Here is a 54,951-nt window from a genome sequence, read left to right as displayed (position 1 = left end):
TCGCTTCACCCGCCCAGCAGGGCACAACCCAGGCCGGAAACGAACTCAAAACTGGATAGAAACTGGGGGCAACGTCAATTGCGGTAGGATACACGTCGTTTGTCGACTGGGAGAGGTTTACGTCGTCGTTGGGGTGCAGCCTTGCGTAATCGCCAATTTTGGCGCCGAGTTTGATCAGGGCCAGGTTGGTCACAACCTCGTTGAGGTTCATGTTTGTCGACGTACCGGCCCCTCCCTGCATCATGTCAACCGGGAAGTTTTCTTCGATCCCCTTCAGTTCGATGATATCGTCGCACGCATCTGAAATAGCCTGGGCCTTTTCGGGCGAGAGCAGTCCGAGTTCCATGTTTGCAAGACAAGCAGCCTTTTTCACCATCGCCATCGACTGGATGAACTCGGGAAAATCCTTCAGCCGCAGCCCGGACACATCGAAGTTCTGTTCTGCTCGACGGGTGTGCACGCCATAGAGCACGTGGCCCGGTACAGCGAGCGGTCCGATCAGATCCGTTTCGATACGGTCGGCAATCATGGTTGCTAACTCCGCTCAGCCAAGACCTCGGGCGTCACCCACGCAGGTGCAAGATTCACAAGTCTGGATACTAAGATGAGGTCCTCACGACCGGCTGATGACGGCGCCAGCCTTGATGGCGAGCGCCGCGATAGTCAGTGCCGGGTTGACGGCCGCGGATGTCGGAAGCACAGAAGCGTCGGTTACATAGAGGTTTGCAATTTCGTGGGAACGGCAATCAGGCGACACAACCGACGTCTCCGGATCGCTTCCAAGCCTGGCAGTGCCACACTGGTGCGAAGTCGTCTTTCTGCCGAAGGTTCGAGTAAGAACGATGGGGAAGCCCGCCCTTCGCATCACACCTCGCGTCCTGCGGATCAGCAGCTCGTGCGCTCGCATGTTACTGCGAACCCAATGCATGACGATGCGGCCATTCTGAACCGTGACCCGGCTCTCTGGATTGGGCAGGTCCTCGCTGGTCAAGAACCAGCCATAGCAATTGCGGGCTATCAGCCCCGCCAGCCACCGTGGCAGCAAGGGCGCGTTCGCCTTGAGGATGTTACCCGTGATATGTCCAAGCAATTGCACGTTGCCAAGCGGGAAACCTGTTTCCGGATCGGCGTTATAGAAGTCGTTGAATGCCAGGGTCTTCTGGTAGACCGACGTATTGGCCGACCGCGGATCGATCGCCAGCATGGCGGTGGTGTTGTGGTTCATGAAGTTGCGGCCGAGTTGGTCGGAGCCGTTGGCCAGCCCGCGCGGATGCGCGGCATTCGCCGACCGCAGCAAGAGTGCCGCGCTTTGGACCGCACCAGCCGCAACGGCGAAGACGCCAGCGCTGATCCGCCGCTCAACTCCATCCTTGAAAAACACCGCGGCAGTCACCTTGCGACCCGTCGGATCGGTTTCCAGCCGTACGACACTGGCCCCGGTCACGAGACTGACGTTGCTGCTGTTCAACGCGGCAGTCAGCGGTCCAACTTCGGCGTCGATCTTGCCGGAACCCGTGTTGGGAAACGCATCCCACCCGGTCTTTGCGCGGCGAAGCCACTCATTGATGTCGATAGCCAGGGGAAGGCTGGCTGGATGGATCCCCGCCTCTTTCAAGCGAGCGCGCACGGCCGCTATGGCCGGCTCGTCGGGTACCGGCGGAAAACGGTAAGGACCGGTGCGCGGCGGCTCGGTGGGATCCTGCGTGGGGTCACCCCGCACCTTGAAAATCGCCTCGGCTCGCTCGTACCAGGGCTCGAGCTCCTCGTAGGTGATCGGCCATCCAGGCGAGGCGCCGTCCATGTGCGGGCGGGGGGAGAAATCCTCAAGCCTGTAGCGGTACATCACCGCGCCGAAGAATTTGGAATTGCCTCCAACATAGTAATAGTTGCCGGGCAGGAAAGCCTGCCCATCGTCGCCGAGCCACTCTTCGGTCGAACGGTAGAAGCCCTTGAGAAATATCGCCCGGTCGTCGCGCGCCTGGGGCGCGTCGCGCAGGTGCTCGCCACGTTCCAGAATCACGATGCGCCTGCCGGTGCCGGCCAGGCTATGGGCCAGGGAAGCGCCTCCTATGCCTGACCCGATAATGACGATATCAGCTGTTTGATCCACTTCGATGCCTCAGTCTATGCGTTGCTCATTGTCGGCATCGAACAGCACGATCTTGCCAGTATCGACCGCGAGGGTCGCCGAAGTGCGGGCTGCCACGGCCCTTGGCGGCACACGAGCTGTGACTTCGACCCCGCCTGCCTGGAAAAGAGCAAGCGTATCGGGGCCCGTAGGCTCGACAACGTCGATGTTTACCGTCACCGCTTGCGCGGCTTGCTCGCCGGCGACGCTGAACAACTCCGGACGAACGCCCAGCAGAATACTGCGCCCAGCGTATTTGGCTGCCGCTTGTGAAGACAAAGGGATGCCTGAGAGGCGGGCAGCCGCCCCACCTGGGACGTCGATCACCGCGACTGGCCGACCGTCTTCCACGTCAAGTCTCGCCGGAACGATGTTCATGGAGGGCGAGCCCACGAACTTGGCCACGTATACGTTCGCCGGCCGGTCGTAGACCGACTGCGGATCGTCAAGGTGCTGGACCACGCCGTCCTTCATCACGGCAACGCGCGTGGCGAGCGTCATCGCTTCGATCTGGTCATGCGTGACGTATACGATTGTGGTTCCCAATCGTGCATGAAGACGCTTGATCTCGGTTCGCATGTCGACGCGCAACTTGGCGTCCAGGTTGGATAAAGGTTCGTCGAACAGGAACAGCTTGGGTTGGCGCACGATCGCGCGCCCCATTGCCACGCGCTGGCGCTGGCCTCCCGAGAGTTGCGAGGGCTTCCTGTCCAGAAGATGCGTCATCTGGAGCAGGTCGGCCGCCGTCTTGACCGCCTTGTCCCGCTCGGCTTGCGGCACGCCGCGGATCTTCATGCCGAACTCGATGTTCTGGCGCACGGTCATCGTGGGATAGAGGGCGTAGGACTGGAACACCATGGCGATGTCCCTGTCTTTCGGCGACAGGTCGTTGACAACCCTGCCGGCGATGCGGATTTCGCCACCTGAGATGTTCTCGAGGCCGGCGATCATGTTGAGCAGTGTGGACTTGCCACAACCCGAAGGGCCGAGCAGCACCAGGAAGTCGCCGGTGCCGATGGAGATACTGACCTCCTTCAGGACTTCGAGGTCACCGTAGAGCTTGCGGGCCCGATCGATTTCAAGCGTTGACATAGCACTAGCCTTTCACGGCGCCGGCGGTTAGACCGCGCACGAAGTAGCGTCCAGCGACGACGTAAACGAGAAGCGTGGGGATGGCGGCAATCATGGCGGCCGCCATGTCGACATTGTATTGCTTGCGCCCCATTGTCACGTTGACGATGTTGTTCAGCGCCACGGTGATCGGCGATGATTGCCCTGCGGTGAACGACACGCCGAAAAGAAAGTCGTTCCAGATCTGCGTGAATTGCCAGATGCAAGAGACCACAATGATGGGGAGCGCGGTCGGCAACATCACTGAAAAGAAGATCCGGAAGAACCCAGCTCCATCGATCTGCGCCGCGCGGGTCAGTTCGTCCGGGATGGTGATGAAATAGTTCCGGAAGAACAGAGTCGTGAAGCTGATGCCGTATACCGTGTGAACCAGCACGAGACCGGGAATGGTACCCGAAAGGTGCAAGCGACCCAGCAGTTGCGCCATGGGCAGGATAACGGCCTGGAACGGCAGGAAGCAGCCGAACAGCAACAATCCGAATATCGCGTTCGCGCCGGCGAAACGCCACTTCGTGAGAATATAGCCGTTTATCGCGCCTATCCCCGTGGACAGGATGACGGCGGGCACAACCATCAGGATGGAATTGATGAAGTATGGCCGCAGTCCCGTGCAGGCCGTGCCAATGCAGGCCTCCTGCCATGCCTTGTTCCAGGCTTCGAAGGTGATCGCCTGGGGCACCCCGATGAAGGAGCCGCCATAGATTTCATCCAGCGACTTGAGCGAGGTGACGATCATCACCCAAAGCGGCATCAGGTAGAAGGCGGCGAGCGCGATCAGCGAGCCATAGATGAACAGGCGGCCGATCTGGTGTGAACGACGCGCCGAGCGTGCTTCAGTGCGCATTGCGGTCCTCCCTCAATTCCGAATAGAGGTAGGGAACGATGATGGCTGCGACCGTCATCAGCATCATAATGGCGCTGGCGGCACCTACGCCCATCTGGTTGCGCCTGAAGGTTGCGGCGAACATGAAGGTGGAGGGCATTTCGGTGGCGCTGCCGGGCCCGGCATTTGTGAGGGCGAGCACCAGGTCGAAGCTCTTGATCGAGATATAGCTCAGGAGGACGATGACGCTCAGGAATGCTGGGCGCAGCATCGGCACGATGACGCTGAGGTAGATTCGCGGCAGGCTGGCTCCCTCGATCTGCGCGGCCTTGATGATCGAAGTATCGATCGCTCGCAGCCCGGCCAGGAAAATGGCCATCGCGAACCCCGTCGATTGCCAGACCGCTGCGATCACCACGCAGTAGATTGCAAAGCTTGGTTGTGTGATCCAGTCGAAGACAAAACCGGTCCAGCCGAGCTCGTTGACGACCTTCTGCAGGCCGAGGTCCGGGTTCAGGATCCATTTCCAGGCTGTGCCCGTGACAATGAATGACAAGGCCATGGGATAGAGGTAGACGGCTCGCAGGAAGCCCTCCGCCCTCACCTTCTGGTCGAGCAGAATCGCGAGGAACAAGCCCAGCGCGATGGTGATCGCCAGGAATAACGCCGTAAAGATGAAGAGATTGGCGACTGCAGTGTGCCAGCGCGGGGTCGACCACAAACGGACATATTGCTCGAGCCCGACGAAGTCGAACTTCGGGACCATCTGGGACGAAGATAGCGAGATCCAGGCCGTCCAGACTATGAAGAGATAGACGGCAATCAGAACGGCCAGCAGGCTGGGCGACAGGACGAGCCGCGGCAGCCATAGGTCCAATTTGTTTTTGAGCGACATGGGACTGACCAACCTCGCTATTGCCGAGCATTGTTGCGGACGGTGTCCCCGCCGGCACGATTGCCGGCAGGGCTTTGATGGCTTGGACTAGCGGGCGTTGTTGATCCCGTCGACCAGGGCCTGAACAGCATCCTTGGACGACATGTCGGTGACGAAGAATTTGCCGACGACGTCGGTGAAGACGCCGGCGAATTGAGGCTGGGCAGCAAAGCCTTCCGTGAGGCCGCCGAGCATCGCGCCGTTCTTCACCGCCGCCTCACGGTCAGCATAGCTACGCTTCGCGCAGTCATCGAAACTGTCGACCGGAACGTCGGAGCGAGCCGGGATCGAACCCTTGATCAGGTTGAACTGCTTCTGCACCTCGGGATCCATGATCGATTCTGCCCAGGCGTCCTGGCCTGCTGTGGTCACGGCATCATCGACCTTGAACATGCCAAATGCGTCGATCACGAACTTGAAGTTGGGCTTGTCGGTCGGCGTTGGGAAGCAGAGGAAATCGACGCCGGGCTTGAGGCCCTTGGCAAGGAACTCGCCTTTGGCCCAGTCGCCCATGACCTGCATGGCGGCCTTGCCATCCGCGACCATGCCCGTTGCGACGGCCCAATCACGCCCGGTGAAGCCGTCATCGACAAGTCCGCGGACCTTCCTAAGCTTGTCGAACGTCGCGATCATTTCGGGGCTCGAAAGAGCGCCCTCGTCGAGGTCGATGACTGCCTTCTTGTAGAATTCGGGCCCGTTCACGTCGACAAGGATTGCCTCGAAGACCTCGAGGATCTGCCAGCTCTCGTCACCCATGGCGAGCGGGACCACACCGGCGGCCCGGAGCTTGTCTCCGTCGGCGATCAGCTCATCCCAAGACTTCGGTTCCTTGATGCCGGCCTTGTCGAAAACGGCCTTGTTCGCCCAAAGCCAGTTCTGCCTGTGCATGTTGATCGGCACGGAAATGAAGTCGTCTCCGTTTTTGACGAATGCAAGCAGCTGCGGGGCGAGCGCCTTGTCCCAACCGTTCTTGGTGTAGAGATCGTTGAGAGAGCGCAGGACGCCCTGCTTGCCCCAGTCGAGCCCTTCATAGCCAAGGAACTGCATCGTTGCCGGGGGGTTCCCGGCGGCAAGACGCGTGCGCAATGCCTGCAGCGCGTTGGCGCCGCTGAGACCGCCGACCGCGCTATCTTCCCAGGTGTAACCCTTGGAGGCCAGCTTATCGGTGATGACCTTGAGCGCTTTGACCTCGCTTTCGGACACCCAGTGATGAATGCCTTCGACCTTGCCCTTGCTTTCTGCCATTGCCGCAACCGGCATGAAGGCGATCGAGGCGGCTAGGATGGTGGTGAGCTTCATTGTAGTTCCCCTTGTTGCTTGCGTTGGTGGCTCGATGATCCGGCTCGATCCTGTGGGGCGCGTGCCGGGCGTGTTGCGCATCAGAGCGGTTCGGCTGCCGATGCGTATGGAACGTTGCGCCGGCCATAGCGGCGGACGCGGATGTTGGACTGCTCGGCGTGGCCGGCGAAACCTTCCATGATGCAGAGGCGCGAGCTGTACTGGCCGACCAAGGCGGACGCCTCATCGGTCTCGATCCGCTGGTAGGTGCAGGTTTTAAGGAACTTGCCGACCCACAGACCGCCTGTGTATCGGGCTGCCTTGTTCGTAGGCAGCGTGTGGTTGGTTCCGATCACCTTGTCGCCGAAAGAGACGTTGGTGCGAGCGCCCAGAAACAGAGCGCCATAGTTCTTCATCCTCTCAAGGAAATAGTCCGGATCACGTGTCATGACCTGCACGTGCTCGGAGGCAATGCGATCCGCTTCCGCCACCATCTCATCCAGCGTGTCGCACAGGATGATCTCCCCGTAGTCTTCCCAGGCTTTGCCGGCGACAGCCGCAGTCGGCAGGATTTTGAGCAAACGCTCGATCTCATCGAGGGTATCGCGGGCAAGTTTCTCAGAATTGGTGATCAGAACGGCGGGAGAGTTGACGCCGTGCTCCGCCTGGCCAAGCAGGTCGGTCGCCACGATCTCACCGTCGACACTGTCGTCAGCAATCACCAAGGTCTCGGTCGGACCGGCGAACAGATCGATGCCAACTTCGCCGAACAGCAGCCGTTTCGCTTCGGCGACGTAGGCATTGCCGGGGCCGGCCAGGATATCCACGGGAGCGATCGTCTCAGTGCCATAGGCCATGGCCGCGATCGCCTGGACACCGCCAAGGCAATAGATTTCGTCCGCGCCCGCAAGGGCCTGGGCGGCGACGATCTTGTCGGCGATCTTGCCTCGAAACGGCGGAGCGCAAGTGATGACGCGTTCGCAGCCTGCCACGCGAGCGGTCAAGACCGTCATGTGAGCAGAGGCAAGCAGCGGATATTTGCCGCCCGGTACATAACATCCGACATTCTGGATCGGTATGTTCTTATGCCCCAAAATTACGCCTGGTAGCGTCTCGATCTCCAGATCGCGAAGTGTGGCCCGCTGGGCTTCGGCGAATTTGCGTATCTGGTCCTGGGCGAAATCGAGATCCTCGCGCTCGCGTTTGCTCAACGCGTTGATGCATCCGTCAATCTCAGCCTTGGTCAGGCGATAGCTGTCGCGGTCGAACTTGTCGAAGCGGATGGACAATTCGCGCACTGCCGCGTCGCCCCCTTTCTCGACTTGCGCCAGCAATGCCTGGACTGTCGCGGTGACTGCGGGCTGGCCATCGTCTGCGACACTGCCTTTGGCGGGCTTGACCGTGCGTATCATGGCAATAACTCTTGGTTTGCGGGCGCTTGCGCGCCGCATCATCAATGTGGTGGATGGCGACATGCGAGGGCGGCGCATGACCAACCCTCGCGTCAATTTTGCTAGAGGTGCTGTTCGCGTGCACGCATCTGGGCGTAAGCAGCCTGCTCTTTTTCGTAGTAGGCTGGCGAGGGGAAATCCCACCAGCCGGTGGCGAACGGCCCCGCAGCGTCACGCGACACGATGACTTCGACGAGAGCGGGCCCGCCGCATTCCAAGGCTGCCTTCAGGCTGCTTTCGAGATCTTCATCCTTCTCGACTTTCCAGGCCTCGAGCCCGAACGCGCGCGCTGAAGCCGTGATATCGGCCGAATAAGGCTGACCATTGCCCGAGTGATGGTTGAATTCGGAAGCAATGTGACGGCCCATGAACTTGCGCTGACCGCCTCGGATCGACATATATCCCGAATTGTTCAGCACGAGGAAGACCACATTGATGCCGTTCATCGCGGCAGTACCCATTTCGGGCAGCGACATCATGAAGTCACCGTCGCCAACGATCGCCACGACTTGGCGGTCCGGGCATGCGAGCTTTGCCCCCAACGCCGCCGGCACCGCCCAGCCCATTGGCGAATAGGAGCCCGAGGTCAGGTGGGTGCGAGGCTCGTAGACAGGGAAGCTTTGCTTCACCGAGCCCTGGGTATTGCCCGAACCGACAACCACAATACCGTTGCGATCGAGTACCTTGCGCAAAGCGACCAGCGGGCGCTGGGAGGTGAAAGGCGTTTCGCGGCTGTTTTCGCGCGGCGACACCTGAGCGATCCAGTCCGCCTTGGCCTTCTGAACGTCGGCCAGGAACTGCTCGCGTTTGCCCAGAGCCTTCTTAGCATCGCCCTCCGAGATGAGGGCCAGGATCGCCTCCAAGGCCACCTTTGCGTCTGATACGATCCCCACCTCGGTCGGATAGGTCTTGCCGATCTCGCGCGGGTCGAGGTCAATATGGATCAGCTTACCTGGAGGGATCGAGAACGAGACGCCCTTGGCGAAGGAAGATGCCGACCAGTCGGTGAAGCGGCAGCCGACCGAAACGACCACATCTGCGGAAGCAGTGATCTTGTTGCCGCAGGTCGTGCCGGTCTGGCCGACTGCTCCAATGAAGAGCTCGTGATCTTCCGAGATGGCGCCCTTGCCGTTCCAGGTGATCGAAACGGCGGCGCCGACGCGCTCGGCCAGACGCGTCAGTTCGCTCGACGCGTTGGCCGTGATCGCACCGCCACCGGCGACGATGACCGGGCGTTCGGCACTCAACAGGACCTTGACCGCGGCCTCGATCGCGCTCGGATCGGGATAGGCCACGCCAATGGGAAGGCGCTTTTCCAGCGGATGAATGGTGACATCGGCCGCTTCGACCTGAACGTCCATCGGCACCTCGACATGCACGGGACCCGGGCGGCCGGTGAGCATGGCGTTGAAGGCGCGATGCATAATGCTCGGCAGGACCTGCACGGACTGGGCTTGCCATGCCCGTTTTGTCACCTGCTCGGTGATGCGCGGGAAAGCATTGTCCTGTTGGCGCTCGATCTCCTGCATGGTGCCATGGCCGTGCATGTAGGTCTGTGGCGAGCCGGAGACGTAGAACAGCGAGGTGGAATCGCAATAGGCTGTGGCGAGGCCAATAATTGTGTTGGTCGCACCTGGCCCGACCGATGTCGAACATGCCATTGGCCGGCCGCTTGCACGGAAATAACCGTCCGCCATGTGAACGGCGCTTTGTTCGTGCATGACCTGGATGAAGGGCAATTGCGAGCCTTCCTCCAGGAAGGCATCGAACAGAGACCAGATGCCATGGCCGGGAACACCAGCCACGTATTCGACGCCATATTCCTTGAGCGCTTTCGCGACGATCTGCCCGCCGGTCAGTTTCATTGTTCGACCCTCTTGTCTTTGTTGGCGAGGCGATTGTGGATATGCTCCTCGTCCATGCGCCTAGTAAGCAGTCATCTGGGGCTGCGCGACAAGTTCGCAGGGTAGCTTTAATAGACGCGATGTGACGCGCTGAGAAAGAAGCATTGCGACATATGGGATCGGTCAGTTCCCGTGGGCTGCGAACTCAGCCGCATAGCGGGCTCGTTTTTAATCGGAAGCCATTTTGCCCCCTTAGCAGCGAATTTGGCGCAATGTGACGCGACCGGAACCTTAGGTCGCGCACGAATTCGGGCTGCCGCGCAGTTCCCCCTCGGCATGCGATATGTCTTGATTGCGCGGGTAATCGGCTCGCGATGGTGAAAGCCATGAGCAACCAGAGTGGTTATCGGGGCCTGGCGCCGCAGAGCCAGCGAGGCTCTATGCCACCGTCATGATCCGGCAGGGACCTGGCATTGGACATAATCCGGTAGTCAATCGACGGGCACAGCAATGACGACGAAGCGCAACCAGCTAATTCTGCATGCTCTCGTGGCGCGACACGGCACGCTGGCCCTAGATGTGGATATTGCGCGCGAGCTCGGCTTCGACGGACTGGAAGCCTCTGGGACCAAGATCCGCGCTTTTCTGGATGCCGGGTTCACTTTCCAGGAGCTGCGCCGCTTGATCGATGACATGTTCATTCCAGGCATCGGATTTCTTCTCGATGTGGAGCGCCACGGCAATGCCCGCAAAGCATTGCTGAAGGACGCGGAAGAGTTGATAGAACTCGCCGTCTCGGTTGGAGCGAAGGGCATTCAGGTCATCACCGGTCCAATCAGTCTCGCGGCTCTCGATCCCGAGGCCAGCAAGAGGCACCCGGATCTTTACCGAGGCGTCGTCGGGCTGCCGATCGAGGAGCAGATCGACATCACGGCGTCCGGGCTGGCAGCCGTCGCCGACCTCGCTGCTCAACGCAACCTGGTCATCTACCATGAGGCGCTGTCCTGGACCCCACTCAATACGATTGACAGGCAGCTTCTGACCATAAGGAAAGCGGCACGCGACAACATACGCGTCGTCGTCGATTTCTGGCACTGTTACACGTCCGGCGACGGCCCGGAACGCATTTCGCAATTGGACAAAGACCTCATCTACGGAGTTCACATTTGTGACTCTCTTGCGTTCAGCGGTGGCATCCCTAACGAGCCTGTTCTTCGCGACGTCGAAACCGGCAAGGGCGTATTGAACCTGAGAGAGTGGGTGGCTGCAGTGAAATCCACCGGCTACGACAGCTGGTGGAGTTGCGAGTTGTTCTGCAAAAAGCAGCACCAGATGGACAGCTACGATGTGGCGCGCGAGTTGAAAATCCTGATGCAGGATCTTGTCGGCTCCTAGTCTTGAGCGATCCGTCATCCGGCAACATCGGACCGACGGCTTGCGAAAGATTTTGTCGCAGTCCTCAGGCTATTCGGTGGATAACTGTGCCTTGGCGTCGAAACGGTTCGAGGGTCTCGGCATCAAGCTGGCGCCCAGCGAGCATATGGTCGATCGCGTCAGGTCCCGAAACCTGAAAGGGGGCGGTTTTCGCGATGCTCTCGGCCGTAGCGACAACTACTCTCGCGGCGCTTCGGCGGCACATAACGCGCTTGATTTCGGCGTCGGGAAGGTCGAAGGCGGTCAATCCGACGGAAGCATGGACCGCGCAATCGGCGACAAAGAACATGTCGGCGTTGAACTGCTCCAATTGCGAAAGGGCGGTAGTTCCAACAGAGCATCCCTTGTCCTGGTCGTACAAGCCGCCCAAAAGAACGACGCTCGCTTGACGATGCCCTTCCAGCGCAGTCGCGACAAGTAGGGAATTCGTCACAATCGTTAAAGACATGTCGCGGGGTAAGGCGCCGGCGAAGGCAAAACTGAGGGCTCCATGGTGCATCATGATCGTTGCGCCGGATTGTACGAGTTTCGCTCCGGCAGCAGCCAGCGGTGCGAGATCCATGGTCGAGGACCTCGACCGCTCGGGCCCGGTCTTGGCCTCCGATGCCCTTGCCAGCGCTCCGCCATAGACCCTGCGGCAAAGTCCGGCTCTGGCAAGATCGCGTAGATCGCGGCGCACAGTGTCTTCAGAGACACGAAATTCAAGAGCCAGCGCGTTGGCCAGGACCTTGCCATGCTCCGACAGTCTGTCGCGAATGATCGCTTGGCGTTCTTCAGCAAGCATTTCCAAACATCCTTAGGACCCGGGCAACTTTCAATTCGGTTCCAGCCCAGCGGATATAAATCCCAAGCGCCTCATGCCGCAATGTCGTCGTGAACAGACATCACGCTTGGCCTACGACAGGGGCGCGCGCTGCGGGCGACGACGCCAGTCGATCCTGCCGGCGAGCTTTGGAATGCACTTCAGGATCGGTAGAACCGGCTCGCGACCAATCCGCAGCTCATCATGCCTGACGCCCCCGCTGCATGCGGAGATGCTGCGCTTTTGGCGTGGCGCCGGCGCGTCTTGTGGAGCGACTATGATGTCGGTGCGGCTATCGCGATAGAGCGCTCGGCTCTCATTCCGATCGAACGGCATCAACGGTCGCATCACTGTGCGTCACTGATTGGAGCCGTGCGAAATTGTCGCTCGATTGAGCGAGTGGGAGGATGCCTTCAATCGTGACGCGGGCGCTGCCGGATTGAGCGACGCGCGACGCCTGTCTTTCCAGACCCGATGAGAGCCGGGCCAAATGCGCAAGAGTACCCCATGAATCTCCTGACAGATGACATCCCCCGCAAACGTCGCCTTCGCGCGGGTATGGTTGGAGGAGGACGAGGTTCCTTTTTTGCAAGCCGGCATCGAACTGCCATGCGGCTAACCAATCGTTTCGAACTGGTGGCAGGCGCGTTCTCGTCTGACCGTCACTCCTGCATTGAAGCCGGCAAGGCCCTAGGAGTGGCTTGGGACCGCACCTACTTCAGCTTCAGTGACATGGCAGCGGCGGAAGCGGCGCGCGATGATGCCATTGAAGTCGCGATTATCGTTACGCCCAACCATCTCCATTTCGAGCCGTGCAAATTGTTTCTCCAAGCGGGGATTCCCGTCATCTGCGAAAAGCCACTGGTCCACTCCTCAGAAGAGGCGCGCGAGCTCCAGCGGATCGCTGCCGCAAACGAGACGTTCTTCGCCGTAACATACACCTATACAGGCTATCCAATGGTCCGAGACGCCCGCGCTCGCATCCGCGCGGGCGAAATCGGCCAGGTACGCTTCATGCATGTAGAGTACCTGCTGGAATGGTTGGTCAACGATCCCTCGAAGTTGGGCAAGGGCGGGGTATGGCGCGGCGACCCGGCAAAAGCGGGACCGACGGGCGCGCTGGGGGATATCGGAACCCACGCCTTCAACATCCTCGAATTTGTTTCCGGACTCCGGTGCACCGCACTCAACGCCAATTTGATGCGAACCGTTGACTCCTTCGGGCTAGACGACACTGACGTGATCCAGTTGGAATTCGAGGGCGGCGCCAACGGCCTCTTGTGGTCCTCTCTTGCCGCTCCGGGCCACCGCAACGGCCTGCGTTTCAAGATCGTCGGCTCGAAGGCCACCCTCGAGTGGCGTCAGGAGGCACCGGAGACACTCACGGCGTCCCGCCTCGGCGAAGGCGACCTTACCTATCGTCGCGGCCACGGCGACATGTCCTCGGATGCGCAACTTGCGACCAGTCTGCCGGCGGGCTCTCCTGAAGGTTACCTCGAGGCACTCGCCGTTCTATACAGCGATTATGCGACTGCGCTTGAAGCCGGCCGAAACTGGCGAGGTGCGCTCCCGGTGCCAATCGCAGACGTTTACGAAGGGCTGCGGGGCGTTATGCTTTCCGAGATCAGCGTCAGTTCTTCAGCTTCCAAATCGTGGATTGCCTTCCCCGGCTCCGAGCGGACGAGCCAATGATCTTCTAAATCCTTGCCAAGGTGACACATGTCAAAGCCACCGGACTCATCATTCTTGCACCGTCTCGCTGATTTGGCGGATGCCGAGACGCTGCCCCGCTATATGGTCGAGCTTGCCGTCGATACCAAGCCGAAGCCCGGATATAGATTCGATCCGGTGACCGAGGCGGATCGAGAAGCAGAAATCGCGTTACGTGCAGCTATAATGGCGGAGTTTCCCGAACACGCGGTACTTGGCGAGGAATTCGGCGAGACGGGCAGCGGTAGCGACTGGCGTTGGGTGCTTGATCCCGTGGACGGAACTCGACCTTTTATCTGCGGCATTCCCGTCTGGGGAACGCTCATCGGTCTGACGGTTCGCGGGCGCGCCGAGATGGGGATGCTCAGCCAGCCCTATATCGGCGAACGGTTCTGGGCGGACGCGACAGGCTCATGGCGCCGGCGCGCCGGTGAGCCCCAGCCACTCAGGACGCGTGGCATCGACACCCTCTCCGACGCCATTCTCCACACCAACTCCCCCGAACATTTTCACGGCGATCTCAAAGCTGGCTTCGAGCGGCTGAACAGCGCGGTCAAGATGACCCGGTACGGTGGGGAATGTTATGCCTTCGCCATGCTAGCGGCGGGCCGGATCGATCTGGCGGTTGAACCTTCCCTGCAGCCCTACGACATCGTCGCGCTGATCCCGATCATTGAGAAGGCAGGTGGTGTGATCACTCGTCTCGACGGCGGCCGAGCTGAGGAAGGAGGCCCCGTCCTTGCCGCCGCGACGCCGTCGCTGCATCGGTTGGCACTGAATGAACTCGTCCTGAACACCTAAACTGCAAGACATTCAAGCGATTGAACGGGTAGCGTGAAAGTCGGGTTCGTCAAAGCCGAATATAGGGCCGACGAGTAATGCTCTTAGTCGGTTCGCATTTCACATCTGGATCATGTCCGAACCGTCGCCCAGATATTGCAGCACTTCCCTCGGGATGCCTGGGTCGCTCCTGTCAATCACGGTAAGTTCCTTGAGGTGACTGCGTTGGAGCAGGCCCGGCCCCTTGTAGTGCAAGGCGACCTTCGTCGAATAGGGCTGTCGGAAGGCATTGGCGGCAATGCCACTGGCGATGCCGAACATGAAACGCTTCGCATTTCGCTTGACCTGGGCATAGACACCGAAGGTGAGCTCATTGCTCTGGATGCCTTCGAAATCGGCCGTAAACAGCCGGTCCGCAACTGGGAAGCTGAACCCGTAGTACTTGAAGACGTATTCCGTTCTTCCCGGCCGGTCGAAGCTCGGGAACCGCTCGATATAGTAATGCTGGAGAAAATTATTATTTCGATAGAGGCAGAATGCCGATTTTAGAATGAAACCTTTATAGATCGATGAAAACTGATATCGGTCATAGACACCCAGGATCTCCGAATCCTGCACACTACCGTCGAAGACAATATTCGAGAGGAAGTTGACAAACTCCGGCAGATGGCGCGCAGTTGACATCGCATGAAAAAAGTTGCCGTCAATCAGCGTCCTGAACTCCTCGGGGTCGGAGAAGAGGATCGGAACGCTCAATCCGAAGAAGTTAGCGATCGTACGCAGGTTGGCGCTGGACGGCACATGGGCGCCAGAAAGATATTTGTTAAATTGTTGCCGATTGACGTTTAATTTGCGACAAACAGCGGCGACAGACCCGTGGCGATCGCACAAGGTCCTCAAATTTGCCGCGAGCGCGGCGGTATCCCCCGCGATGTGGTTCACCTCGATCGCCTCCCCTATGACGCGAACAGACGCTATCTGTACGTCAGTTTAATGCAGACTTCAACGAGATGCGAAGTTGGCTGCCAGAGGCGAATGCGCCCATACTTGAGGCCAGATCAGGAGCGCCCGGCATGGCAATTCACGGCAAGACTGGGTGGTCAGTTATGGGGACCGGCACCATTGCCACGGAGCAGATGGTCGCGGGCATCAGAGCGCAGGGGCATACTCCGTTGTGGGTGGTCAGCCGCCGAAAGATGGATGCAGCTCATTTCGCTCAGGATCTCGACATTCCGCAATGGACGACCAACCTGTCGGATGCCCTCGGCGATCCTAGGGTCGAGTTCACCTATGTCAGTGCACGTCTGAGGCGGCGGGCCCATTACATCACCGCCGCGGCCAAAGCTCGCAAGAACGTCCTTTGTGACGGACCGATCTCCGAAAACAGCAAAGTGGCCGCTGAGCTTGTGCGTCTGTGCGACAGCGCCGGGATTGTGCTTGCGGTACATCAACCATTCCGTGCGTCGGCCATCCACCAGACGATGCGCAGACTGATCCTGGATGGTGACATCGGGAAGGTGCAATCGATCCTTCTTACCCGCGAAGGACCGTACAAGCCCGCAGCCAAGCGCAGAAAGGACGATCTCGACAACGAGGGCGACATCTATCTCGACATGTCCGTCGACGACATCGACCTTGCCAGGTTCCTGACGGGTGGAGAACCGCGCGAAGTCTCGGCCATTTGCACTGTTGCCGATGGCAGACCCAACCAGATTTCCTATTCCTTCCAACTCGACGATGGCAGTCTGTTTCATGCATTCGAAAGTTTTGCGATCGCCGACCTGGAAAGCACGGTTGTGGTGGCTGGAGATCGCGGCACGCTGATCGCCCACGGTACGCTGAATGGCAAGGCTTCGGGTACGCTCATGCGTCGGCACGCAGCCAAGAACGAGCTCGTGCCGGTTCGCGACGGGGACTCGCATGTTGCTGCAGTCGAGGACTTTGTCAGCGCCGGGGAGCGCAGGCTGACCTGGCTGGCACGGGGGTCAGATAATGTCGCCGCCCTGCGCGCCGCGGAGGCTTTGGCTAAGGCCGCCTCGAAGCGCCGCACCGCCACAGTTCAAGGAGGGCAGCCAACGAGGGGCCTTCAATCTGCACAGGATGCTGCGGGCCAGTGACCCGCACCAGAAAGCGAGGAGCAAGAGCGGCCTAGACGTGCCTGGTGTCACGGGATGGCTTTCCCGAATACCCCATTGCACGGGAGATCTGCCCTGCGATCTCTGCAATTCGCCCTCCAGTCGAGGGGACATCCTCGTCGGTAACACGCGCGATTGGCCCACTGATGCTGATGGCGCCGAGCGGGCGTCCCGATTGATCGAAAACAGGCGCGCCGATGCAGCGACCTCCTATGGCGGACTCCTCGTTGTCGATCGCATAGCCCCGCTCCCGGATAAGTGGGAATTCGGCACGCAATTGGTCCACGGTGGTGAGGGTGTTATGCGTGTAGCGGGGCAGCCCCGGCTGCTTCAGCAGCACGTCCACTTCATGCGGATCAAGCCAGGCGAGAATGGACTTTCCGAGAGAAGTGGCGTGCCATGGATTGACTACGCCCACGGACGCTCCCTGACGCAACGTCTGCATGGCCTCGATACAGTCCACGACAATGACCTCGTGACGCAGCCAAAGGGCGAAGCTGACCGTCTCGTTGAACTGTTCATGCAAGGTTTCCAGATAGGGATGGGCTACCGTTCGAACATCTCTGCGATGCAGTGATTTCTGCCCAAGAATATAAAGCCCAATGCCCAGCACATAGCGATTTCCATTCACCTTTTCGATCAGCCCATGCCCGACGAGACTGGCCACATAACGTGACGTGGTTGGCTGTCCCAGCCCGACCTCGCGCGCGATCATCGACAGCGACATGGGCTGATCAGAGCGCTCAAGAACGCGCAAGACTGCAACCGCCCGATCGACAGCGTCGAAGCGGGCACTTTTTTCCTCGTCGGTGAACAGGTCGTTTGGCAAGATCGTTCCAGCGAATCCCGTAGCAATCGCCCCTTGGTGCTCCAAGTCGAGCCGGTCGTCAATTAAGTCGCGGCGCGGCGTCCAACAACATTCTTGTGTAAGAGTGCTTTGGCGAACGCAGGACGTCATTCGTTCGTCCCGCCTCAACGATGCTCCCATCCTTCATGATTATGATGGATTGTGCAATTTCGGAGACCAGCGGCAAGTTGTGGGTTATGAAAAGCATCGCAAGGCCGTCCTTCTTCAGATCGAGCAGAAGCTCGACCACGGCCGCCTGCACAGACACGTCGAGAGCCGAAGTGATTTCGTCGCACACCAGAAGCTTAGGTTTGACCGCGAGCGCGCGGGCCACGGCCACGCGTTGACGCTCACCTCCCGATAGATCGCCCGGGTAAAGATTGACAACCCGTTGCGGTAATCGAACCCGGTCAAGAAGCGACCGCACTTCGGCACCGACCCTTGCTTTGTCAGCCAGCCCCGTCAGGCGAACGGCGCGGGCGATGCTTTGCGCGATCGATTCCTTTGGGTTGAGCGAGCGGTCAGGATTTTGGAAGACGATCTGCATGGCGCTCAAATCTGCCTTGGAGCGACTTGAGACGGCGAACGGCATCAAATGCCCCTCGAACAACAAGCCGCCCGAAGCGTTGCTGTGCAAACCGGTCACGCATCGGCCCGTAGTGGTTTTGCCGCTGCCGCTGCCGCCGACAAGGCCGACGCACTCGCCTTTGCCGACCGAGAATGAAACGCCGTGCACGACCTCGACGTGGCCATGAGCCGCGCGCAGGTTCTTCACCTCGAGGACGCTCTGGATTTTGGCACCGTCGGCCTCGGACGCCCCCGCAGGACCATCGGTTACCAGTCGTGGAATAGCGTCGAGCAGCATGCGCGTATAGTCGTCGCTCGGTGCTGCGAAGACCTGCCTGCGGCTCCCCTGCTCGACGATCCTTCCAGAAAGCATGACGGCCACCCTGTCGGCCACGACGTTCACGACCGCAAGGTCATGGGTGACGTAGACCACGCTGGCGCTGCTGGACTTGACCAGCCTCGCTATCAACTCAAGGATCGTTTGCTGGGTGGATACGTCCAGGCCCGTGGTGGGCTCATCCATCACGATGACCTGCGGAGCCGTGACGAAGGCCATGGCAATTGCGATGCGTTGCAGTTGACCGCCGCTGAGCTCGAAGGGATAGCGTCTCAAAAACTTTTCATCGTCTGGGAGATCGACGCTCCGCAACGCGTCACGCATCAGTTGCTTCATGCCGGTGCCCGAATGGCCGTGCGCCGCAAGAAGCTCGGCCATTTGCTTGCCGACTGACATGCGGGGGCTGAAGCTCGTGGTCGGATTCTGTGGAACCAGCGATACTTTGCCGCCCTGGAAGGCACGTTTCCTCCGGCCCGAGAGTGAGAGGATGTCGGTGCCGCCAATCAAAATGTTGCCGGAGGAAATGCGCATTCCCGGCCGCGCAAAGCCTAGCAAACTCAAGGCGACTGACGTCTTTCCAGATCCCGATTCACCGATGATGGCCAGGACTTCACCCCGCTTCACATGAAGGGAGACGTCGCTGACGATTTCGCGGCCGTTGAGGTCATGCATGAAAAGCGATTGCACAACGAGCGGGATTGCTTCGGTCATTTCAAATCTCTTTCGACCGACCGACCGAGCGCGCAAAGCTGTCGGCAAGTACGTTGACGGCAACGGAGAAGGCAGCAATTGCCAGAGCTGGCGCGATTGCGATCCATGGCGAGATCGTGATGCCAATCCGGTTTTCGCTGATTATCAGACCCCAGTCGGCCGCCGGCGGTGGCAGGCCCAGGCCCAGGTAGCTTAGCGAAGCGTAGAGGATGATCGACCCGCAAAGTCGGACCCCGAAGTCGGCCAGGACCGGTGTCAGCACGTTGGGCAGGATGTCAAGGAAGCAGATTGCGGCCCAGCTTTCCCCGCGCGCGAAGGCAGCTTCGACGTACTCGTTCTTTGATATGTCCATCGTGATCAGTCGCACGATACGGAAGATGCGGGGTGAATGCAGGATCACAATCCCTATGATGACTGTGGGCAGGCTTGGCCCGGTCGAGGCGAGAAGGACGAGAAGAAAGATGGCCGGCGGGAGCGCGTAGATCACGTCGGAAATGGCAATCAGAAAAATATCCAGCGGGCCTCGCCGCAGGCCCGAGTAGATGCCAAGCGGCACCGCGACTACATAGGCCGCCACGGTCGCGCAAAGCGCGACGACGAGCACAGTCCTCCCGCCATAGAGAAAGCGACTGAAAGTGTCGCGCCCCAGGAAGTCGGTTCCGAGCCAATGCGCGTGGGTTATGGGCGCGAAGGGAGCCCCGACGATTTCATCGAAGGCGTACGGACTGAACAATGGTCCGAACGAGGCGAGGGCAACGATGATGATGACCAGGACCAGAGCGATGCGAGCTGCTGGGCTCGCCAGGGTCAGGCGCAGGACGGAGCGGCGCATACGGTCAATCTCTCCGGCTAGGTCGTGCCGCGCGCCACGCGCAGCCTTGGATTAAGAAGAAGGATCAGCGCTTCGGACACCAGGTTGATAAGCACATAGGTCGCCGTGATGATCAGCGTGATGGCCAGCACTGTCGGCATGTCTCGGTTGATAACCGCTTCCGAGAGCGCGCTGCCGATGCCCGGCAGTTGAAAGACGGACTCGGTGACCACCACTCCGCCGGCCAACCAGGCCGCATTCAACGCGATCGTCTGGATGCTGGGTGTGATGGTGTTGGGGAGAACATGACGTAATAGCACCCGCGCGGGGCTTATGCCCCTCAGCCGTACCATATAGATGTATTCGGCGTTCAACACTTCGAGTGCCACCGCCCGCACCATGCGTACGACCTGGGCCAGCGTTGTGCCGAGCAGGGTCAGGACCGGCAAAATGAAAAGGGTCGATTGAGATGAAAGCGGAAGGCTGTCGTTGATCAGCGAAACCGGCGGCAACCAACGAAGATAAACCGCGAAAAGCACAATCAATACCGTGCCGATTACGAACTCAGGCAGGGCAACGGTCACGATTGTCGGAACTGATATCAGGTGGTCGGCCAATCTGTCTTTGTAGATCGCCGCGGCAACGCCGAGCACGAAGGAGAGCGGTATCAGCAGGAGCAGCGATGTGACCGTCAGTATCAGGGTGTTGACGGCCCTCGGCCCAATCGTCTCCCAGACTGGCCGGCCGGACGGAATTGACCGGCCGAAGTCGCCGGTGAGCGCGCCCCCGATCCAGCTGGCATATTGCACGACGGCCGGCCGATCCATGCCAAACTCGCGCCTGAGCGCCTCCACCGCCGAAGGGTCCGCCTTGGCACCGAGCGCTGCCCGGGCCGGATCTCCCGGCAGATATTGGGTCGCGGCAAAGACGACAATGGAGACGGCAAAAAGAGTGACGACAGCCAGGACTATTCTTGTCAACAGAAGCTGCAGCAAGGGTTTATTCAAGGGGTCTCACCTTCAGAGAAAGGGAGCCGCCGCGGCTTGGCTGGCCACGGCGGCTGCAGTTTACCCGAGATAGACGCTTTCGAACTGATAATAGCCGAGATTTCTCTGGGTGGAGGGAACGATATTCTTGACTTTGGCGCTGGCGGCGTCGAGAAGATCACGGAAGCCCCAGATGATGTAAGCTCCCTCGTTCCACAGGACCTTCTGAGCCTCCACATAATATTCGCGGCGCTTGGGGCCATCGAACGTGGTTCTTGCCTTGCTTACCCACTTGTCGAACTCGTCACTGGTCCAATCCGGTTCGTTCCAGTAGGCACCCCGGGCATAGCCTTGGCCGAACTGGGATTCGAGAGTGTGCTGTCCCCAATCCGAACTGCCCATCTGCGTCTTTTTGAAGTTCGGACCGGAATAGTAGCTGTCGGGCGGCACGACCAGAAGTTCGATATTGACGCCGATCTTCTTGCCCTGGTTGGCGATGAGCGTAGCCGACGCCTGCATGCCTGGAGCGGCATCCGAGGTGTAGAGGGTGATCGCTTGGCTATTGTCAAAGCCCGCCTGCTTGAGCAGCGATTTCGCCTGATCCGGGTCGTAAGCGCGTTGCGGCAATTCGGAGGCGTAGTCTGGATCCGTGATGCAATGCAGGTCGTTGCCAATCCTGCCATATCCCGATAAGGCGTTGTCGAGCAGTTGCTGGCGGTCGATCATGAGCCGGAACGCCTGGCGGACGCGCACGTCCGTAAAGGGCTTCAGGTTCGTCATCATGAATTGGTCGGTCGTGGCACCGCTCTTCGAGCGCAGCAGGGTGAGTGCGGGATTTTCTTCAATCAGGCGCGCAAGACTTCCATCGAGCTGAGCCACGGCATCGACTTGGTTGGCCACCAGCGCATTCATGCGCGCGGTCGGGTCGTTGATCGCGATGAATTCGACGCCATCGACATATGGCTGGCCGGGCGTGCGATAGTTATCGCTGCGTGCCAGCGTCACCCGCTGACCGCGGGACCATGACACAAACTTGAAGGGCCCGGTCCCGATCGGCTTGTCGAAGTCGGTCGTGCCGTCCTTCATGAGGAACATGACCTTGCTGCCCAGCACTTGCGGCAGCAGCGCATAGGGCTGCTTCAATTCGACTTCGACCGTATTGGCGTCGAGCGCGCGTACCCCTTTCGGCTCCATGAGCGGCGCCAGGTTGGGGTAGGCATCGGCCTTGTTGTCGGAATTGAGGATGTACTGGATGGTGTAGACGACGTCCTTGGCCGTGAAAGGCGCGCCGTCATGCCAGACCACACCTTTCTTGAGCTTGATTTTCCAGACGTTGCCCTCGGCGTTGTGAGTGAAGTCATCCGCCAGCTTGTTGTAGAGATTGCCATCCTTATCGAAGTCGGTGAGCCGGTCGAAGATCGACTGGGCGACCGCGAAATCCATATCGCCTGTCGAGATGAAGGGGTTGAGCGACGATTTCGCCCCGGCTGCGCCTAGACCGACGCGGAGCGTCCCTCCCCGCTTCGGTTCATCGGCCAGGGTCGGGCGAAGGCCCGCCCCGGCAAGCATTATACCGGTGCCCAACATCAAGCCTGTCTTCAGCACATCGCGCCGCCTGATAAGCGTCGAACGTGCCTTTGGGCGATTTATGTCCTTGCTCATTCCACATTCCCTCCTGTTTAGATGGTTTTCTTCGGCTTATTCATTCAACCAATGGACGGAGCGCCCGCGCTGGCCACGGCTTAGGCAAGCAATCCTGCAAGCTTGAGGGCCTTCAGGATCTTTTCCTGATCCTCCTTGGCCAGGTTGCCATTGGGCTTGCGCGGTTCACCAACCCTGCGGCCTTGAGCGTTGATGGCAAACTTGATGCGGGCGGGGAAATTCACGCTCTTGGTCATCTCCCGTGCGAGCGGCGCGATCTTGTCCGTCAGCTTCCGGCCAAGGACGTAGTCGCCCGCCGCGTGGGCGGCGAAGATCTCCCCGTACTGTTTCGGGATGACGGTGTTGATGCCGGAAATCGAGGCCCGCGCCCCAAACAGAAAGCTCGCAATGTTCACGCTGTCCGCGCCAGCGGCAATGGCGACCCGATCGCCGACGGTCTGGACGAGTTCCGTCACCGGCTCCAGCGCCACTTCCTTCACGCAGATGACTTCGGGCAGCTGGGCTACGCGCTGCATGACGGCAGGGGGGTTGAAGAAGTGGTTATAGTAGATGATGGGTAGAGAGGTCGCCGCCCCAACATCCTGGATGAACTTCTCCAGCCCCTCCCCCGATGGGGTATTATAGATTGGCGGCCCAAGCATCAGCGCACAGGCGCCGGCCTGCTTGGCTAGCAGACCACGCTTGATGGCGTCGCGGGTTGTGGTTGTGATTATCCCTGCGATTACGCGCAGCTTGCTGTTGGCCGTGGCTGTTTCCACCAAGAGCTCGAGTTCTTCTGCGGAAAGCTCATCCCCCGAACCTGTGCTTCCGCCGACCACGGCAAGGCGAATGCCGGCGCTTTCCATGAACCGAAGCTCACCCTTGAAGAGCTCCAGGTCGAGATCACCATCAGGTCCAAAGGTCGAGACGAGCGGCGGAATAATCCCCTTGATCTCGTCCTTTTGAAGCACAGTCGCCATTGCCAATCCTTATTTCACTCAGTGAAAGTAACTATTACTGAATGAACATCCCGCGAAGTGCCGAGGTTGTCAAGAGCGTTTCGCGGCGGTGGCTCCGAATGCACAGGATCGGCCACTCGCTCCTGGTTTCGGTCGGCCGGACCCGTTCGCCTGTCAGAACGCATCTCGTTGTGTAGGGTCAAAAGCCGTCTCGGCGACAAGCGCGGCCGGATGCCGATCGTTGTGGCGAAGCCCGCAACTCGCGGCGCGAGTTGGCATCAAGCAGGTGCGCGGCCAAGGCGCCAAGACCTTGCATCTTGGGGTGGCGACCGCGCTTGTACTCGATGCGGGCCAACACCTCAGTCGATCCGTAAAGATCGCTGTTCTTGGGAACTGGAACGGACCATCTCCAAACGCGATGCGTAACATCCGTCACTCGGATCGTGATTTCCGGTGTCCTGCCACGTCGCATCACTGGCGCCTTGGCAGGGAACGCGTAGGCCATGAAGTCGGTCGCCGTTGCGCCAATCGAAATCGCGATGATGAGGGATCAAGCGGGCTGAGCCGCTGTCGTCAACGGCCAATTGCGGTCAGCTATTGTCCGTTGCGCAGATCGCTGATCTTGGCCACAGAAAGCTGGACGTCAGAGAAAACAGCCGTCGTCCCCTCGCCCGTCGGCGATTGAACGCCCAACCCTATGCGCACCGGCCGCCTTTCGACGCCGGGCAGAGTGAACCAGCGCAGGAAATTCCAGTATTTGCCGTCTTCCGAAAAATGGAACGCGATCGTCTCGCCATCGCAATAAGCACGCAGCCACACGTGGGCGCCCGAATGACGAGGACCGTCCGAGTCGTCGGATGTGCCGCGCGTCACCACGCTCACGATGGTCGGCTTACGCGCGGCAGAAAATTCGAAGGCGATCTTTGCCCAATTGTTGTCGTCGCACTCGATGAAGATCGCGCCGGCGTCGTAAGCGGAGGCGAAGTCGACGGAGACCCTGGCAGACAGCGCAAAATGCTGCTCGTCGATCTCGCGCACCAATCGCGTGACATTCGCGGCCCGGCTTTTGCCGCTCGGGGCGAAGAACCAGTCCGTGTTCGCGTTGGCCCGCAGCAGCACCAAGGCGTTCTCGATTGCCGCGGAGCCGTTGTCAGCCCCCTCAACGCGCATGCTGTCGAGCTTCATGTTGTTTCCTTCACTTCAACAAATTCCTCCGAGAGCCGGCCGGTTTTGACCGGCTTAAACTGCGCTGAGAACGGACCTCGGCGCCAATGCTTGATACCGCCCGCGAAGCGCGCCAAGGATCGCCGAATTCAGGGGTGGAGTTCTATGGCGAGCCACACCGAATCGGTATCCGCGTAGTAGCGGTGCCATGGGTAGGTCCACTCATTCTTGCCGGTAACCCTGCAAAACGGGTCATGCGAATAACCGACGGGCATCACAACGTCTTCATAAATTGTCGTTTCGTCACGAATTCGAAATTTCTGCATCCGGCCGGAGCCGTGGATTTGCGTGTGTGTTTCAAGGAAGCGATGCTCATTGTGAATGAAGCAGTCAGTGTTTCCCGGCGACCACCAAAGGTTCAGCTTGAGCGTGAACGTCTGCGGGGAGCCGGGTGCTGCGCGCTCGTTGGTGAATACCAAAGGATCGGTGCTGACCGTGCCGATCTCATCCTGCGGGGAAATGAACAGCGGCGTGTCGCGTGGGAAGCTCTTGATTCGATTGCCAAGCCAGTCCCAGCCACGAAACATGCAGCCGCCGAGATTGGTGGCTTTTCGCACCTTCAGAAGCGCCGCCCGTTCCGCGGATTTGATTTGCCCGCCCTTCAGCCATGTCGATTTCCAGGCAGGCACGATCGCCGGATGCTCATCTCCGGTGATCATCGCGCTGGGGCTGACATTCACAACGACAGCGTCTTCAACGGGATAGTCGTGGACATCTTCGACGAGCTTGGCGAAGATGAAGTCGTCGGCAAACGAAAGGTCTCTCGTCTGGTTCGGCACGGTTTTGTCGTCCATCATCAGGGTAACCTGAGCCCGACCACACCACAATGCGGACGCCAAAAGAAGTGCGCGTCTGGACGATTCTTGTCGTAACTTGACGTCAATTCTGCGCCATATTGCGAAGTGCGCCGGTCCCGGTGGGTAAGCCGGCAATCGGGTGTCTTCGAAAGACTGGCTCTCAGGGCGGCAGCGATGCCAGGCAAAGAGTGACCTCACCACAGCGAACTTTCTCGCTCGGCGCGTCACATTGCTTCCATGTTCCATGCGTTGCGAACTTGTCATGAGCTCTCGATGTTTGCCTACTGGGCGAGATTGGCAGAGGCAGCTTCGACATTGCGTCGTATCGATGATCGAACAGGAGATCTGCCGCGCCAAAATCCGGCATGAAACCCGACCTCAGGCTGGAGCTCGATCAGAGGATCTCGACCCCATGACAAAGTATGGCTCGGCCCTCTTGGGCATCCGACCGCGGGATGAAATTGTGCAGACCAACTGTGACTACATAGTCGTTGGCGGCGGCTCGACTGGATGCGTGGTTGCCGCGCGGCTTTCGGAAGATCCTGATGCCTCGGTCTTCCTGCTGGAGGAAGGCCCACGCGACTTCAATCCCTACATCCATATCCCGGGTGCCTACTATAAGACCGCACAAGGGCCCCTATTGAAAAGGATTCCCTGGGAACCAACCGCAGCCCAATCCCGTGTCGAGCAGCCGACGATGGTCCAGGCCCGGGTGCTGGGCGGCGGCAGTTCCGTCAACGCGATGATCTATATCCGCGGCGCGCCATCCGACTATGCGCGGTGGGAAGCGCTCGGCGCGGATGGCTGGAATTATGATGATGTGTTGCCCTACTTTCGGCGGTCGGAAGACAACAACCGGTTCTGCAACCAGGCCCACGCCGTAGGGGGACCGCTAGGCGTTTCCGACATCGACCATATCCACCCCCTCACACGCGCCTGGCTGCAGGCGTGCCAGCAGGCTGGGCTGCCCTATAATCCTGATTTCAATTCCGGCGATCAGGCCGGCTGCGGTCTTTACCAGATCACCGCCAAAAACAGGCGGCGCAGCAGCGCCGCAACGGCCTTCATCAAACCCGCCCGCCACCGACCTAATCTCCAGGTTCGAACGGGTTCCACGGTCACGCGGATAATTGTCGAAAAGGGGCGGGCCGTCGGGGTCGAGTATGTAGCGAAGGGCCGCAAATGGGCCCTCATGGCCAGTCGCGAAGTAATCTTGTCGGCAGGTGCGATTGCCTCGCCGAAATTGCTGATGTTATCAGGGATCGGTCCGGCCGACGCTTTGCGCGGACATGGCATTCCTGTCGTTGCCGATCTGCCCGGGGTCGGACAGAACCTGCAGGACCATATCGAGATATCGCTCGTCTATCAGTTGAACGGGCCCCACAGCTACGACAAATACAAGAAGCCGCACTGGAAAGCCGCGGCTGGCCTGAACTATCTACTGTTCAGGGATGGCCCGGCTTCTTCGAACCTGATCGAAGGAGGGGCGTTCTGGTGGGGCAACACAAGCGAAGCCATCCCTGATGTGCAATATTTCATGGTCGTGGGTGCGGGCATTGAGGAAGGGGTCGACGCCGTCCCGGGCGGAAACGGCTGCACGATAAACCTAGGACAGATCCGGCCTCGGTCTCGAGGGGAAGTGACACTGAAAAGTGCCGATCCTTACGCCAACCCACGCGTGGCGCCGCGGTATTTTTCCGATCCCTATGATCTCGATGCGGTGGTTGAAGGAACGATGGGGGTGTTCGACATCATGGAACAGCCGGCCATCGGGCGCTACATAGCATCGAGGCAGGTCCCTTCCGCCGCAACAGCGACGCCGATCCAAGTAAGAAGGTTCTGCCAAGAGACCGCGCATGCAGCGCTTCATCCCGCCGGCACCTGCCGCATAGGCCATGACGATATGGCGGTCGTCGACCCCAGGCTCCGCGTTCACGGTCTCGAGGGTCTTCGCGTGGCGGACGCATCGGTCATGCCAACCCTCATTTCGGGCAACCCCAACGCTGTTTGCATCATGATCGGCGAAAGAACAGCGGATTTCATCAAACACGGAGAGTAGGATGGCCCGATCTCCCTCCAACCCGCCCTGAAGATTTGTCCGATGCCCGTCGGCCAGTAGGTCCCTATTTGGCACTATTGCACGGAACTTGGCTCCAATCACAAGCTGCATTCCGTTGCCAACGCCTGGTATTGCGAAGCTTCAAAGCCGTTGAGTTGTGTCCAAGGGATGGCCAGGGCCGGATTCGGCCATTCCATCCTCGCGGAGCCGCCGGGACGACAATGAGTGGCCCGCGATCGGCATCGGCAAGCCATGCATTCCGCGTCGGTCTGCGTCGGTTATCGGCGAATTGCGAAATTGCACAGTATCCGCGCCGGCCAATAACTGTGACATTTGAGCGAAATGATGCACCTCATTGGTGAGGTCTCCAAGAATGGGAAATCGCTTCCTTGCGGGCATGGCCAGTGGCCTGGACGAAGACGACGATGACCAGGCGGAGGTCGACGACAGTGAAGGAAAGCTCGACGCCCCCGTTAGCGATCCAAAACAGCCGTTTGTTTTGCAGCCTCTTCTTTTTGGGTGGCGGCGTCGGCATTGGGGCGTGGGCGTCCTCCCTTCCAGTTCTCAGCGTTCAGATGAACCTGGACAAAGGGCAGCTTGGACTGGTCTTGATTTGCTTCGCTCTCGGCGCGATCGCGATGATGACCAATGTCGGCCGCTTGGTGGCAATTGTCCCAAGCAATGTGCTCAGCCTATCGGGTTCGGTCACATTCGGCGCCGCGCTGTTGGCTCTGCCTTATGCCGGGGGAGCCCGTTCGCTGGCGCTGATTGTCTTCTTTGGCGGCGCCGGGTTTGGAACGCTCGACGTGTCGATGAACACTGACGCCTCGGCATTGGAGCGTCTCATGCGTCGTCAGGTGATGTCCTCATTCCATGCCGCGTTCAGTTTCGGAAGCTTGGCCGGCGCTTTTGTCGTGGGCAAAATACTGTCGCGCGGCGGCGCTCTGAACCTTTGCCTCGGGGTGACGGGAATTTGTGTTGCGCTGGTTGCGCTCGTCGCCTGGTCTGGATGGAATAGGTCGAGCTGGATCCACAGCCCTCCCGCCGCAGCCGAGACGGGGGATGCTCAATTCCATAGCACCTTCAGAACCCATCTCTTCCTGCTCGGCGGCCTGGCATTTCTAGGAATGCTGGCCGAGGGCGGAATGATGGACTGGAGCGCGATCTACATCGTGACGCGCAGCGGTGGGGCAGAAAGCACGGGAGCCTACGGCTTTGCTGCATTCGCGACGATGATGGCTTTGGGACGGTTGTTTGGTGACGCCATCGTCAACAGAATCGGCCAGATGCGAATGTTGCGATACTGCGCAGCGGTTTGCGCAGGCTCGGTGGTCGCAATGATCCTGATGGGCGGCAATCTTGCCGTCGTTCTCGCGGCGCTCACTATATGTGGTCTGGGCCTTGCTAATATAGTGCCCACTCTTTTTGCAGCCGCCGGCCGTGTGGGCGGCCCGTCTGTTGCTCGTGCCATGTCAACCGTGACGACGATGGGATATGCTGGACTGCTGCTGGGGCCGGGATTGCTGGGGCTGATCGCTCAAATCTTCTCGCTCGCCGCCAGCTTCGCCGTCATCGCGCTGGCATTCGTTTCCGTTTCTTTTTCGGCGCGGTCCCTGATGCGGTGACGAAGTCTTTAGGCCGAAGACGCCAACCGCCACTTGGCAGGCTCCTCCGAGGCGGCGAGTGCTGCAAAGTTGACAGCGCGACCTCGACGCCAACGAATGGGCAGATCAAGTGGGATGGCGACCAGTAATGATTGATCGAGGCGCCTACCGTGTGCGATAACCGTTTCGGTCGTGGGCGTCAGCCGACTGCAAAAGCCAATCGAGGGCGTCGGCCAAGCCGCCCTCGTCGCAGTTGCCGCCACAAAAGTGCGCAATGGTGCGGATTGGAGCAATCGCGTTGGCAACGGTCAGCCGCGTTTTCGACCAGCGCAGAAGAGGCAGGTCATTGGCGGCATCACCTGCAGCGGCACAGAGCTCGGCAGGCACATCGTCGGCAACCAGTTCCGCGGCTAGAACTTGACGGCGGCATCTCGCGATTTCGTGGCTTGGCGGCGCGACGGCGCATCATTGAGGAGCCGTTGACAGGTTCATGTAAGCGTTTACTATTCTGGGGCGTTGGTCGCTACATGTGAGCTCGCGAGTCGACCGCTTGTTAGAGATCTTCGAAGGGACACCATGAACTCTCAGGATCAAACGCCCGCTGTCTTGTCGCGGATCTTGAAATTTTCCTGCGCTTTCTTGGCTCTTCTCATCTTTGCAGAACTCTTTCCACCCGCTATGTCCATGCTGGCCGAACAAAGTGCTGAACGCGGCATGATTGCCCAGGCGCAGTCTTCAGCGGCTGAACACTACCTATCAGCCCTGCTCGACAAGACGCGGTAGCGCAAGGCGATCCCGATTTTCGACGCTTTCGCCGGCACGTTTTCCAGGTAGCTCCTTCCCTCGACTGGCACCGGCGACAGAGGTTCCCAGCTTTGGCAGGGCGGCCTGCGCAGCAAACGACTATCATCCAGACTCATTTCCCTGACGCAGCCCGTTCCCGGCATCCAAAGCATGAAAGACCTCAGCGACTTGGCAGACGAAGCGCTGCTGGAAATTGTCCAGCGTCAGACGTTCAGGTACTTCTGGGATGGCGCGCACCCGGCAAGCGGCATGGCGCGCGACCGACAGCGGCTTGCGCCCCGGGCCGACAATGATCTCATCGCCATAGGCGGCACGGGTTTCGCGGTAATGGCCATCATCGTGGCCGTCGAACGCGGCTGGATCGCTCGCGATGACGCGATCGAGCATCTGAGCCGCATAACCCTTTTCCTGGAAAAGGTCAGCCGATATCACGGCATGTTTCCGCACTTCGTCGATGGCCGGAGCGGGAAGACCATCCGCTTCGCTCGCAACGACGACGGTGGTGATTGCGTGGAGACTGCCCTGTTGTTCCAGGGCCTCTTTTGCGCGCGCCAGTACTTTTGCCGGAAATCTGTTGCCGAGATGCGCTTGCGAGAGCGGATCGACCGGTTGTGGCGAGCAATCGAATGGAAGTGGTACTGCCGCGACGAGCAAACGCTCTACTGGCACTGGAGTCCTGGCTGCGGATGGGCGATGAATTGCCCCGTGTCGGGATGGAACGAAGGACTGCTGCCTTATGTGCTGGCAGCTGGCTCTGACACCCATCCGATCAGGGCCGGCGCCTATCACAGGGGGTTCGCCCGCGACGGCCGGATGTGCAACGGGAAGAGTTTCTACGGCACAGTCCTTCCACTTGGGCCGGACTATGGAGGGCCCCTGTTTTTGGCCCAGTATTCATTCTGCGGGCTGGACCCTCGGCGCCTGAGGGACCGATATGCGTATTACTGGCAACAGAATGTGGCCCATACGCGCATCAACTACGAACATTGCGCTCGCAACCCGCACGGGCATTCCGGCTATGGCGCCGATTGCTGGGGACTAACCTCGGGCCACGGCCCATACGGCTACGTTGCGCACGCGCCGGACCATGACAGGGGCGTTATTACCCCAAGCGCAGCCTTGTCTAGTCTTCCCTACACGCCGGTGGAATCCATGCGGGCGTTGAGAGGCTTCCTCACAAAACCGCTTCATCGCATCTGGGGAAGTTTTGGATTTGTCGACAGCTTCAGCGAGAACCTGAGTTGGTTCGCTCGAACCTATCTGGCGATAAATCAGGGGCCGATCATAGCGATGATCGAGAACCACCGCAGCGGGCTGATCTGGGAACTCTTCATGAGCGCGCCTGAGGTGCGCGAAGGGTTGAGCGTGTTGGGCTTCGTCGAGATCTAGGCCGGCTGACTGCGACATCCACAATGACTGGCGAACTCTGCGCCAGAACCCAATGGGGTGTCGGTTCAAGGCGATAGCAACGGCCGTGCCCGTAGCAGGGCCTAGAGCGACTGAGAGGATTTCAGCAGTTCAAAAAATCATAATCCCATTGAGCTAAAGAATGTAAACGTTTACAAGACTCCTATGCTGGAACGGGCTCGCCGATCATGAATGGAAGTCATTCCTCACCCTCCGGGCAAGGAATTCAAGGCCTGGTCAACCAGGCCGAGATGGTCGTCGATCTTGAGGCTGTGCGGGAGAACTACAGGCGCTTGTGCGCCATCGCTGGAGGGGTCGATTGCGCGGCTGTCGTGAAGGGCGACGCCTATGGGCATGGCATGATCGCGTGTGCGATCGCGCTGCGGCAAGCGGGCGCCAAAACCTTTTTTGTGGCAACTGCCAATGACGGCGTGGCGCTTCGAACCGTGCTCCAGGGGGCAACGATCTGTGTGCTGGGCGGTTTTCTGCCCGGGGAAACGGAGGCATTTGTCGTTTCGAACCTCCTTCCCGTCCTCAACAGCCGCAACCAGATCGAGGAATGGCACAAGGCAGCGCATAGGATTGGGCGCCCCCTCGACTCGATCATCCATTTCGACACCGGCATGAACCGGCTTGGGCTGCTTGCGGACGATGCCGCATGGCTTCGCGAGAACTTGTCTCTCCTGTCGCGAATTCCGCCCATCCTCTATATGTCGCACCTCTCGGCTGCCGACGATCTCGATTTCGAGCGGTGCGAATTCCAGCGCAAGGCTTTCCTGAAAGCAGTCAGTGGGCTGCCTGCCGCGAAGCTGTCGCTGGCCAATTCGGCTGGCGTCTATCTGGGAGAAAACTATCTGTTCGGCATGGTGCGACCCGGCAAGGCGACATTCGGGATCAATCCGCTGACGGGCCGTAAAAACCCAATGTTGCAACCGGCCAGCGTCATGGCGCCGATCATCCAGGTCAAGACGATCAAGCGCGGTTCGCCGGTCGGTTACAGCTCGACATATCGGCTGGTCGAGCAGGCTAAGATCGCTACTGTCGCGGTCGGCTATGCCAACGGCTACTCCCGAGGCGGTTCAAGCCGTGCCACGGTCTATGTTCAAGGTTTCGCAGCCCAGGTTGTCGGCCGCGTCTCGATGGATCTTCTGACTGTGGATGTCTCGGCCGTTCCAGACTGGGCGCTGGCGCCAGGGAGCCCGGTTGAAATTCTTGGCCCCAATGTTCGCGACCACGATCTCGCGAAGGCCTGCGGGACGATTGAGCACGAGGTCTTGATTTCACTTGGCCATGGTTGCGCACGCCGTTACGTCAATGAATAGCTCGCGCCATCGTGTTGGCTGCCCGAGCATGGACCCGCTCCCAGGCTGTGCCAGGCACTCGGCCGCCAATGGGCACCTGACGTGCTCGTTGGCAGCCCCGAAATCACAGGCAGCGGGGCGGGTTGCTGGCAACTCGCGGTCATCGTGACAGACCCGCCCTCAGACGAACTCGCTATCTACCGCAGCTTCCCCGATCTTGTCGCTACGCTCGAATCCATTCTGCTGCGCAACGGAACGTCGGATGACGTCGCTCGCGTGCTGGCTACGAACTGTGCGAGCGCCGAACGCGATGGCTCGCAAAGCCACGGCCTGTTCAGGATGACCGGTTATGTGAAGAATCTCAGGAGCGGCTTTGTCGATGGCCGCGCCGTCCCGCACATCCGCGACGCGGGGAGTGCCTTTCTCTACGTCGACGCCGGCAACGGCTATGCCAGACCGGCGCTGGAGTCGGCCATGCCGCGAGCTATCGACAGGGCCCGATCGGCCGGCGCGTGCGTGCTAGCGATCGGCAATGCCCACCATAACGGGCCACTTTGGCTTGATGTCGAGCCATTCGCCGAAGCCGGACTGGTCGCGCTCGGCGTGGTCAACAGCGTCACTTATGTCGTCCCTCATGGCGGCCGCAAGCGGCTCTATGGCACAAATCCAATGGCCTTTGCCGTGCCGCGCCTGGATGGCCAAGTGCTGCTGTTCGACCAGGCGACAGCAGCCATGGCTCATGGCGAGGTGGCGGTCGCGGCGCGCGAAAACAAGCTCCTTCCGGACGGGATTGGCCTCGACGCCTCAGGGCTGCCGACCCGCAGCCCAAAGGCGATACTGGAGGGCGGAGCGCTGCTGCCCTTCGGCGGGCACAAGGGCTCGTCCATCGCCATGATGATCGACATTCTTGCTGGAGCGTTGACCGGCAGCAACTTTTCCCATCAGGTCGACTGGTCGGCCCATCCCGGCGCGGAATCGGCTCATACGGGCGAAACCATTATCCTGATCGATCCGACTAGGGGAAATGACTCACCGAGGATGTTCACGCAGCGGATCGAGGAACTGGTCGCAGCGATGGTTGGCGCCGGACAGACGCGCCTGCCGGGCGAACGTAGACTCGCTGCCCGCAAGTTGGCAGCCGAGCGCGGCATCGCCATTGCGGCCGCGACGTGGAAGCAGCTGATGGCCCTGTGAGCGTGCGGCTGATCGCCCGATAGCCGTTCCGGTTACCGGGTTACCCAGACAAGGAGATACAAAGCCGCTGTCGCGACAGCCACCCAGCACCAGCCCCACAGGCGGGATCGTCCCTCGGTACCGTTGTCATCGCTTTTTCTTGGGACTTTGTCCTTGCCGCACATCCCCAAATCTGGCGGCTGTCGTTCAGATGTCATTGAGCACCCGCAGCGCTGCCTCATGCAGGATGGCGTTTGCCGATGCCAGGATGTTTCCACCTCGCTCCGCGCGGCCCCCGTCGAAGCGGGTGACGACACCGCCGGCGGCCTCGATGACCGGGATCAGCGCTGCGATGTTGCAGGCTTGCAAGGAAAGTTCCACGCAGAGGTCGATCTGGCCGGCCGCCAGCATGGCGAATGCGTAACAGTCGCCGCCGTACCTCGTGAATTTGACCGACGACGCGAGCCGCGCAAAGCCCCTGCCCGGACGGCGTGCGAAGGGTTCAGGAGAATTCGTGTGGCAAATCGACTCCGAGAGAAGCTGGACGCCACTCGTTTTCAACACCGTCTCGCCCTGGGCAGAGCGACACACCGATCTCATTCCATCAGACCAGAAGAATTCCCCGGTATCGGGCTGGCTCATCATGCCCATCGTGGCGCGGCCACCTATGGTGAGCCCTATCAGGGTCCCCCATACCGGAAGCCCACACAGGAAACCTTTTGCACCATTGATCGGGTCGATGACCCACTGTATTGGCCCTGATCCTGAGGGCCCGAATTGGTCGCCCAGCATTGCGTCCATTGGATAGTCGGCGGCTATGATCGCCCGAATGGCTTTTTCGGCCGCGCGAGCCGCCTCGCTCACAGGCTCATATATGACGCCTGTCTTGTTCTTGGCATTCGCCGACGCTCTCGTGCGAAATCTCGGCAGCGTCTCGGCGGCAGCCGCATCGGCCAGCCTGCGGAAGAATTCGAAGTCCGGCAGCGCCTCGTCGTGTCCTCGACGGGCGACGCCAAGCGAGAGGCGCGCCTGCATCAGAGCCCCCTCTCCTCAAGAAGACTATTAAGGCGCGCGCCGGTTTCCGCCAGCTGATTGCCATATTGCGTGAGAAGGGATTGCTGCGCTTCTGTCCCGGCAGATGACAAGGCACCGAAGATCGCGGCAAGCCTCTCGCTCAGAGCCCTGCCTTCCTCCAGGGCGGGCCGGTCGGCAATGAGCGCGGCAAGTTGATCGCGCGAAGGCTTTCCGATGCCGGGGACCGTGCGGGATCCACCGTCCACGTAGCCTGCGGGGAGCTCGCCCTTGCGGTTGACGATCCGACGGTTGAGAATTGCCTCGATAATTTGGTCGACGGCCTGTTTCGCCCCGGCCACACGAGAGGGGTGATCGGTGTCGGCGGCCGCGTGCGGCAGAAGCTCGAGCCTGCCGGGAAACTTGAGAGCAAGCTGACGATACGGGACCAGCGGGCCGACGAAGGAGGATGTCTGGCCGTCGAAGAAGATGTCGGCGTCGACCGCGACATGGCGGACTTTTCCGCATTCAAGGGCGACTGCCAGCGCCGAAGCATCGATGATCTCGCCGCGGTCGTAATTTATGACCACCGCACCGTCGTTGAGAAGCGAGAGTATCTCGCCGTCGATCAGTCCCACATTTGCGAAGCATCCCCGAGCCTGCTCAAATGCGCCGAGCCCGGTGTGGGGGCTGATGAAGTCGGCGCCACGCGCGGCATCCTGAAGCGTCGCTGCATATTTGAGGCCCTCGGCCTCTATCCACTCGCGGTGAACTGCACGGGCATGCACACAGACACGCATGCGCAGCGCCTTGCAAAGCTTGGCCAACTCCCTGCCGATATTGCCATATCCAATGATGGCGATCTTCTTGCCTTCGATCTTTTCGGTGGGGAAATCGCGGAGGTTCCTCGCGGTGTCGAAATGCCCGTCGACCACCCTTTGATGCAAGTGATCGACCGGGAGATCGGGAATCACCTTGAGCATCGCCTTGAGCGCCATCTGCGCCGTGGCTCGGCTGTTGAAGCTTGGCGTGTTCATCAAAGGCGCAGGGCCGCCGCCGTTCGGCCCTCCCCAGGACCTGGACTGCATGTTGCCGGTGCCGGCACCGATGCGCACGCCTCCCTCTGAAAAGACCGCTCCTTCCGGGATTGCCGTAGCTGTCACAATGACAGCATCGCACTGACCTTTGTCGGTCTGCCGCAGGATCTCGGCGGCGCTGCTCAGGTCCGGCTGATAGGAGAAATGGACGCGGCCCGGCTCAAGCGCTTCACGGCAGAGAGGCCCATGGTGGAACACGCCTCCCCTTGCCTCGATGTGCGCGAGCACCTCGCTATGGTCCGGCGTGCCCTCTGGTCCAAATCGCAATCCGATCGGATCAGCGACAAGCACGGTATAGGCTCGACTGGCATCGCCGTTGCGGTCGCTCTCGATCCTACTCAGTGACTGAGGAAAGTGTTCTCCGAGCTTGGCGAGTTCCTCCTCGATGACCGCAACCTTGGCCCTGAGATAGGCATATTGCAGATTGTCCAGAAGCGCGACGACGTCGTTGGGGGCGCGAACCCCGCCGATCCAGGCCCGATAGTCGCCCGGCGTTCCCGGGAAGGCGTTGACGTAACGGGCCACGTCCAGCCCCGGCTCGTGATTTCCGTCAGGGTGGGTGATCCCTTCATAGCCAAGCAGTTGCTTGGAGCGCGCGATGATGCGGGCGTGCAGACCCGAGCTCTCCAGGGCTGGGTCCACCACCTTCAACAGCGTTACCGCGGCGCCGCGTCGTTCAGGATCGGTGACGCTGAGCCGAAGCACCGCACTGCGCGACACCCAGTCGTTGATGGCGTCCCGATTGGCTGTTGAGCGTCGGTTGAGCGTCTCCACCGAGCCGAGCCGCCTCTCGGACCGCAGCAGGCCGAAAGTCGTCTCTGCGAAGGCGAGCGCGGAGTAGGTATTGATAACACCGCCCAGCATCTTGTCGCCTTGCGGATCATAAAGCGGTCCGACCGCGACGGAGCGATCGCCGCTCAGGGGCCGTTTGGGATCTGCCGGCACAGCGATCTTGAGCTGGCGGGGAATTGCCCAGGAAGGATCCCGCTGGTTGCGCTCGATGAGCCGCAGCGCCTGCGGCGTAAACGTCGCGACGAAGTAACCGGAGACGCCGCCGATAGCCTTCTGGAACGGCATGAACATGCAGGTCCTTGCCAGCAGTTCCCGCACGACGTGGTCACCCCAAGGCATCGCCCCGAGCAGCGACGTCGCGTCCAGAACGGCGTGATGGTTGTCAGGGTCGCTGCGAAGCCACTCCAGGAGGTTGGAGATATCCTGCGACGTATAGGTGGTGGCGCCAGTCGTTTCATGACCGACGCCGACGAAGAGTGCGATCCCCAAGCCGCGCAGGTAGTCGGGGGATGGGATGATCCCTTCTCTTGGCGAGAAGTGAACGCGCCGTTCGTCGCCTCGCTTTGAATAGCGATGCAGTTCGACAAGCTGGGCACCCCAAGACTGGCGGAAGAAGCCGCCGGAGCCGGCCGCTTCCGATTCCGGCGCTGGCGTGTCGACATAGACCCTTTGCTTGTCGTCGTTTGCGTTCATCAGGTGCATGACGCAAGCGGTGAAGCCGCTATGCCCTCCCCCAAGACCAACCGCCATCTGGTTCGACTTGGGGAAGCCGAAGTAGCGATGGATCTCGCGCATCATGTCGAGCAGGATCTTGTCGGCCGGATAGCCGCGATGCATGCCGCGGCCGATCTCCGCGGTGGTGAAGGGGCCGATATCGTGGCCCCTATCGTCGAATTTCCTGTAGTTGCGTTCCAGCCAGGAATCGAACTCGAAGCGCAGGAGGCGCGCATCGACCTCGTCGGTGGTGAGGTCGGTGATGGGGCCGACGCCAAAAAATGGGTTGGCGGTCCGCCTTGGGCGCCCGGCGGCCGTCAGGCGCAGCGCGGCAAGTCGCTCTGCCCTTAGCGTTTCCATCGATGTCATCAGCCTACCTCAACTCAATGGGGTGCACCTGCGAAGCCGCAGGCGCCTTCCGTTCCCGACCGGGAATGTGCTGGCCAGCTCAGACGCTGGCCAAGTGATGTCATCAGCGCAGTTGGATCCACACGGCTTTCGTCTCCGTGTATTGGTCGTGCGCGGCCAGGCCCTTGTCCTTGCCGCCGAAGCCGGACTCCTTGTAGCCGCCAAACGGCACGGCGAAGTCGCCTTCCGAATAGCAGTTCACCGAAACAGTTCCCGCGCGGATCTGCTTGGCGACACGGTGGGCGGTGTTGAGATCGTCGGTGTAGAGGGACGCGGCGAGGCCGTAGTTGGTGTCGTTTGCCAGGCGGACTGCTTCGACCTCATCCTTGAAAGTGATCACCGACAGCACCGGGCCGAAGATTTCCTCCCGGGCGATCTTCATGTTGTTCGAAACGCCATCGAAGATGGTCGGCTGGATGAAGCTGCCGCCCGTGCCCGCCAGTATCTGGCTTCCGCCCAAGGCGATCCTGGCGCCTTCCTTGCGTCCGGTTTCGATGTAGGAGAGCACCTTGGCAAGATGCTCCTGCTCGATCATCGCTCCGATGCGCGTCGTGCGCTCGAGCGGGTCGCCGACAGTCCAGGATTCGAAGACTGGCTTCAATTGATCGAGCAGTTGGTCCTTGATGCTCTCATGGACGATGAGACGCGAGCCAGCCGAGCAGTTCTCGCCCTGGCAGAAAAGAATACCAGTCGCGACATTCTCGACGATCGGAGCGAAATTCCTGATGTCGCCCATCACGATGGCCGGGCTCTTGCCGCCGCATTCGAGGATGATGCGCTTCATGTTTGAGTCTGCCGAATACTTTAGGAATAGCCGACCCACCTCTCCCGATCCCGTGAAGCTGACGCAATCGATGTCTCTGTGGAGGCCTATGGCCTGACCGGCAGTCGGCCCCAGGCCAGGTACGACATTGAACACCCCATCAGGTATGCCTGCCTCGGATGCCAGCGCCGCCAGCCTGATCAATGACAGGGATGTCTGCTCAGCCGGCTTCAGGACGATGGAGTTGCCCCCAGCCAGGGCGGGCGCCAGCTTCCACATGGCGACGAACAGCGGGAAGTTCCACGGGATCACGCCACCGACAACGCCGATCGGCTCGCGCACGATCATCGACACGACGTCGCGCGGCGCCGGAGACACCTGGTCGTAGATCTTGTCGGTCGCTTCCGCATGCCAGCGCAATGTCTCGATGGAGTCGGGCAAGTCGACATTGATGGAATCGTTGATTGGCTTGCCGCAGTCGAGCGTTTCGATGAGCGCCAGCTCGGCACTGTGTTTCTCGATCAGATCCGCAAAGCGCAGCAGAACTTTCTTGCGTTCCCGCGGAGGCAGGCCCGACCAGCTGCCGGCCTCGAAGCTGCGTCGCGCAGCCTTGACCGCGACATCGACGTCCGCCGCGCCGCCGGCAGCCACGTTGGCCAGCAACTTGCCTGTGGCCGGATTCACGGTCTCGAAGGTCTCGCCCGATTGGGCCGCGACATAGGCGCCATCAATAAAGGCCCTGGTCTCGAATTTCAGCGTCTTGGCTTGGGCGTGGAAGTCTGTGTGGAGGTTCATGTTAAACTCCTGCGGATCGCATTGAAGGGTCTTGGTCAGGCGTTGGGCCAGGTGTCGGAAAGCGTGTATCCGGTGGGGAACGGATCGCTCGGATCGAGCACGAACTGGTGGAAGCCAGTGATCCAGGCCCGCCCGCTGATCGCGACGGAGACGGCATCGACGTCGCCCACTTTGGAAGTCTGGAGTATCTCGCCCTCGAACTTTGTCCCGATGATCGATTCGTGGATGAATTTTTCGCCGGGCGCGATCTCGCCGCGGGCATGGAGGAGCGCCAGTCGCGCGCAAGTTCCGGTGCCACAGGGCGAGCGATCGAGGCGGCCAGGCGAGACGATCACGCCGTTGCGCGATGACTTTACCCCGTCGCAGACCGTGAGCGGACCGGCGAAAAGCGTCTGGTTTATGGTATGAATTGCCGGGTTTTCAGGATGGATCGACGGCAGTTGCTCGGCCGCCGCGCGCTTGATCTTTTCCCCGACGTCGGACAGGTCGCGCGCTTCCGACGGCTCAATTGCGAAGCCGCAGTCGCGGGCATCGACGATCACGTAGATCATCCCGCCATAGGAGACGTCGACGCGAAGAGATCCAATGCCAGGGACCTCGATCATCCGGTCGCGATGCATGACGAAGGACGGCTGGTTCCGGAACTTCACGCTTTCGCATTTTCCGTTGCGGCATCGCGCTTCGACCTCGATCAGCCCCGCCGGGGCCTCGAGTGTCAATTTGGTGACGGGCTCCTGCATGGCGATGACACCCGTCTCAAGCAGCACGGTGACCGTGCAGATGGTGTTTGTCCCCGACATCGGCGGATACGAAGCCGGCTCGATGATCACGTAGCCCATCTGGGCGTCGGGGTGGGACGAGGGCAGGACCAGGTTGGTGCACAGTGTGACTTTGCCGCGCGGCTCGTGGAGAAGGAACGCGCGAAGATCGTCGCCCTTTGTCTCCAGCCAGCGCGCCTTTTCGAACATCGTCTTGCCAGGGACGTCGATGACGCCGCCGGTGATGACGTCGTTGGGCTCGCCTTCAGCATGGGCGCCGACAACGTTGATCATCCGCGATAACCGCATGTGTCGTCCTCCTTGTTCAGTCGCGTGCGAGGCGTTCCGAGGGATGCGGCCGAATGACGACCGGTGAATTGCCAAGCATGCCGCAGCGGACCGGCGCTTCCAGGCCTGCCCCGGGGAGACGGTGTCCCCGGGGACAAGGGACACTCGCTCAGGCGGCGGCCGCGAGGGCTTCGTCGACCAGCTTCACCTCCGCCTCGGTCAGCGGCAGGACGGGAAGCCGGCACTCGCCGACGGGACGTCCCGTCTTGGTGCTCGCGGCCTTGGCGACGGGGTTGAACGGAGACGTCCAAAGCAGCAGCGACAGCGGGCGCAGCTTGAGCCAAAGAGCGGCCGCCTCGGCCAGGTTCTTGCCTTGAATGAGATCATAGAGCTTCACGAGCTGCTTCGGGACGGCATTGCCGGATCCGGTGAAGACGCCGGGCGCGCCGCTGACAAGGCTGTAGAAATTCAGATAGTCGCAGCCGTTGAACACCTTGGCGCCTTGGGCCGAGAGCTGATCGATGCGCATCATGTTCGACGTGCTGTCCTTGATGTACTTGACGTTGTCGATCTCGCTGAAGCGCCTGAAGACGTCAGGCGTGATGTCAAAGCCGGTGTACTGGGGAATGTTGTAGACCATGATAGGGGTCGCGACGGCCCTGGAAATCTGCTCGTAGTGGTAGCGCACTCCCGGTTCGCCCGGGCCCTCGAAGAAGGGCGGCAGGATGAGCAGCGCGTCCGCGCCAGCGTCCCGCGCGTGCTTTGAGTTGTCGATCGCGTCTTCGGTGCGCAGGGCAGACGTCTGGACAATAAGCTTGGCCCGGCCATTGATTCGCTTGCCCGCGATCTCGGCGATGCGCCGCTTCTCGGGCTCGGTGAGGAAAGGAAACTCTCCGGTCCCGCCATTCACGGCGATGATGTGAATTCCCGCCTCGATCAGCGAGTCGATGTTTGCCGCCAATGCACCCTCGTCGAGCGCAGCACCATTGTCCTTGAATGGCGTGCAGATCGGCACGCAGATGCCTTTTAATTCACTCACGTCTTTGCTCCTTTTGCGCGACTGATTTGACCGTTGAGCCTGCGGCGCGACCTCATTCCGCATGGAATGACTGGATGCCGTAAGCTATAGATTTCGCCGTATACTTCCTGCTAGCAACCAGCGGTGCGGAACCATATTGCTAATCATGAATTTACATAGTTGTAATCGTTTTCATGCTATAGATCAAGCGCTTGCTGCATTTGATGCTCGCGCTCCTTAGCCGGTGTGGTAAGGCTGCGGGTCAGCGGTCAACGGCGCTATCCCGCGAATGGCGTCCGCGACTTTTTCAGCCATCATGATGACCGGGGCGTTGAGGTTGCCGCTGACGATCTCAGGCATGATCGAGGCATCGACGACCCTGAGGCCCTCAATGCCATGCACCTTTGCTTCCCGATCGACGACCGCATCATCCCCCTCGCCCATTCTGCAGGTGCAGCATGGATGGTAGTTGGTGCCGGCAATACCGCGCAACCAATTGGCGATATCGTCGTCGGTGGCGATCGAAGGGCCAGGCATTTCTTCCACGCCGCGAAACTCGTCCCATGCCTTCTGACGGACCACGTTGCGGATCGCCTTCACGGCCTGAACCGCCTGCAGCATGTCGTCAGGGTGCTCGAGATAGTTAAACACGAATTTCGGCGCCGCCATTGGATTGGCCGACTCCACCCAGACACGACCCTCGCTCTTTGGCCTCATCAGGCTCAGGAAGTACTGGAAGCCGTTCTCGAGCTTGACATTGCCGTGCTGGAATTCACCTAGCATCGGCACGAACTCGAACTGCACGTTCGGTATGATTTCTTCTGCCCGCGTGCGCATGAAGGTACCGACTTCGAAGAAATTGGTCGCGCCAAGCCCTTTCTTGAAGAGGAGCCACTGAAGGCCGAGCTTCGCCTTGCCGAAGGTTGAGAGTTTCTTGGCAGCGGATACGTCCTTGGTCGCGCGATACATGACAGGGGCCGCGACATGATCCTTCAACCCTCGTCCGACGCCAGGCAGGTGGTGTTTCAGCGCGATCCCGGCCTTTCTGAGGTCATCGGCAGGGCCAATGCCGGATAGCAGCAGCAGTTGCGGGGAATTCAGCGCTCCGCCGCACAGGATCGTTTCGCGCTCCGGCTCAAACTGCTGCGCGCCGGCTTTTGTGGTCACAACCACCCGAACGACGCGCTTGTTGCTGGTCTCTATGCCCGTGACCCTCGCGCCAGTGAGCACGGTAAGGTTGGGCTTGCGGGGCTGGGCATGGATATAGGCCTGCGAGGTGCTCCAGCGAATGCCGTCATGGACGTTGCGCTGGGTGATATGAACACCTTCCTGCTGATATGCATTGTGGTCAGCAACATGCTTCAGCCCGCTCTCCACCCCCGCCTTCAGGAAGGCGTGGTAGAGCGGATTTTCCGCTTTGCAGGTCTCGATCCGCATCGGCCCGGAGCCACCGCGATACGCGTTCGCTCCCCTGTCGAATGTCTCGGCTTTCTTGAAATAGGGCAGACATTGCTCATAGGACCATCCGTCAGCCCCGATGCTCGCCCAGTTGTCGTAGTCCCATGGATTGCCGCGGACCCAATTCATGCCATTGATGGAGGACGATCCGCCCAGCACGCGCCCTCTCGCCTCATGAACGATGCGACCCTGCAAGTGCGGTTCCGGCTCAGAATTGTAGAACCAGTTGAAGCGGTCGTTCATCAGCGGAAAGCCGAGGGCCGCCGGCATGCGGATATAGATGTGCTGATCGGATGGGCCCGCTTCCAGGAGCAGAACCGTGGTCGAAGGGTCCTCGGCGAGGCGGGACGCGATAACGGAGCCTGCCGAGCCGGAACCTATGACGATATAGTCGAACGTCTTCTTGTCGGTCACCTTGGAAGCACTCCTTACGATCTTGCTGTCATGCCACGGTGTGCGGCAGGGCGTCGGCGCGTTTTCCAAGCTTGATGAAGGTCGACTTCACCTCGGTGAACTCGAGCAAGCCGTCCAACCCGTTTTCGCGACCGATCCCGCTTTGCTTGAAGCCGCCGAACGGCATCTGGACAGCGGTCTCCAGGAATGTGTTGACGTAGACCGTTCCGCTGCGGAGTTCTCGCGAAACGCGTATCGCCTTGTCGATGTCCTTCGTCCATAGCCCGTTACCCAGACCGTAGCTCGTGTCATTGGCGAGCGCGATTGCTTCCTCGACGCTGCTGAAACGGGTAACCGCAAGCACCGGACCGAAAATCTCTTCGCGAAAGATTGTCATGTCAGGGGTGACGTTGGAAAAGATGGTAGGGGCAACATAGTAGCCCATGGCGAGGCCGTTTTCGGTGACGCGGTTGCCACCGAGCAGAAGCGTCGCGCCCTCGTCCATCCCACTCTTGATGTATGCCAGCACCTGATCCATGTGCTTTTCATGGATCAGCGCTCCGACGTCTGCCTGCCCGTCAGTCGGCAAGCCGAGGCGGATCTTCTTCGAGCGCTCTACAAGCTTCTCCAGGAAGCTCTCCGCGACGCTATCCTCAACAAGGAGCCTGGTTCCCTGGACGCATTCTTCTCCCTGGTTGAGGATGTAGCCGAGCAGTATGCCATCCAGCGCCGCATCGATGTCGGCATCGGCAAAAACGATATTCGCCGCCTTTCCGCCCAGCTCGAGGCCAACGCGCTTGACCTGCTCGGCCGCGCGCTGCGCGATCCTTATCCCGACCGCGGTCGATCCGGTAAAAGAGATCATATCGACATCGCGATGGCCGGTCAGGATTTCACCGACCGTGCGGCCCGAGCCGGTTACCACATTGATGACGCCATTTGGGATGCCAGCCTCTGTCGCAAGCTTGGCGATTTCGAGCGTCGAACCAGAGGTCAGTTCCGATGGCTTGATCACAACCGTACAGCCGGCCGCGAGCGCGAAGGGCAGCTTCTGGAACAGGGTGACCATGGGGAAGTTCCACGGCGTGACCATTGCGATCACGCCGCGCGGCTCACGGGTGACAAGACCCAGATTTGCGTCCCCGACATTAGAGACCAGGTCTCCAGGAATTTGCCATGCCAGCGCTGCCGCATAGCGCGCAAGCTCGATGGACCACTCGATCTCAGCCTTGGCGAAGCGGATCGGCTTGCCAACCTCTTCTGCCTCAATCAGAGCCAACTTGTCGACGTCACGGGTCATCAAATCGACCCAACGCCCAAGTGCCTTGGCTCTGTCGGCGCCAGGCAGGGATGACCAGATTGATCTCATGTCGAAGGCTTTGCGGGCAGCTCCGACAGCAGCGTTCACCGCGTGCTCGTCGCTTTGCGCGAAACGGGCAAGCAACGCGCCATGGGCAGGCGATTTGCGTTCCACCTTGCGATCTGCTCTCGCCCAGGCGCCATTGATCCAATTGTCGTATTCGCGGACGTCCATCGATCTATTTCCCTCGGTCAGTTTGGCGCGACGAGGCGGCTCTTGCCTGGCGCAACGAGCACCCCGACGACGTCGCCGACCTTGGCCTTTGTTCGATCGGTGACGACGATGAACTTGTGACCACCGCAGTCGACATAGACATTGGTTGTCTGGCCAAGCGGCTCGACGAAATCGACGCTCGCCGACGCGGCGCCGTCGACGCCGTCACCAACGATCAAGAGATGCTCGGGGCGGACCCCGACGAAGAATTGTCCCTGGGCGTCGGCAAAGCTGCTTGCCTTGTCGGCGACCTCCCCTGACAGACTGTCGGCAAAGGGCTGGACGGAGGCGGCAATTCCCTTCTTGCGGTCGAAATGGGCGGGGAACAGATTCATGGGAGGAGAACCGATGAAGTCGGCCACAAACTCGGTTCTTGGCCTGTCGTAGATCTCCAGCGGCGTTGCCACTTGGACCATGTCGCCCTTGCGCATGACCGCGATCCGGTCGGCCATCGACATTGCTTCGATCTGGTCATGCGTCACGTAGACCGTGGTGATGCCGAGGCTGGTGACCAGCTTCTTGATCTCGGTGCGCATTGTGGCACGCAGCTTCGCATCGAGGTTCGAAAGCGGCTCGTCCATCAGGAAGACGCGAGGGTTGCGCACCAAAGCCCGCGCCAGGGAGACGCGCTGCCGTTGCCCTCCCGAGATCTGCCCCGGTTTGCGATCCAAATACTCAGCAATCCCGAGCTTCTCCGCAGTCGCATGCACCTTCTTTTTGCGCTCGCCCTCGGCGATCTTGCGCACCTTCAGAGGGAACTCAATGTTCTGGAACACGGAAAGGTGCGGATAGAGACCGTAGTCCTGGAACGCCATCGCGATATCGCGGTGACGAGGCTCCTCATATGTCACGTCCCGGCCATTGATTTTGATCTGGCCGTCGCTGGGAAGCTCCAGTCCGGCAATCATGCGCAATGTCGTGGTCTTGCCGCAACCGGAGGGGCCGAGCATGACGAAGAATTCGCCGTCCTTGATGTCGACCGACACGCCATTCACAGCAGTGAAGGCGCCAAAGCGCTTGTAGACTGATCTGACTTCAATACCCATTGTCGTTCCTCATCCCTTCACGGCGCCAAGCGTCAGGCCCCTGACCAGGTATTTTTGCATCAACAGGACGAGCACGACGACCGGCAACGACATCAGCACGCCGGCCGCCGAGCCCAATCCCCACGAGATCGCCTTGGCCTTGATCGAGCTCGCCGCGATCACCGGCAGCGTGCGCGCCTCCGAAGAAGTCAGAATGCTGGCCAGCAGGAACTCATTCCAGGCGAACATGAATATGATAACCATTGTCGCCGCGAGGCCGGGCAAAAGCAGCGGCAAGGTCACGCGCCAGAAGCATTCGAAGCGGCTGCATCCGTCGATCAGGGCAGCCTCTTCGATCGACTGCGGTGTCTCCTGGATGAAGACGCGCATCACCCAGACCACGAAGGGCAATCCGTTCAGCGTGTAGACGGCGATCAGGAGCCAAGGCGTGTCGAAGATGCCCAGCTGCTTGGCGATGATGAACAGCGGGATGACGCTCACCATCGGCGGCAGCATGCGGATCGACAGAACCTCGAAGGCGATGAAGTTCTTGTTCTTGACGTCGAAACGCGCCAGTCCATAGGCGGCGAGCGTGCCCGCGATCATCGCAAACAGCGTGGCCAGGCAGACGATGAATGCGCTGTTGATCAACGCATCCATCGCGTTAAGCTCGGTGAAAAGCTTGCGGTAGCTCTCCAATGTCGGAGCAAAAAACCACCTCGGCGGATAGGCCGATATGTCGACATCCGACTTCAGCGAAGAAAGCGTCATCCACACAATGGGAAAGGCAAAGAAGGCGGTCGCGATCAGGGCAAGGAGATAATAGCCGATGCCGCTGAGCATGCGTCCGCGTGGCGCCGTCGAACTCGACATCAGCGGGCCTCCTTTTCATTCACCATGCGCATGAAGCCCGTGTATTTCACGAAGATGAGAACCACGGCGAGGATGATGAGGAGCGTCAGCCAGGATAGCGCAGCACCATAGCCGAGGCTGAAGAAGCGGAAATTGACCCTTGCGAGATAGATGCTGAGCAAGTCGGTGGCGAAATCGGGGCCGCCGCGCGTGATGATGTAGACTGTGTCGTAGGTGCGGATGGCATCGACGATCCTGAGCAGGCTCGCGATCACGATCACCGGTTTGAGCATCGGCAGCGTGACCATGAAGAAGGTCTGGATCGGTGAGGCGCCATCGATCGCCGCTGCCTCGAAGGGACTCTTGGGCAAAGCCGAGAGGCCGGCGAAGATGATTAGGAACATGAACGGCGTCCACTGCCAGATATCGACCAGCAGCATCGAAGCCATCGCGCTGGCTTTCTCGCCGGCCCATGGTTGAGATGGAATGCCAACGAGGCCCAGCACGTAATTGAGTACCCCAAGGTCGGGCATCATCATGATGCGCCAGGTGATGCCGACGGCGATCGGTGTGATCAGCATGGGGACGATGATGATGGTCCTTAGCAGCGTGAAACCCGGGAGCCGGACATTGAAGAGAAGAGCCAGCAGCACCGCCAAGGTGAGCGAGAATCCCACCGACAAGACGGTGAACAGCAGCGTCAGCAGAATCGAGTGCAGAAACTGGGCGTCCGTCACAGCATCGGCATAGTTGGCGAGGCCGACTAACCCCTGGAACTTGTCCGGGTCCGACGGGCGATAACCGGTGAGGCTCATATAGAGCGAGTGCAGGAGCGGAAAGAGCCCGACGACCGTCATGATGATCATGGTCGGCGCGAGCAGGATCATGCCGGTGTAACGCTCTCCGGCACGCTTGGCCCGGTCGGTCGCGACGGGCAAACCTTCTAAGCTGACTGTCATGGTCCTTGATCCCGAAGGCGCCGAGCGGGCATCCGCCTGCCCAGCGCGTTCCTGTTCGAAAGCGCTGGAATACCCAGACGCTTGCGGGCGGCGGCTTCAGCCCTTGACGAGCTTTCCCACGCGATCGACGGCATCGACCATCGCGGTCTTGGGGGTCTTTCGCCCAGTCACGCCGGCGAGGACTTCCTCATAGATTGCCCGCTGCACTTCCACTGCATTGGTCAGGCGATAAGGCGGGATCGCAATCGGCTGGGTCCCGCGGGTCTTGAAATCCTCGAAGACATGAAGCCCCGGAATCTTCTTGATCATGTCCGGATTTTCGAGATCAGGCTTGTAGCAGATCGAGGTTTCACCCGCTTCCGAGAAGTACTTGTAACCGCCATCGGCAAGCCAGGCCAAAAACCTGTAGCCGTCGGCCTGCTTTTTGCTGGCGGCGTTAAGCACAACGGTCCAGCCGCCAATCATAGACTGCTGGAACTTTTCGGTCGGCGCCACCGCATAGCCGAATTTGCCGGCATGCGGTCCGCTCTCAATGCCGGAGAGCGCGTCCGACCAAGAAATGATCATAGCCGCAGTCCCCTGCCCGATCGCCGACTGACCTTCGGGGTAGTCGAACCCGGACACGCCTTGCGGGCAATATTGCAAGACCTCCTTCAGCCTTTCGATGGCATGCTCGCCCTGTCCTTCCGAATTGAAGACGGGTTCATTGGCATCGTTGAAGCAGCCGTCGTCGGTCGGCGCAAGCTTGGTCATGCCCATGACGCGCGTCATCCAGTCGCCGGACATGTGGGCGTCCTGCCCTCCCAGGCAAAGCGTGTTTCCGGCGACGTCTGAGCTGTGCAGCTTCTTGGCGGCCGCGACATACTCGTCCCAGGTGACGGGCACCTTGTCGATACCGGCTTTCTCGAACAGGTCCTTGCGATAGATGAACACCGGAATCGTCATGGCGAGCGGCAGGCCGTAGTGCTTGCCCTGGTAGATGGAATATTGCAGCGATCCCTCGGTGACGTTCCCGTACTTGATCTCGGGAAGATCCGGGTTGGCGGCTTTGATGTCCTCCATGGTGGGCGCCCACTTATTGCGCTGCGGCTGCCGGACCCAGAGGCTGTCGGTGGTGATGATGTCGAACGTTTCCGAACCCTGTGAAAGTTCGATCAGCATCTTTTCGTAGTGAGATTCATAAGGGTTGGATTCCCCGGTGATCTTCGCGGCTGTATATGCCTTCGCCACCTGATCGGTGAGGGCCCCTGCCCAGACCGAATTGCTATTGAGGATATTGAGCGTCACTTCCTCCGCATATGCTGACGAAGTGCGATAGGCGGCCAAGGCGGCCGCAAGGCCGGCAGAGGCCTTCAGGAAGTTGCGACGAGACACTGGCAGTCCGATCGACGCGGTCAATTGTTGATCCTCCTTTTTTGCGAGGCGGGGCAAAAGCCGGCCTCGGCGTTCCCAACTGATGTAAACGTTTTCACTCTTTGCGAGCCGAACGGGGATGTCAAGCCCAAACCCGGACTAACATAAAAAATTCTGTAAACGATTACATATTTGAGCGTTTTATGGCTTGTCAAGCGAGGTGAAGTCGAGGACAAAAGCCATAGGTGGATAAAAGCCAACGAAATGGTGCGGCTTATGCCGGGCAAAAGAGCCAAACAGCCCAAGCTGAAGAAAAAGGCAGGCGTCTTTGACGTTGCCCGCGAGGCGGGGGTTTCGGTAGCCACTGTGTCGCGGGCCTTCAATCTCCCTGACCTCGTCAGCGAGGACGTTCGCCGACGGGTCTTGGCGACTGCGCAGAATCTGGGTTACGCGGCCAACCCGGCGGCAAAAGCGCTGCGCTCCCGCAAGACCCATATCGTGGGAGCGGCGATCCCAACGCTGGACTATGCGATCTTTGCGAAGATGATCAATCATTTTCAGGATAGCTTCGCGCAGCACGGCTACATGACGATCGTTGCAACAACTGGCTTCGAACACGCCAATGTTTTTGAGAAGGTCAAAACATTGGTGGATCGCGGCGCCGAGGCACTTCTTCTGGTTGGCGCGATAGAAGACCCGGCGCTCGTGAGCTATCTCAAGCAACCGCATATCCCAGTGGTGACGACCTACTCATATCTACCCGATGAGATCGTGCCCTGCATTGGATTTGACAATTACGCGGCTACGCAAAGCGCGATGGAATACCTTGCCGATTTGGGGCACAGAAATTTCGCCATGATTGCCGGCAGTCCGAAGGGTAGTGATCGTCAGCGCGCTCGGATCGCCGCCTACAAGGATTTCGTCGGATCGAGGAATCTCCATGGGGCAGCGAACATAATCATTCGCAATTTCACTATCCGGGACGGAACCGAGGCGATACGCGCCATCCTGGACAAATACCCGGAAACCACGGCGGTGGTCTGCAACACCGACGTCATGGCGTTTGGAGCCTTGAGCGAAAGTCGGCGACTCGGAATCCGGGTTCCCCAGGATATCTCGATCGTCGGGTTCGATGATGCAGAATATGCAGCGCAGTTGGAACCCCCCTTAACGACCATAGCCGTGCCTGCCGAGGAAATGGGGAGGCTGGCGGCCGAAATGCTCCACAACTCGCTGTCGAGCGGCGAGCCCCCTCGCTTTGTCAGGCTCGATTCGCACCTGATCGTGAGAAAATCCGCGTGCCCGCCGCGTGCTTTGAAGCAGTTGCGCTTGGCCGCGGCCGTCTGAATCCAGGTCCGCGGGCACCTCTCACCTCAATGTCGAGTGGGCACACAGGCACTGTCATGACCCTTAAACCGCTTCTTCCCTCTCGACCCGCCGCGATCATATTCGATTTCGACGGCGTCATCCTTGACTCTGCCGAGATCAAAGCAGAGGCATTCGCTGAGATCTATTCCGGCTATGGGCAGCAGTGGAGGGAACCCGTCCTCCGCTACCAGCGGCTGCATGGCGGTATTTCACGCCGGGAGAAGTTCGACTATTTCGACAAACAGATATTGGGTCGCGCCCCGACCGAGGAGCGATTGGCGCTGCTGTCGAAGAGGTTCACCGAAATCGTTTTTGAGAAAATCCTCGTCGCGCCTTTCATTCCCGGCGCGCGGGAACTGCTTGAAAACGCGTCCCGTCGTTCCAGGCTTTTCGTCGTTTCCGGAACCCCGCAGCAAGAACTGATCGAGGTCATCCGTCTGCGAACCCTTGATCACTATTTCGAGCTGGTCATCGGCGCGCCGACGAAGAAACGCGAGGCCTTCAGCCTAATCTTGCACACGGGGCTTTCGCGCGAAACCGTGGTGGCGGTCGGCGATTCCACCACGGAATGTTCTGCTGCCTGTGAGCTGGGGATCGCATTCCTCGGCATTCGTGGCGGGCCCTCGCCGACAGCTTTTCCCGAAGGTATCGTAACGCTCCCGGACCTGCGCGATGCAAGCAACCTTCTCGGCTTCGGCCCCGTGACGCAGGCTGACCACCGTACTCGTGCCTGATGCTTGCCGCCCATAAAATGTTCACCGGTGCCTGGACGAGCACATGCATTCCCGGATCAACACCATAAAGCGCCTCGAGTGAACTCGTTTTGGCGCGGGCGCGCGTTGGAACGAACTATCGCCGGCAATTCAGAAATTGGGGTCTCGGCAGAGAAGTCCGGATTGGCTCAATTCGCGGGCAGACATCCACCAGCGATTTGCTGGCCAGTCCAGGTCGCCCCACCTCCGAGGCGGCTATCAGCCGGCTAATGCTGATAAAGCAGTTGCCTTATCTCATGATAGATGTCGCGTGCCGTCCGATCCGCCGTGATATCGACGAGGTCCCGAGGTCGAGGGAAAGGGATCGAGAATTCCTTGGCGATCTTGCCGTCTTTGAAGACAAGGATACGGTCGGCCAAGGTGATCGCCTCGTTCAGATCGTTAGTCACGAAGACAACGCTCTTCTTGTCAGCGGCCCACATGCGCACGAACTCCTCGTGAAGCGATTCACGCGTCTGTGCGTCGAGCGCCGAAAAGGCTCATCCATCAACAGTATCTTCGGCGAAGGCGCCCAGGTGCGCGCGAGCGCCACACGCTGCCGCTGGCCTTGGGAAAGCTGACTCGGATAATTATCGGCAAAGCGCTTCAAACTGACGAGGTCCAGATAGTCTCGGGCCAAGGCCCGTCTTTCGCTTTTTGCGAAACCGCGCACTTCCAGTCCGAACTCTACGTTCTTGAGTGCAGTTCGCCACGGCAGCAAAGCGTCGCGCGCGAACATGTAGCCGAGCTGTGGACGGGCGGCGACAGGCGGTTGGCCAAGCACGCTCACCTCGCCGCTCGTTGCAGTGTCGAGCCCGGCCAGGACGTTGAGCGCAGTGGTTTTGCCGGAACCGCTACGTCCGACGAGAACCAGGAACTCACCCCCTCGCAGGCCCAACGACACATCATCCAGCCCGCGTACTGGGCCCGACATGGTCTGGAACTCCATCACCAAAGCCTGGCGGCGACGCCGTCGGTTCGCGCGGCAGGCGATATGCTTGGTGCCATCGTCCTTCGTCCTCGCGGTTTAGAGCGCTCGCGCACCGAGCAGATAGCGTTCGAGCAGAGCCATCCCGGCGTTTAGCAACGAAGCGATCACCGCCAGCACGATGCAGACGGCGTAGACCCCTTCGAGCTGAAAAGTGCCGGCATATCCCGCAATGAGCTGGCCGAGCCCTACCCGCGACGCCAATATCTCGGAGGTCACTACGCCGAGAAGCGAATAGATGATGCCAAGGCGCAACCCGGCGAAAATGGAGGGCACGGCGCTTGGCAGCAGGATTTTCATGAACATATCACGCTTGGAAATGTTCATGACCGTCACCATCAGCCTGATATCGCGATCGACGGTGCGAATGCCGGCGCGCGCGTTGACCATCAGGATGAAAACCACGACGCTGAAGGCAAGCGCGATCTTGGCGGCCTGGCTGACGCCGAAAAGCAGTATGAAGACCGGCGCGAAGGCGATCCGCGGCATGGCGTTGAATGCACTGATATAGGGGTCCAGCAGTTCCTCCAGCCTAGGAAACAGACCAAGGCCGATGCCGATGACAACTCCAACGAATGAGGCCAGCACGAAAGCGACCACTGTCGCCTCGACCGTGGAATAGAGCGCTGGCAGCAACGTGCCATCGGTGGCGATCTGGACGAAAAACCAGAACACCTGCCCGGGACTTCGCGAAATCAGCGGCTTGACGACGCCGGACATGTAGACGAGTTGCCACAACGCCAGAAATGCTATTCCGACGCCGATTTGTCCAGCAAGTCGCTTGAGCCGCGCGACATTTCGGTGGGAAGGCCGACCGGCCTTCCCCTTTAAGCCCGATGAACCTGCCGCGGCGACCAATTCGGCACCTCAGCCCGAAGTCAGGCTCGCGCAGGGCTCATACGCGTTCGTCGTCCAGTCTGGAACAAAAGCGGCATATTTCTTCATGCCTTCCCAGCGCTCCTTGGTGAGCTTGGCATTGAAGCCCGATTTGTAGACGTCGATCAACGCCTTGGCCTTGCCCACATCGAGCTTGAGCGTCTTTGCGGTGAAATCGACCAGTTTCTGTTCGTTCGCAGGGTCTTTCATGTAGCTGATCGTCTCGATGACCGCCTTGCAGAAGTTCTGTGCAACCTGGGGGCGGTTTTTGATGAAATCCGAATTGGCGGTGAAACCGTGAAGAGATACTCGGGATCGAACACCTTGGTGCGCGTGGCATTGAGATCGACCAGCACATCGAGTCGCTTCGTCGCCGCCTTCTTCCCGGGGGCCGGCGCCGTCTTTCTCCCAAGCCCTAGCGATTTTGCCAAGGCAGAGCGCGCTGCCGAATAGTTCGGTGCGACCATCGGATAGTCCTTGGGCAGGCCCCACTTCTCACGATACTCCTCCGGCGACATATCATGGGCGGTGCGAAGGTTGCGCTTCAGAGATTTATATTTCTTGCCGTCCTCGAGGCTGATGATGTAGTCCGGGAACACAGAGCGCTTCGGATTGACCGCCGGCTTCTGAGCCTCCTCTTTCGCCTGAGCTGGGTTGTTCACCTGAGATAGAGCCAAATTCACAACTGGCGATAAGGTCCGGCAACCCTGCAACCGGCACGGCGTTGTTCTGCACATAAGCAGCAACGATATCCGCAGTCAGCTCAATCAGGTTGCTTTGATTTTCAACAGTCAACGTCCAGCTCCTTAAAACTTTGGGGCTTGCGATCTTCACGATTGCCCAGCGGAAATCGATATCACCAGGCAATAGAAGGCCCAGAAGCCGCCGTCAATGCGGACTGCTGGCTAACATGATGAGTAAGTATTCAGACGGGCTGCCTAATAGGCTCTCCACCGCAGTGAAAACGGTCGGACAGATCGCTTTCGCATGTAAATTTTGCGTCTTCAAAGAAAATACAAGCTTCAAGCTGCCCTTGGATCAAACCGAATAGTCATCCACCGCCAGAAAGCGGCGTTCTCAGTTTGATACTTCCTCGAAAACCGACTGGACTTCTCGCCGGAAGCAAGCATTGGTCTATCATCAAGACGAGACCAGCTATGGCGAAGAGACACGGCAAGATATCTGACGAAAGCACGATCGACGCCCTTCGCCAACACTTGTTCGATATGGAACCGGAACTCAGAATGCTGGAAGGCGTGGTGGCGATACTCCAGTCACTTAGCGCCACAGCCGATCAAGTCGAGCCCATAGCCCTTGCCCCGCTCGCCCATCTGAGCGGAGAGGCGGTTGAAAAGATCCTCTCAATGTGGCGACAAGCCGTGGCTTCCTCCTCCACCGAGGCTCGGGCGCAGTGAACGTCCGCGATCGGGGACCCTACCGTACAGCAAAAACCCGCCTCAGCGGCACCGGTGCCGGCTGCATGAGTGAGTTCGACCAAAATAGTCAGCGCATCTCACTCGCTGCCGGAAGAAGCCTCGTCTTTGCGGAGCAGTTCAGCTGGGTCTATCTCCAGCACCTTGGCGATCTTCTCGATTGCCTTCAGGCTTGCGTAGTACCGGCCACGCTCGAGCAAACTGATATAAGTCCGATGCAGCTTAGCCTCATGGGCAAGGTGCTCCTGGGAAATGTCCTTGGCCTCCCGTGCCGCCCGAAGATTGCGCGCAAAACGCTGCCGTATGTCCATAGGACGTACCACAGCCGCTTGCAGCGTATACTCGCCACAGAGTATACTCTACATTTCTCACCTACGCCGCATCTCTTCGGCAAATTCCATCCCATTTTAAAACCACCTCGGGGGAAGCATGACTGACTGGTATTATGAAGAGAACGGAACGCAGCGCGGGCCGATCAAGGAGGCGGACCTGGCGACAATGTTCGCCAATCGCTTTCTGCCCCTGGAAGCGCGGGTATGGTCCGCTGCCCTCGGCTCGGAATGGGCGCCAGCCAGCCAGACGAAATTCAAGGACAGTGT

General features: G+C 59.9%; 49 protein-coding genes and 1 pseudogene. 14 read left to right on the top strand and 36 right to left on the bottom strand.

What is annotated here, in order from left to right; genetic code table 11:
• The 8 genes from CK215_RS27795 to CK215_RS27760 all read right to left on the bottom strand — a co-directional run.
• On the bottom strand, positions 1-529 hold a 529-nt coding region (locus CK215_RS27795; RefSeq protein ID WP_245418849.1), incomplete at its 3' end, for a lyase family protein.
• Between the two features lie 84 nt (positions 530-613).
• On the bottom strand, positions 614-2,110 hold the full coding sequence (locus CK215_RS27790) for a GMC family oxidoreductase (protein WP_095832829.1): 1,497 nt from the start codon (positions 2,108-2,110) through the stop codon (positions 614-616).
• Between the two features lie 9 nt (positions 2,111-2,119).
• Positions 2,120-3,220 (bottom strand): sn-glycerol-3-phosphate ABC transporter ATP-binding protein UgpC, encoded by a 1,101-nt coding sequence (gene ugpC, locus CK215_RS27785; RefSeq protein WP_095826377.1) that lies wholly within the window; start codon positions 3,218-3,220, stop codon positions 2,120-2,122.
• 4 nt (positions 3,221-3,224) lie between these two features.
• Entirely contained in the window at positions 3,225-4,103 is an 879-nt protein-coding gene (locus CK215_RS27780) for a carbohydrate ABC transporter permease (protein WP_067330598.1), read from the bottom strand.
• Positions 4,093-4,977: a sugar ABC transporter permease gene (locus tag CK215_RS27775; protein ID WP_095799992.1), complete on the bottom strand. Its 885-nt coding sequence runs from the start codon at positions 4,975-4,977 to the stop codon at positions 4,093-4,095. The genes CK215_RS27780 and CK215_RS27775 overlap by 11 nt, the downstream gene beginning before the upstream one ends.
• A gap of 87 nt (positions 4,978-5,064) precedes the next feature.
• Positions 5,065-6,315, bottom strand: a complete 1,251-nt coding sequence (locus CK215_RS27770; protein ID WP_095832828.1) for an ABC transporter substrate-binding protein — start codon at positions 6,313-6,315, stop codon at positions 5,065-5,067.
• Positions 6,316-6,395: 80 nt separating this feature from the next.
• On the bottom strand, positions 6,396-7,706 hold the full coding sequence (gene hisD, locus CK215_RS27765; RefSeq protein ID WP_095832827.1) for a histidinol dehydrogenase: 1,311 nt from the start codon (positions 7,704-7,706) through the stop codon (positions 6,396-6,398).
• A 101-nt stretch (positions 7,707-7,807) separates the two neighbouring features.
• Positions 7,808-9,610: a thiamine pyrophosphate-binding protein gene (locus CK215_RS27760; RefSeq protein WP_095832826.1), complete on the bottom strand. Its 1,803-nt coding sequence runs from the start codon at positions 9,608-9,610 to the stop codon at positions 7,808-7,810.
• A gap of 489 nt (positions 9,611-10,099) precedes the next feature.
• Between CK215_RS27760 and CK215_RS27755 the strand changes: the two genes are divergently transcribed.
• Positions 10,100-10,984, top strand: a complete 885-nt coding sequence (locus CK215_RS27755) for a sugar phosphate isomerase/epimerase family protein (protein ID WP_095832825.1) — start codon at positions 10,100-10,102, stop codon at positions 10,982-10,984.
• 64 nt (positions 10,985-11,048) lie between these two features.
• Here the strand turns inward: CK215_RS27755 and CK215_RS27750 are convergent, their stop codons facing one another.
• Positions 11,049-11,807: a DeoR/GlpR family DNA-binding transcription regulator gene (locus CK215_RS27750; RefSeq protein ID WP_095832824.1), complete on the bottom strand. Its 759-nt coding sequence runs from the start codon at positions 11,805-11,807 to the stop codon at positions 11,049-11,051.
• Positions 11,808-12,332: 525 nt separating this feature from the next.
• On the opposite strand from CK215_RS27750, the gene CK215_RS27740 reads away from it, so the two are divergent.
• Entirely contained in the window at positions 12,333-13,517 is a 1,185-nt protein-coding gene (locus CK215_RS27740; RefSeq protein WP_095832836.1) for a Gfo/Idh/MocA family oxidoreductase, read from the top strand.
• 27 nt (positions 13,518-13,544) lie between these two features.
• The gene (gene hisN, locus CK215_RS27735) at positions 13,545-14,336 is read left to right on the top strand and encodes a histidinol-phosphatase (protein WP_095832822.1); all 792 of its coding nucleotides are present in this window, start codon (positions 13,545-13,547) and stop codon (positions 14,334-14,336) included.
• 99 nt (positions 14,337-14,435) lie between these two features.
• Here the strand turns inward: hisN and CK215_RS27730 are convergent, their stop codons facing one another.
• Positions 14,436-15,257 (bottom strand): helix-turn-helix transcriptional regulator, encoded by an 822-nt coding sequence (locus tag CK215_RS27730; RefSeq protein ID WP_067330581.1) that lies wholly within the window; start codon positions 15,255-15,257, stop codon positions 14,436-14,438.
• Between the two features lie 131 nt (positions 15,258-15,388).
• Here CK215_RS27730 and CK215_RS27725 point away from each other — a divergent pair, with 131 nt between their 5' ends.
• The gene (locus CK215_RS27725; protein WP_095832821.1) at positions 15,389-16,432 is read left to right on the top strand and encodes a Gfo/Idh/MocA family oxidoreductase; all 1,044 of its coding nucleotides are present in this window, start codon (positions 15,389-15,391) and stop codon (positions 16,430-16,432) included.
• 31 nt (positions 16,433-16,463) lie between these two features.
• Here the strand turns inward: CK215_RS27725 and CK215_RS27720 are convergent, their stop codons facing one another.
• The 8 genes from CK215_RS27720 to CK215_RS27685 all read right to left on the bottom strand — a co-directional run bounded on the left by CK215_RS27720 (position 16,464) and on the right by CK215_RS27685 (position 25,330).
• On the bottom strand, positions 16,464-17,279 hold the full coding sequence (locus tag CK215_RS27720) for an IclR family transcriptional regulator (protein ID WP_245418848.1): 816 nt from the start codon (positions 17,277-17,279) through the stop codon (positions 16,464-16,466).
• 58 nt (positions 17,280-17,337) lie between these two features.
• Positions 17,338-18,912 carry an ABC transporter ATP-binding protein gene (locus CK215_RS27715; protein ID WP_245418847.1) on the bottom strand — a complete coding sequence of 525 codons (1,575 nt, stop codon included), beginning with the start codon at positions 18,910-18,912 and terminating at the stop codon, positions 17,338-17,340.
• 1 nt (position 18,913) lies between these two features.
• Positions 18,914-19,744 carry an ABC transporter permease gene (locus CK215_RS27710; protein WP_095832819.1) on the bottom strand — a complete coding sequence of 277 codons (831 nt, stop codon included), beginning with the start codon at positions 19,742-19,744 and terminating at the stop codon, positions 18,914-18,916.
• 17 nt (positions 19,745-19,761) lie between these two features.
• Positions 19,762-20,718 (bottom strand): ABC transporter permease, encoded by a 957-nt coding sequence (locus CK215_RS27705; RefSeq protein ID WP_245418846.1) that lies wholly within the window; start codon positions 20,716-20,718, stop codon positions 19,762-19,764.
• Positions 20,719-20,790: 72 nt separating this feature from the next.
• Positions 20,791-22,371: an ABC transporter substrate-binding protein gene (locus CK215_RS27700; protein ID WP_095832818.1), complete on the bottom strand. Its 1,581-nt coding sequence runs from the start codon at positions 22,369-22,371 to the stop codon at positions 20,791-20,793.
• A gap of 80 nt (positions 22,372-22,451) precedes the next feature.
• On the bottom strand, positions 22,452-23,330 hold the full coding sequence (locus CK215_RS27695; RefSeq protein WP_095832817.1) for a dihydrodipicolinate synthase family protein: 879 nt from the start codon (positions 23,328-23,330) through the stop codon (positions 22,452-22,454).
• Positions 23,331-23,903: 573 nt separating this feature from the next.
• Positions 23,904-24,494: a DUF1349 domain-containing protein gene (locus CK215_RS27690; RefSeq protein ID WP_245418845.1), complete on the bottom strand. Its 591-nt coding sequence runs from the start codon at positions 24,492-24,494 to the stop codon at positions 23,904-23,906.
• A 128-nt stretch (positions 24,495-24,622) separates the two neighbouring features.
• Positions 24,623-25,330: a hypothetical protein gene (locus CK215_RS27685; RefSeq protein ID WP_245418844.1), complete on the bottom strand. Its 708-nt coding sequence runs from the start codon at positions 25,328-25,330 to the stop codon at positions 24,623-24,625.
• 412 nt (positions 25,331-25,742) lie between these two features.
• On the opposite strand from CK215_RS27685, the gene CK215_RS27680 reads away from it, so the two are divergent.
• Complete coding sequence (locus tag CK215_RS27680) at positions 25,743-27,389, top strand: GMC family oxidoreductase N-terminal domain-containing protein (RefSeq protein ID WP_095832832.1); 1,647 nt, start codon at positions 25,743-25,745, stop codon at positions 27,387-27,389.
• A 449-nt stretch (positions 27,390-27,838) separates the two neighbouring features.
• Positions 27,839-29,014 carry an MFS transporter gene (locus CK215_RS27675; RefSeq protein ID WP_170950418.1) on the top strand — a complete coding sequence of 392 codons (1,176 nt, stop codon included), beginning with the start codon at positions 27,839-27,841 and terminating at the stop codon, positions 29,012-29,014.
• A 144-nt stretch (positions 29,015-29,158) separates the two neighbouring features.
• On the opposite strand, the gene CK215_RS27670 is transcribed toward CK215_RS27675, so the two are convergent.
• The gene (locus CK215_RS27670; protein ID WP_245418843.1) at positions 29,159-29,380 is read right to left on the bottom strand and encodes an HAD hydrolase family protein; all 222 of its coding nucleotides are present in this window, start codon (positions 29,378-29,380) and stop codon (positions 29,159-29,161) included.
• A 189-nt stretch (positions 29,381-29,569) separates the two neighbouring features.
• On the opposite strand from CK215_RS27670, the gene CK215_RS27665 reads away from it, so the two are divergent.
• From CK215_RS27665 to CK215_RS27650, 4 genes are all read left to right on the top strand, one after another.
• Entirely contained in the window at positions 29,570-29,776 is a 207-nt protein-coding gene (locus CK215_RS27665) for a hypothetical protein (RefSeq protein WP_095832814.1), read from the top strand.
• 171 nt (positions 29,777-29,947) lie between these two features.
• A complete protein-coding gene (locus CK215_RS27660) occupies positions 29,948-31,186 on the top strand; it encodes a glucoamylase family protein (RefSeq protein WP_095832813.1) in 1,239 nt (412 codons plus the stop codon).
• Between the two features lie 269 nt (positions 31,187-31,455).
• Positions 31,456-32,526, top strand: coding sequence for an alanine racemase (alr, locus tag CK215_RS27655; protein WP_170950417.1), 1,071 nt, complete (start codon positions 31,456-31,458; stop codon positions 32,524-32,526).
• Between the two features lie 144 nt (positions 32,527-32,670).
• Entirely contained in the window at positions 32,671-33,699 is a 1,029-nt protein-coding gene (locus CK215_RS27650; RefSeq protein ID WP_095832831.1) for an Ldh family oxidoreductase, read from the top strand.
• Positions 33,700-33,885: 186 nt separating this feature from the next.
• On the opposite strand, the gene CK215_RS27645 is transcribed toward CK215_RS27650, so the two are convergent.
• Together CK215_RS27645 and CK215_RS27640 are read right to left on the bottom strand one after the other, a co-directional pair.
• Positions 33,886-34,713 carry an inositol monophosphatase family protein gene (locus CK215_RS27645; RefSeq protein ID WP_095832811.1) on the bottom strand — a complete coding sequence of 276 codons (828 nt, stop codon included), beginning with the start codon at positions 34,711-34,713 and terminating at the stop codon, positions 33,886-33,888.
• Positions 34,713-37,415 (bottom strand): NAD(P)-dependent oxidoreductase, encoded by a 2,703-nt coding sequence (locus CK215_RS27640; RefSeq protein WP_245418842.1) that lies wholly within the window; start codon positions 37,413-37,415, stop codon positions 34,713-34,715. The genes CK215_RS27645 and CK215_RS27640 overlap by 1 nt, the downstream gene beginning before the upstream one ends.
• Here CK215_RS27640 and CK215_RS32090 point away from each other — a divergent pair.
• Positions 37,410-37,643, top strand: coding sequence for a hypothetical protein (locus tag CK215_RS32090; RefSeq protein WP_245418841.1), 234 nt, complete (start codon positions 37,410-37,412; stop codon positions 37,641-37,643). The two genes, CK215_RS27640 and CK215_RS32090, sit on opposite strands and share 6 nt — an antisense overlap.
• Before the next feature lie 121 nt (positions 37,644-37,764).
• Here CK215_RS32090 and CK215_RS27635 read toward each other — a convergent pair whose 3' ends face one another.
• From CK215_RS27635 to CK215_RS27595, 9 genes are all read right to left on the bottom strand, one after another.
• Positions 37,765-39,258 carry an aldehyde dehydrogenase gene (locus tag CK215_RS27635; protein WP_095832809.1) on the bottom strand — a complete coding sequence of 498 codons (1,494 nt, stop codon included), beginning with the start codon at positions 39,256-39,258 and terminating at the stop codon, positions 37,765-37,767.
• Positions 39,259-39,293: 35 nt separating this feature from the next.
• Positions 39,294-40,325 (bottom strand): proline racemase family protein, encoded by a 1,032-nt coding sequence (locus CK215_RS27630; protein ID WP_095832808.1) that lies wholly within the window; start codon positions 40,323-40,325, stop codon positions 39,294-39,296.
• 148 nt (positions 40,326-40,473) lie between these two features.
• Positions 40,474-41,343 carry a dihydrodipicolinate synthase family protein gene (locus CK215_RS27625; protein WP_170950416.1) on the bottom strand — a complete coding sequence of 290 codons (870 nt, stop codon included), beginning with the start codon at positions 41,341-41,343 and terminating at the stop codon, positions 40,474-40,476.
• 216 nt (positions 41,344-41,559) lie between these two features.
• Entirely contained in the window at positions 41,560-43,194 is a 1,635-nt protein-coding gene (locus tag CK215_RS27620) for a choline dehydrogenase (protein ID WP_095832806.1), read from the bottom strand.
• A 28-nt stretch (positions 43,195-43,222) separates the two neighbouring features.
• A complete protein-coding gene (locus CK215_RS27615; RefSeq protein ID WP_095832805.1) occupies positions 43,223-44,707 on the bottom strand; it encodes an aldehyde dehydrogenase family protein in 1,485 nt (494 codons plus the stop codon).
• Between the two features lie 17 nt (positions 44,708-44,724).
• A complete protein-coding gene (locus CK215_RS27610) occupies positions 44,725-45,792 on the bottom strand; it encodes an ABC transporter ATP-binding protein (protein WP_095832804.1) in 1,068 nt (355 codons plus the stop codon).
• Between the two features lie 9 nt (positions 45,793-45,801).
• The gene (locus tag CK215_RS27605; RefSeq protein WP_095832803.1) at positions 45,802-46,644 is read right to left on the bottom strand and encodes a carbohydrate ABC transporter permease; all 843 of its coding nucleotides are present in this window, start codon (positions 46,642-46,644) and stop codon (positions 45,802-45,804) included.
• Positions 46,644-47,582, bottom strand: a complete 939-nt coding sequence (locus CK215_RS27600) for a sugar ABC transporter permease (protein WP_095832802.1) — start codon at positions 47,580-47,582, stop codon at positions 46,644-46,646. The genes CK215_RS27605 and CK215_RS27600 overlap by 1 nt, the downstream gene beginning before the upstream one ends.
• A 96-nt stretch (positions 47,583-47,678) precedes the next feature.
• Positions 47,679-48,980 (bottom strand): extracellular solute-binding protein, encoded by a 1,302-nt coding sequence (locus CK215_RS27595; protein WP_141245557.1) that lies wholly within the window; start codon positions 48,978-48,980, stop codon positions 47,679-47,681.
• 147 nt (positions 48,981-49,127) lie between these two features.
• On the opposite strand from CK215_RS27595, the gene CK215_RS27590 reads away from it, so the two are divergent.
• A complete protein-coding gene (locus CK215_RS27590) occupies positions 49,128-50,282 on the top strand; it encodes a substrate-binding domain-containing protein (RefSeq protein WP_095832801.1) in 1,155 nt (384 codons plus the stop codon).
• 56 nt (positions 50,283-50,338) lie between these two features.
• On the top strand, positions 50,339-51,037 hold the full coding sequence (locus CK215_RS27585; protein WP_170950415.1) for an HAD hydrolase-like protein: 699 nt from the start codon (positions 50,339-50,341) through the stop codon (positions 51,035-51,037).
• 245 nt (positions 51,038-51,282) lie between these two features.
• On the opposite strand, the gene CK215_RS27580 is transcribed toward CK215_RS27585, so the two are convergent.
• The 5 genes and pseudogenes from CK215_RS27580 to CK215_RS27560 all read right to left on the bottom strand — a co-directional run.
• Positions 51,283-51,465 (bottom strand): hypothetical protein, encoded by a 183-nt coding sequence (locus CK215_RS27580; protein WP_141245555.1) that lies wholly within the window; start codon positions 51,463-51,465, stop codon positions 51,283-51,285.
• Positions 51,462-52,004: an ATP-binding cassette domain-containing protein gene (locus CK215_RS27575; RefSeq protein ID WP_095832798.1), complete on the bottom strand. Its 543-nt coding sequence runs from the start codon at positions 52,002-52,004 to the stop codon at positions 51,462-51,464. The genes CK215_RS27580 and CK215_RS27575 overlap by 4 nt, the downstream gene beginning before the upstream one ends.
• Before the next feature lie 78 nt (positions 52,005-52,082).
• Positions 52,083-52,763 (bottom strand): ABC transporter permease, encoded by a 681-nt coding sequence (locus CK215_RS27570; RefSeq protein WP_095832797.1) that lies wholly within the window; start codon positions 52,761-52,763, stop codon positions 52,083-52,085.
• 147 nt (positions 52,764-52,910) lie between these two features.
• The gene (locus CK215_RS27565; RefSeq protein ID WP_095832796.1) at positions 52,911-53,129 is read right to left on the bottom strand and encodes a hypothetical protein; all 219 of its coding nucleotides are present in this window, start codon (positions 53,127-53,129) and stop codon (positions 52,911-52,913) included.
• A 191-nt stretch (positions 53,130-53,320) separates the two neighbouring features.
• Positions 53,321-53,714, bottom strand: a pseudogene (locus tag CK215_RS27560) (MucR family transcriptional regulator); the annotation flags it as partial.
• 362 nt (positions 53,715-54,076) lie between these two features.
• Between CK215_RS27560 and CK215_RS27555 the strand changes: the two are divergent.
• On the top strand, positions 54,077-54,334 hold the full coding sequence (locus tag CK215_RS27555; protein ID WP_095832795.1) for a hypothetical protein: 258 nt from the start codon (positions 54,077-54,079) through the stop codon (positions 54,332-54,334).
• Between the two features lie 98 nt (positions 54,335-54,432).
• On the opposite strand, the gene CK215_RS27550 is transcribed toward CK215_RS27555, so the two are convergent.
• Positions 54,433-54,663, bottom strand: coding sequence for a helix-turn-helix transcriptional regulator (locus CK215_RS27550; RefSeq protein WP_095832794.1), 231 nt, complete (start codon positions 54,661-54,663; stop codon positions 54,433-54,435).
• Positions 54,664-54,951 lie beyond the last annotated feature (288 nt).

It is taken from the genome of Mesorhizobium sp. WSM3864, assembly GCF_002294955.1.
In the GTDB taxonomy this organism is placed as follows: domain Bacteria; phylum Pseudomonadota; class Alphaproteobacteria; order Rhizobiales; family Rhizobiaceae; genus Mesorhizobium.
The sequence above is the reverse complement of the archived record's forward strand: the minus strand, read 5'-3'. Positions and strand labels throughout refer to the sequence as shown.

Coding starts and splice junctions, on each gene's coding strand:
- CK215_RS27630 (WP_095832808.1), bottom strand. CDS start 40,325: ATGCGGTTATCGCGGATGATCAACGTTGTCGGCGCCCATGCTGAAGGC.
- CK215_RS27665 (WP_095832814.1), top strand. CDS start 29,570: ATGAACTCTCAGGATCAAACGCCCGCTGTCTTGTCGCGGATCTTGAAA.
- CK215_RS27600 (WP_095832802.1), bottom strand. CDS start 47,582: ATGACAGTCAGCTTAGAAGGTTTGCCCGTCGCGACCGACCGGGCCAAG.
- CK215_RS27610 (WP_095832804.1), bottom strand. CDS start 45,792: ATGGGTATTGAAGTCAGATCAGTCTACAAGCGCTTTGGCGCCTTCACT.
- CK215_RS27585 (WP_170950415.1), top strand. CDS start 50,339: ATGACCCTTAAACCGCTTCTTCCCTCTCGACCCGCCGCGATCATATTC.
- CK215_RS27645 (WP_095832811.1), bottom strand. CDS start 34,713: ATGCAGGCGCGCCTCTCGCTTGGCGTCGCCCGTCGAGGACACGACGAG.
- CK215_RS27555 (WP_095832795.1), top strand. CDS start 54,077: ATGGCGAAGAGACACGGCAAGATATCTGACGAAAGCACGATCGACGCC.
- ugpC (WP_095826377.1), bottom strand. CDS start 3,220: ATGTCAACGCTTGAAATCGATCGGGCCCGCAAGCTCTACGGTGACCTC.
- CK215_RS27605 (WP_095832803.1), bottom strand. CDS start 46,644: ATGTCGAGTTCGACGGCGCCACGCGGACGCATGCTCAGCGGCATCGGC.
- CK215_RS27700 (WP_095832818.1), bottom strand. CDS start 22,371: ATGAGCAAGGACATAAATCGCCCAAAGGCACGTTCGACGCTTATCAGG.
- CK215_RS27725 (WP_095832821.1), top strand. CDS start 15,389: ATGGCAATTCACGGCAAGACTGGGTGGTCAGTTATGGGGACCGGCACC.
- CK215_RS27550 (WP_095832794.1), bottom strand. CDS start 54,663: ATGGACATACGGCAGCGTTTTGCGCGCAATCTTCGGGCGGCACGGGAG.
- CK215_RS32090 (WP_245418841.1), top strand. CDS start 37,410: ATGCATGCCGCGGCCGATCTCCGCGGTGGTGAAGGGGCCGATATCGTG.
- CK215_RS27640 (WP_245418842.1), bottom strand. CDS start 37,415: ATGCATCGCGGCTATCCGGCCGACAAGATCCTGCTCGACATGATGCGC.
- CK215_RS27680 (WP_095832832.1), top strand. CDS start 25,743: ATGACAAAGTATGGCTCGGCCCTCTTGGGCATCCGACCGCGGGATGAA.
- CK215_RS27575 (WP_095832798.1), bottom strand. CDS start 52,004: ATGGAGTTCCAGACCATGTCGGGCCCAGTACGCGGGCTGGATGATGTG.
- CK215_RS27710 (WP_095832819.1), bottom strand. CDS start 19,744: ATGCGCCGCTCCGTCCTGCGCCTGACCCTGGCGAGCCCAGCAGCTCGC.
- CK215_RS27750 (WP_095832824.1), bottom strand. CDS start 11,807: ATGCTTGCTGAAGAACGCCAAGCGATCATTCGCGACAGACTGTCGGAG.
- CK215_RS27775 (WP_095799992.1), bottom strand. CDS start 4,977: ATGTCGCTCAAAAACAAATTGGACCTATGGCTGCCGCGGCTCGTCCTG.
- CK215_RS27695 (WP_095832817.1), bottom strand. CDS start 23,330: ATGGCGACTGTGCTTCAAAAGGACGAGATCAAGGGGATTATTCCGCCG.
- CK215_RS27740 (WP_095832836.1), top strand. CDS start 12,333: ATGAATCTCCTGACAGATGACATCCCCCGCAAACGTCGCCTTCGCGCG.
- alr (WP_170950417.1), top strand. CDS start 31,456: ATGGTCGTCGATCTTGAGGCTGTGCGGGAGAACTACAGGCGCTTGTGC.
- CK215_RS27565 (WP_095832796.1), bottom strand. CDS start 53,129: ATGAAAGACCCTGCGAACGAACAGAAACTGGTCGATTTCACCGCAAAG.
- CK215_RS27690 (WP_245418845.1), bottom strand. CDS start 24,494: ATGAAGCTCGACAGCATGCGCGTTGAGGGGGCTGACAACGGCTCCGCG.
- CK215_RS27780 (WP_067330598.1), bottom strand. CDS start 4,103: ATGCGCACTGAAGCACGCTCGGCGCGTCGTTCACACCAGATCGGCCGC.
- hisN (WP_095832822.1), top strand. CDS start 13,545: ATGTCAAAGCCACCGGACTCATCATTCTTGCACCGTCTCGCTGATTTG.
- CK215_RS27660 (WP_095832813.1), top strand. CDS start 29,948: ATGAAAGACCTCAGCGACTTGGCAGACGAAGCGCTGCTGGAAATTGTC.
- CK215_RS27755 (WP_095832825.1), top strand. CDS start 10,100: ATGACGACGAAGCGCAACCAGCTAATTCTGCATGCTCTCGTGGCGCGA.
- CK215_RS27570 (WP_095832797.1), bottom strand. CDS start 52,763: ATGTCCGGCGTCGTCAAGCCGCTGATTTCGCGAAGTCCCGGGCAGGTG.
- CK215_RS27615 (WP_095832805.1), bottom strand. CDS start 44,707: ATGGACGTCCGCGAATACGACAATTGGATCAATGGCGCCTGGGCGAGA.
- CK215_RS27715 (WP_245418847.1), bottom strand. CDS start 18,912: ATGACCGAAGCAATCCCGCTCGTTGTGCAATCGCTTTTCATGCATGAC.
- CK215_RS27760 (WP_095832826.1), bottom strand. CDS start 9,610: ATGAAACTGACCGGCGGGCAGATCGTCGCGAAAGCGCTCAAGGAATAT.
- CK215_RS27685 (WP_245418844.1), bottom strand. CDS start 25,330: ATGATGGACGACAAAACCGTGCCGAACCAGACGAGAGACCTTTCGTTT.
- hisD (WP_095832827.1), bottom strand. CDS start 7,706: ATGATACGCACGGTCAAGCCCGCCAAAGGCAGTGTCGCAGACGATGGC.
- CK215_RS27770 (WP_095832828.1), bottom strand. CDS start 6,315: ATGAAGCTCACCACCATCCTAGCCGCCTCGATCGCCTTCATGCCGGTT.
- CK215_RS27635 (WP_095832809.1), bottom strand. CDS start 39,258: ATGAACCTCCACACAGACTTCCACGCCCAAGCCAAGACGCTGAAATTC.